The sequence below is a fragment of the Paenibacillus sp. FSL K6-1566 genome (genome assembly GCF_038050475.1).
Classification (GTDB): Bacteria; Bacillota; Bacilli; order Paenibacillales; family Paenibacillaceae; genus Paenibacillus_AQ; species Paenibacillus_AQ lactis.
In genome coordinates this window covers 4,314,872-4,372,542 of record NZ_JBBOSR010000001.1, presented here as the reverse complement: position 1 = coordinate 4,372,542, position 57,671 = coordinate 4,314,872, and the positions used below count along the sequence as shown (strand labels likewise).

The following is a 57,671-nucleotide window of genomic DNA, read 5'->3' as shown; positions in this document are numbered from 1 at the left end:
CGATATGAATGGATAAATTATAGCCTTCGGCGCTGATCCGCTTCTCCAATCCGCTGATGAGCCGTGAGCCAAAGTGGGAGTTGCTCGGCATATTCGCCGTGAGCAATGCGATATTGCCCGGAGGTTTTGTCATAAGATTGTCCGATTCCATGTACGCAAACTGCTTATATTTTAGCTCGATCGCTTTCTTAATGACCTTATTGCGGGTCTCGTCCGGGATGCTGGCGCTGCCGTTGAGCGCCTTGGACGCCGTGTTCCTAGAAATGCCGAGCGCATCGGCGATGTCCTGGATTGTGACTTTCTCTTTTGCCATGTACGGGAGTTCACCTCGAATTCAAATTCAAACCTAAAGTCCGCAGGGCGGCCGTTATGACTTGCGGCTTGATTACCTTATGTCCAATGTATAATAGATCAGACAAAATAGCAACTTAAACTTTACAAATGCACAATTATATTTACATTTACACACGCTGATAAAGTGATATAAAGCAGGGCAATCAGCCTGGATTTTTTATTATGTATCACTTAACAAGGGGTTTGGGGGGGGGCGTTCCCTACCAAGCTTTAATTCATGATTTAACAGACATTTCAGTGTATAAGCTAAACATATTGAACATTTATTTATTATCAAATGCACAAAAATAAATTTACAAAAGTTATTGACTCGTTGGGCATCCTTTGTTAAATTGTAAAAGCAATGAACAACCGCAGTGGGAAAATGAAAACCCTTACTGTAAACTTTTTTGAGTGAAACGGAGGTAGAAGGTTTGGAAAGCTCGGCAGAAATCGATCAACAGTCTATGGTGCGCAGAGAGAGGCGATCCGCGGGGAAGGGGCTCGAATTCCTGAAAAAAAACTACTTTCTGTACATCCTGCTTGCTCCGGCGCTTATACTGACCCTTATTTTCAAATATGTGCCGATGTACGGCGCGATCATTGCCTTCAAGGACTTCAGCCCGATCAAAGGGATTTTGGGGAGCGAATGGGTGGGGCTGAAGCATTTCGAGAAGTTTCTATCTTCGCCTAATTTCGATGTCATTTTTATGAATACGCTTAAACTAAGCTTTTTCGGCCTCATCTTCAGCTTCCCGGTGCCTATCATTTTGGCGCTGATGCTGAATCAGATCCGCAGAGCATCCGTGAAGAAAAATATTCAGCTCTTCCTGTACGCCCCCAATTTTATTTCGGTTGTCGTCATTGTCGGGATGCTCTTCATCTTCTTGTCGCCGACCGGTCCGATTAACCAGTTCGTGATCTGGATCACGGGCGAGCCTCTCATGTTCATGTCGAAGCCGGAGTATTTCCGATGGATTTATATATTATCGGATATTTGGCAGGGAGCCGGATGGGCATCGATCATTTATGTGGCGGCACTCGCGAACGTCGATCCGGAGCTGCATAACGCTGCTAGCCTGGACGGCGCCAATCTGCTCCAACGAATCCGCAACATCGATCTTCCGACGATCCGGCCGATCATGGCCATCGTATTCATTCTCGCGGCCGGCGGCATCATGTCGATCGGGTTTGAAAAGGCCTACTTGATGCAAACCTCGATGAACCTTCCGGCTTCCGAGATTATCGCAACCTATGTGTACAAGGTCGGCTTGCAATCGGGTGACTATGCCTATTCCGCCGCGGTGGGACTCTTTAACTCGGTCATTAACGTCATCCTGCTGATCTCGGTAAACTTCATCGTCAAGAAACTAAATGAGGGAGAAGGCCTCTACTAGGAAGGAGTTAAATTGTATGGCCGTCAAGCACTCGCGGTTCGACCGTTTTCTGTTAACGATCATCGGAATTTTTCTTACTCTTGCCGTCCTCATCGTCGTCGTGCCGCTGGTTTACATTGTCGTGGCTTCGTTTATGGATCCGACGGTGCTGCTGAGCAAGGGACTCTCGTTTAACTTGTCGGATTGGAGCCTCGAAGGCTACAAAAAAATTCTGTCCAATCCCGCGATGGTTCGAGGGTTCGGGAACGCCGTGTTTTATTCGGCAGCCTTTGCGTTTGTCACCGTAACCGTATCGGTCTGTGCCGGATATGCCCTTTCCGAAAATAGGCTCGCCGGCCGGCATGTATTCATGACCTTGTTTATCATCACGATGTTCTTCGGCGGCGGACTGATTCCTACATACCTGCTGGTAAGGGAGCTGGGCATGCTGAATACGGTATGGGCTGTCATCATACCTGGAGCCGTCAACGTGTGGAATATTATTTTGTCCAGAACCTTCTTCAAGGGCATCCCGAAGGAGCTGAAAGAGGCGGCCAATGTGGATGGAGCATCGGATAAGCGGATTTTCTTCGGAATCGTGCTGCCTTTATCGAAGCCGATCATTTTTGTCCTTGCCCTATATGCATTTGTCGGCCAATGGAACGCATTCTTCGATGCCATGATCTACCTGGAGGATCCGAAGCTGCACCCGCTGCAGCTGGTGCTCCGGTCGATCCTGATCCAAAACCAGGCGGCTCCCGGCATGATCAACGACCAGCTTGCCATGGCAGAGCTGAAGCGGCTGTCCGAGATGATCAAGTACTCCGCGATTGTCATCTCAAGCCTTCCGCTGCTTGTCATGTACCCGTTCTTCCAGAAATACTTCGAGAAAGGCGTCATGGTCGGTTCCTTGAAATAGGCACCCCCTGAGCATAAATAGCAATGATATGGAGGTCATTCGAATGAAAAAGACAAGAACCCAAAGAACCGCAGGCAAGGTCATGTCGATATCGGCGCTCGCTGCGCTGCTGCTCCTTTCCGGCTGCGGCGGGGGCGGCAAGGCGGAGAGCGAATCGCCGGACGGGAAGGTAACGCTCAACTTCCTGACGCAAAGCTCGCCGCTTGCGCCGGCCGACCCGAACGACAAATTGATTAACAAGCGGCTGGAGGAGAAGACGGGCATTCATATCAACTGGAAAAATTACACCAGCGACGTTTTTGCGGAGAAACGGAATTTGGCCGTAGCCAGCGGCGATCTCCCGGACGCGATCTTTGACGCCGGATACGGCGATTACGATCTGCTGAAGCTGGCCAAGGACGGGGTCATCATCCCCGTCGAGGATTTGATCGACCAGCATATGCCGAATTTCAAAAAGGTGCTGGAGCAAGCCCCGGAATACCGAAGTTTGATTACGGCACCGGATGGACATATTTATTCGTTTCCGTGGATCGAAGAGCTGGGATCCGGCAAGGAGCGCATTCAATCGGTCGATAACTTCCCGTGGATCAATGTCGAGTGGCTGAACAAGCTCGGGCTTGAGATGCCAACGACGACCGAGGAGTTGAAAGAGGTGCTGATCGCGTTCAAGACGCAGGACCCGAACGGAAACGGGCAAGCGGATGAAATTCCGCTGTCGTTCATCAATAAGCCGGGCGGCGAGGATCTGACCTTCCTTTTTGCATCATTCGGGCTTGGAGAGAACTGGGATCATACCGTGGTCACCGACGATGGAAAGGTCGTCTTCACCGCAGCGGAAGAAGGCTATAAAGATGCCGTGAAGTTTGTGAACGAGCTGTACGAGGAAGGACTTATCGATATCGAAGCGTTCCAGCAGGATTGGAACACCTATCTCGCCAAAGGCAAAGACCATCGATACGGATTGTACTTCACTTGGGATAAAGCGAACATTACCGGCATGAACGATGCCTATGATCTGATGCCGCCGCTTGCCGGTCCGAGCGGGGAGAAGAATGTCACCCGAACGAACGGAATCGGTCTTGACCGCGGCCGAATGGTCATTACAAGCAGCAACAAGCATCTGGAAGAGACCGCTAAATGGGTCGATCAGCTGTATGAGCCGCTGCAGTCGGTACAGAACAACTGGGGGACATACGGAGACGATACGCAGCAGAATATCTTCGAGCTGGACGAGGAGAAGGGAATGCTGAAGCATCTTCCGCTTGAAGGAACCGCCCCGGTCGAACTGCGTCAAAAAACGAGCATTGCGGGGCCGCTCGCAATCCTCGACGAATATTACGGCAAATATACCACGATGCCGGATGACGCGGCATGGAGGCTGAAGCTGATGAAGGATGTTATGGTACCGCATATGAAAGCGGAGAATACGTATCCGAAGGTGTTCTTCTCCATCGAGGAGCTGGACCGGTTGTCCACCATCGAAACGGATTTATTCCCGTACCTGGAGAGAATGCGCACCGAATGGTACCAGAACGGAAAAATCGATCAGGAATGGGATGACTATCTGAAGGAGCTGGATCGTCTTGGACTGCAGGAATGGCTGTCCATCAAACAGGCGGGATATGATCGCAGCACGAAATAAGGACTCAGCAGCCGTGCGGTTTCCGAATATGGCTCACGGCTGCTCTTTTATATGACTACAACTAAAGGAGCACAGATCATGTCAACGATTACACAGGATAACTACCGGGGCGTATATCATTTTTCCCCGAAGCAGAATTGGATGAACGATCCGAACGGGATGGTCTTTTTCAAGGGAGAGTACCATTTATTTTATCAGCATCATCCGTTCGGTACGACTTGGGGACCGATGCATTGGGGGCATGCGGTCAGCAAGGATTTGGTGGCATGGGAAGAGCTTCCGATCGCGCTCTTGCCCGATGAGCATGGCATGATATTTTCCGGAAGCGCCGTTGTCGATTGGCACAATACGACCGGGTTCTTCGATGACGAGCCGGGACTGGTTGCCATCTTTACGCATCATGTCGAAGCTGCCGGCGGCACCGAAGTCAAGCAGTATCAAAGCCTCGCTTACAGCAAAGACAGCGGGAGGACGTGGACGAAATATGCTGGAAATCCGGTACTGAAGCATGAGAGCTACGTTGACTTTCGCGATCCCAAGGTATTCTGGCATGAAGAGACGAAGAGATGGGTCATGATCGTGGCATGCGGACAGACGGTCTGCATCTTTACGTCTCCTGATTTGAAGGATTGGGCTTTTGGAAGCGAGTTCGGTGAAGGGATCGGATCCCACGACGGGGTATGGGAGTGTCCGGACCTGTTCCCGCTGCCGGTCGGCGAAGGGATGACGAAGTGGGTGATGCTCGTTAGCATCGGCGACAATCCGGCGTATGCCGAAGGCTCCCGAACGCAGTTTTTTACCGGTGAGTTCGACGGAGCGTGCTTTAAGCCCGATGAAGCGTCGGCTAGCCGGATCCGCTGGCTCGATCACGGACGGGATAATTATGCCGGCGTCAGCTGGTCGGATATCCCGGAAGCCGATGGCAGGCGTCTATTTATCGGCTGGATGAGCAACTGGAAGTATGCAAACCAGACACCGACTTCCGGCTATCGGGGGGCCATGACCACGGTACGAGAGCTGGAGCTGGAAGAACGCGACGGCGTGGCCGAACTGATTCAGCAGCCGGCGCGTGAGCTGGAGCGTTACCGGAGACCGGTTGTGTCCATTGAGCGGGCAGACGCAGCTACGGTGGCTGCAAAGCTGTCGAAGCTCCGGCTGGACAGCTATGAAATCCATGCGGTCATCAAAGCTGACAGCGCCATTGCGTTTAAAATAAGAACCGGGCCGGAGCAGGAGACGGTCATCGGGTACAGCGGCCCGGCTTCCGAGGTTTATGTGGATCGATCCAGGTCCGGCATCTCGGATTTTCACCCTGCGTTTCCCGGAAGACACGCAGCGCCATTGAAAACCAAGGATGAGCATGTGGAGCTTCGGATATTGGTCGACCGTTCCTCCGTCGAAGTGTTTGCAGGCGGCGGTCAGATCGTCTTCACGGACCTGATCTATCCGGATAAAGCATCGATGGGCTTGACCGTAGAAGCGGACAACGCCGAGCAAGCAGAAGTGATCCGATCTCTTCGTCTCTACGAATTATCGTTGTAACACGCAAAAATATATAGCCAGGTTAGGAGCATGAAGGTATGCGTATCGGAGCAATTGAGGCAGGAGGCACCAAGTTTCTCTGCGGCGTTGGCAATGAGCTTGGGATCATGGAGGATGTCGTCCAATTTCCGACAGAGCATCCGGATGTTACGCTGTCCCGCGTCATTTCCTATTTCAGCGAAAAAAATGTGGATGCGATCGGCATCGGTTCATTCGGCCCGATCGATTTGAAGCCCAGCAGCACTACATACGGGTTCGTGACAACGACGCCGAAGCAGGGCTGGGGACATTGCGACGTGCTCGGGAAACTGAAGAAACATTATGATGTGCCATACGGTTGGGATACGGACGTGAACGCGGCAGCCTACGGCGAAATGGTGTGGGGAGCGGCAAAAGGCTTGGGCAGCTGCGTTTATATAACGATCGGTACCGGCGTAGGGGTCGGCGTATATGCCGAAGGCAGGCTCGTCCATGGACTGGTTCATCCGGAAGGAGGCCATGTCCTGATAAGACGCCATCCTGACGATGAATATGCAGGGGCTTGTCCTTATCACGGAGATTGCTTCGAGGGCATGGCTGCCGGCCCGGCGATCGAAGCGCGCTGGGGCCTGAAAGGCGATCAGCTGCCGGCAGACCACCCGGCCTGGCCTATGGAAGCCTACTATATCGCCCAGGCCGTTACAGGGATCATTTTGACGCATTCCCCGGAGAAGATCATTCTGGGCGGCGGCGTCATGCAGCAGGCCCATCTGTTTCCGCTGGTCCGTTCCGAAGTTCAACGGATATTAAACGGCTATGTGCAGGCGGATGAAATTATGAACCGGATCGAGGAATATATCATTCCACCCGGTTTGGGCTCTCAAGCCGGACTTTACGGTGCGCTGGCACTGGGATTAAAGGCGATTCAAGACCGCCGTTCCGCCGTTTAGCAGCGTTTTCTTATGCGATGGCTGCTCTGCAGCCGCAGGGCAGCTTTCGTCATAGGGACGGGGAAGATTACGAAAAAGGAGTGCAAGATCATCAGCTGCGAATAGGGAAGTTTTAAATACAAGGTTGGATTTGGAGGGAGTATGATGAAATGGTTCGCAAAATTAATCCTGTCTCTAAGCTTGGCTGTCGTGATGGCTGCTTCGAACGCAGCAATATCGTTCGGCGCTTCCAATTCGAGCTTGGATACCCATGCCAGTTTGGTTACCCAGCTGGACAGCGCAGCTTCGGAAGCTGCAGAAGGGAAAAGCGCGATGATTAATGAAAGCGCAATCAACTCGAATGTAACGGGATGGAAGCTGCATGGCAAAGGGCGGATGGAGGTAACAGGGGAGGGACTTCGGCTAACATCGGATCCGCAAGAGAATGTGATGGCCATATCGGAAACGGTCGCCGACGATTTTATTTATGAGGCCGATGTTATGGTAACGGATCCCCAGGCAGATGCCACCCTTCTGTTCCGCTCCGGTGAAGACGGGTGGAGCTCGTACATGCTGCAGCTCGCTCTCGGTGCCGGCGTTATCCGCCTGAAGGATGCTAGCGGCGGGGAAGGTGTCCTTAATGTCGAACGGAAGGTCGAAGCGAAACCGGGAGACATATACCATCTGAGAGTCAAAGCGGAAGGAACCCGGCTTCAGGTTTACTGGGGGCAGCAATATGAACCGGTCATTGATACGGAAGCCGCTGCGCATCGGACGGGCCGCCTCGGGCTGCACGTCTGGAACGGTTCAGCGCTGTTTCAAAACATCCGAGTCAGCGATATGTCTGGCAATACGTTGGAGCCCATCTCCTCCCAAGGATTATGGCAGCCGGATTTGAAGGGGCTCAAGGGCACGGGAGCGGACGGGCTGGAAGCCAAGAAAGTATTCCGGAACCAAGAGGCGGATGTTGTGCTTGAAGGCGATCTGATCCTGAACGGGCAAGGCTCGGCCGGCTTATTATTCAGAAGCAATGCGCAGGGAACGGAAGGGTATGCCGCTGTTCTTCAGCGAGAGGGGGAGCGGGTAAGGGTCTATTTAAAAAAGGCCGACGGGACGATCCTTCACGAATCCCGTGTGACTTATCCGAGTCAACGGGAAAGCCGGCATCATCTGGAAGTAAAAGCGATCGGGGAACGGATTCAAATATTCGTAGACGGTTATGAGCCGGCTGCGATCGACATGGTCGATACGGCCTTCCCTAGCGGATATCACGGTGTTATGGCCAGCTCCGGAATCGCTTATTTTCAAGACGTTTATATAACGCCCTATGCCAGCTACTATACCGAGAAGTATCGGCCGCAGTATCATTACAGTCCGATTCGGGGCTCGGCAAGCGATCCGAACGGACTGGTATATTTTGAAGGGGAGTATCATCTCTTTCACCAGGACGGCGGACAGTGGGCGCATGCCGTCAGCCGGGACCTGATTCATTGGAAACGGCTGCCGATTGCCCTGCCATGGAATGATCTCGGTCATGTCTGGTCCGGCTCCGCGGTTGCCGATACAACGAACGCTTCGGGTTTGTTCGGAAGCTCCGGAGGCAAAGGACTGATCGCCTACTACACCTCCTACAATCCGGACCGGCATAACGGCAATCAAAAAATCGGCCTAGCATACAGCACCGACCGCGGACGGACATGGAAGTACTCGGAAGAGCATCCCGTTGTCATTGAAAATCCGGGGAAGACCGGCGAGGACCCAGGCGGATGGGATTTCCGCGATCCGAAGGTCGTCCGGGATGAGGCCAATAATCGCTGGGTGATGGTTGTATCGGGCGGCGACCATATCCGGTTGTTCACCTCTACCAATCTGCTGAATTGGACCTTGACCGATCAATTCGGATACGGAGCTTACATCCGCGGAGGCGTATGGGAATGTCCGGACCTGTTTCAGCTTCCGGTCGAAGGGAGCAAAAAGCGCAAATGGGTGCTGATGATCAGCACCGGTGCCAATCCGAACACGCAGGGCTCCGATGCCGAATATTTCATCGGTGACTTGACGCCCGAAGGCAAATTCATTAACGACAATCCGGCAGGCACTGTCCTGAAGACGGATTGGGGCAAAGAATACTATGCATCGATGTCTTTCTCCGATATGCCGGACGGGCGAAGGATCATGCTGGCCTGGATGACCAACTGGGATTATCCTTTCAGCTTTCCGACAACGGGGTGGAAGGGGCAGCTGAGCATTCCGAGACAAGTGTCGCTTAAGGAGACGGAGGAGGGAATCCGGATGCATCAGACTCCGATTGAAGAGCTCGCTCAGCTCCGAAGCCCCGTTCTGCACATCACCAACCGCGAGGTGGGGACTTCCGGCGAAAATCTGCTCAAAGGGATCACATCAGGCGCTTATGAAATCGAGGCGGAGCTGGAGCTGCCGCCAACCGGAGCCGCCTCCGAATTTGGGTTCCGGCTGCGTGAAGGTGACGGGCAGAGGACGCTTGTCGGTTACCGCGCAGCCGGCAGCAAGATGTTCGTAGACCGCTCCGCATCCGGCATGACGGATTTCTCAGACTTGTTCTCTACGCTGCACGAAGCCCCGCTCAAGCCTGAAGGCAACCGGATCAAGCTGCGAATATTGGTGGATGAATCCTCGGTAGAAGTGTTCGGCAATGACGGCAGGGTCGTATTCTCCGATGTCATCTTCCCGGATCCGGCCAGCAGAGGCATGAGCTTTTACAGTGAGGGCGGGAAGGTGAAGGTGGTATCGCTTCAAGTCCATGCATTGCAGCATATTTGGAGGGAGGATGAGGCGAAAGAGCCGCGGGTCGTTATGGATACCGAGACGCTTGAGCTATCCTTGGGACAGACCAAACCGCTCTTTGCTTCCATTGATAACGGACAGGGTAAAGGGGCTGACGGGATCGTTTGGTCGTCGAGCGATCCAAAGGTTGCGGAGGTAACGTCATCTGGACATTCGAGCACGGTCATCGTGGCGAAAGGAGAGGGAACTGCCCTCATTACCGCCTCGACGCCGAACGGAAAAGTATCGTCCGGCACGCGCGTGAATGTGACCAGCGGCGTCTTTCATACGAACCTTACCGGTTGGATGTCGGACGTATCCGCATCCCGATGGGTGCTGACCAAGGACGGCATCCGGGGCAGCTATACCGGCGATGCCGCATATATGTCGGACGTATCCGCAGGCAATTTTACGTATGAGGGAGAAATAAGGCTTGGAGACAGCGGGGGTGCCGGATCCCTTCTATTCCGTGCCAGTAGGGACGGTCGCAGCGGATATTATGTGAATCTCGATCCGAATCTCAAGGCGATCCGGCTGTTTTACAAGGTGGAGGGGAGGTTCGAGGAGCGCCAGGTGCTCGCAAGAAAGGCGTCGTTTCTTCAGTCGGGAAGAACGTATCGGATTAAAGTCGAGGCGAACGGACCGCATATCCGGGTAGAGGTGGATGGCCAGGAGCTCGCGGACTTGGAGGACGGCACATTTGCTGAAGGCCGCTTCGGCGTGCACGTGTTCGGCGGCCAAGCGGCTTTCCAGCATCTCTATGCCAGCCATATGTCGAATGCCGAGCTTGAAGTGACCAAGATTGAAAATGCCGCCATGCCCAAAGCGCTGCATGCAGATCGTTCCCAGAACGGGGAGCCGGTTACGGTGCAAGCCCCTGACGGATCGGAGCATCAGCAGTGGGTGCTCGTTCCGGCAGGGAGCGGGACCTATTCGATTCGAACGCTCGAAGGGAAGGCGCTGGATTTGGACACGGGCCAAAATCGGCTTCAACTTTACAGCTACCTCGGATTCAACAACCAGCGCTGGAGGCTTGAACCCAATCAGGACGGAACCGTGGCTATTGTTTCTCCCCATAACGGGCAAGCGCTGGAAGTGACGGAAGACGGCACGAAGCTCCAGCTTGGCGAACCGGCGGGGCAGCGCAGGCAAGCGTGGAGGCTGGAGACGCCGTAACTCAAATAGCAAGGAACATGAGGACGCCATGTCGAATAAGAAAAACATGTTCGTTTCCTCCCTTCGGTATCCTGTAAGGAATGAATATAAATCAGGGCCGTTTCGAACGTTTACTAGTTAATCTAAACGGGGAAAATACGCAGCCAATGACAGGAGGGGCTATGATGCCATTTCCATTCGACTGTATTAGCGACTTCATGTTTTTTGAATCAGAGGTGGACCAATCCGATGTTATTTTAATACCAGGTGCCAGCCATCCTCAACTTATGGAAAGGGCTGCAATGTTATTTCATCAGGGCATCGCTCCATGTATCCTGCCTTCTGGCGGCTCCACGCCGCATGTCGAAACAACGGAATGGGAGTTTCTGAGAAATGTTGGAGTTTCACTAGGCGTTCCTCCAGAATCCATCCTGAAGGAAGATAAAGCAGCGAACACCTTTGAAAATGCGCGCTTGTCACTGGAAGTATTGCAGCAACATGGCATTCATCCCAGGAAGGTAGTACTGGTCTGTAAAAACTACCATGCTCGAAGAGCGCTTTTAACCTATCAATTTGTATTTCCAAGCGAGACGGTTTTTTATGTAAGTCCAGTGATCGACAAGACGGGGACTTCTAAAGACAACTGGCATCAAGATGAAGAAAAAATCAAATACGTAATGAACGAGCTTGAAAAAGTAGGGAAGTATTTCAGACCGGCTATATACCGACTGGGGTCGAGTAGAAGCAACAGTTAGAAGTTCAACGATCGGCAAACGGTCAAGGGGAAATGGATGCCCCGTTTCGAGAATCTAAGAAGAGCAAAAAGCCCGGTACATTGCCGGGCTTTTTGTGTTCGAATACCGTTTATCTTTTTAAATAATCAACCATCCTCTGATGCAATTCAAGCTCGGAGCATTGGAAGATCCGGTTAAAATCATGAGGATTACGGATCACTTCGTTTAACGTATCGATTCCATATTGCTCAATCACAAATTCCACGAACCTATAGGAGAACTGAAATCCTTTCATCGTTTCGAAGTCCCAGGTATCGTTATTCAATTCATCAAAAGAAGGGATCTCCAGATTGCGGATCGCATCTTCTGTCGAGCCTTTGATAAAGTCTTCAGTCATCTGTTTGGCTTCATACCCGCCGATCCCCTGCCGTATCCATTTAGGAACCGAGGGATTGATTTCACTGATTAACCACATGGTGAACAAGTGGACGGTACTTTTCAAGATAGATTGATACGTATGCTTGGGTCCCGGGTTCAACGGAGATACGATTTTAAGAATATTCCCCTCATAAGTGCCCATAAACCAATTCGGCGCATCGGCCTCTCCTACTGCCTGATGGAAGGTTGGCAGATCGGGGTATATTTCAATGATTACTTTTCGCGATGGATCGTGATGGTATTTCGACGAGACTCGTTCAACATGGTTCCCGAGTTCAACGAACAAGTCATGATGCACCTTATTCAGACGCTGGTGCGTCCCCTCGCCGTCACCCTTATTGACAATGGAAATAAAATCTTGAATCGACATGATGGTGATGTCCCCCCATTCTTTCAGTTCTGTCCTTAGTTTTTCCAGAGAGCGGTACAATCTGTTCTTCACCGCGCTTTCACGCATGCCAACGATCTTGGCGATTTCAGGCAGCGTGCAGTCCACAAAAAAGCGTAATGCAATGATTTCTTGGTCGAGCTCATTACATGCTTTAAGCGCGGCTCCAATATCAATCCGAAAATCAACATATTTCGTAAATTCAAGGGAGATCGATTGTGATTCGAAAGCCGTAAAATCGAATGGAGCTTCTTTTTTGCGCGACAGTCTCCGATATTCGTTTTTTAACGTATTCTGGGCAATCTTGAAAATCCATGTGAATACATTAGAGCCGGCTCTAAAGTTGTGAAGATTTTCGACAGCCTTCAAAAAGACCTGCTGCGTCAAATCATCCGCGGCCATGGGGTTCAATTTCACCGAAAAGTAGGTGCGGATTCTTTGACGATACAGCTTATACGTGCTTTCAAAGCTTGTAATGCTAGCCTGCTTATCCGGATAAACAGACTTGGTGTCCTGAGCTCCTGACATTTTATAGAACCTCCTCTTGATTTACAATGAATTAGACACCGAAGAGAACCAAAAAGCCACGTACTTGCAAAAAAATATATGAATACATCGTTCCTATACTTCATTGCCTGAATCATGACAAGATCAGAAGATATGTCAAGATGGAAGGATGGTAAAACCAGTCGAACCAAGGTGATCGATCCAATCGGATGGGATGACGCTGGCCTAGGGATGTGATACTCTAGTAAAAGGGGAGATCGATCTCGTACGAAACTGCTAGAAAGCGAGAAAATAATCCTCAAGCTAGAGTGAAGCCATCATGCTTTGTATAGGAGTACTAAGGAGCTATCGCAAATGACAGATTTATTGATGTACGAGCGGGAGTATTGGCCCCGTTATTTACATATTGCAGGTGTTGATGAGGTCGGGCGCGGCTGTTTGTTCGGAGATGTTGTCGCTGCTGCCGTTATTTTGCCGGAGGGTCTTGTGATTGAGGGGATCAATGATTCTAAGAAGCTGAGCGCGAAGAAGCGGGATGCCCTCTATGAACAGATCATGGACCAGGCGCTGGCCGTAGGCGTCGGGAGAGTGGATGCCGAGACGATCGATCGTATTAATATTAAGCAGGCCGCCCGGCTCGCGATGAAAATGGCCTTGGATCAGCTTGTTGTCACTCCCGAGTTCCTGCTTGTCGATGCCGAACGGGTCGATTGCGATATCCCGCAGCAGGCGATCATCAAGGGAGATGCGAACAGCCAGTCGATTGCGGCGGCTTCGATCATCGCCAAGGTGACCCGCGATCGGTTATGCGAAGGGGAATGGGAGGCACAGTACCCCGGATACGGGATTGCCGTACATAAAGGTTATGCCACGAAGGCGCACCGGGAGCAGCTGCAGCTGCACGGACCTACGCCGATGCACCGAAGAAGCTTTCTGAAAAATATGGAGATCGAGCAATTATCGCTGTTCTAACTTTATCCCGCTAGCAGCCCGCCCTTGTCAAAAGGCGGGCTGCTGCCGATATAAATAGGAAAAGGAACGTTTGGAGGAACCATCGTGAACATCGGATCGTTGATACGCGGGCTGCTGGGAGAGCAGAAGCCGGGAGACGTCAAGGCGCTGGAGCTGAAACCGGGTCAGGTCGTTCGCGGAGTTGTAATGAATGTATCGGATGACGGGCAGGAAGCCGTCGTACAAATTCAAGGGGTGCAGGTGAAGGCCAAGCTGGAGACTCCGCTGCGTGCCGGCGAAACGGCGCTGCTTCAGGTCCAGCCGCCGGGTGAAGGGGGAACCGCGGTTCTTAAACCGTTATCTCAAATGCCCGGCCAGCCGTTGTCGCCATCTTCAATGTCGGAGGTATTGGAATTCGCCGGACTCCCGGATACGAAAGAGAACCGGGAAATGATCCGCAGCATGCAGCAAGCGGGAGTCTCATTGACCAAGGAGCATATCGCTTCGTTTAAAGAAGCCATGATGGCTAAGCCTCCCCAAGTGCCCGCCGCGGAATGGGCGGAATCGGCGGCGATTGCGTTCCACCGCGGGCTGCCGGTTACCGCGGAGAGTGTGAGAGGACTGCATCAGGCGGTGTTCGGCCCGCAGCTGCATCAGCTGCTGCAAAGCCTCGAAGGGCAGCTTGCGCATGCGCTGCAGGGGGGGACCGCAGCCGGAGGGCCGGCCGGAGCAGGAAGCAGCCCTCTGGCGGCTCCGCCTGCAGCAATGCCAAGCCATACCCAAGGGCCGGAACCAGCGCCGAGCGCGCAAGCCGGGGCCGCCCAGGGCAGTGCGGCGGGCAGCGGAGTGCCAGCCGGGCAAACGCAGGCTGCCGGCCCGCAGGCTCTGCTGACGAAGCTGCAGAGCCTGCTGCACCAGCTGCGCGGCGAGCTTGCGCAGCTGCCGGCTCACGCGGCGCAGCCCGCAGCCGCGCCGGCCGCAGGCCATGCCGCCGCGCCTGCGGCAACGGCGGCAGCGCCGGGCGAAGGGGCCTCAGGCCCTTCGCCAAAGCCGCCCACCCCTGGCGCGGAGCCATGGGTGGGGCGGCTGTTGAAGCTGCTCGGTGCGGAGCACGAGCAGCAGGCCCTGCGCGGGGCAGGCAGCAGCCCCGCGGGAGAGGCGGCGCGCGCAGCGAGCGCCGCGCAGCCCGGCGGGCAGCAGGCGGCAGCGCTGCCCGGAAGCGGCGGCCCGGCCGCAGGCGGGTCCGCCGGGGCGGCGGCCCTGCCGCCGGCGCCGTGGCCGGGCAAGCCCCCGCAGGCGCCGTGGCCGGGCAAGCCCCCGGCACCGGGGGGCTTGCTGCCGCTGCTCCAGGCGGGCAGGCACCTGCTGCTGCTAGCGCGGCAGCATCGCCCTCGGCAGCCCGGCCGGACAGCGGCGGCGTCGGCTTGGCCCCTGCAAGCCACCCGGCCGCATCGCAAGCCCCGGCGCCAGGCGTGAACGGTCAGGGGCCGGCCTCTAATAGGGTACAGGCATCTCCGCAGCTGCAGCCGCCCGCATCCGGGATCGCTGCAGCCGGAGCGGCCGGCGAATCGCCAGCGGCTCTGCAGGATTCGCTGAAAGGGGTGCTGCTGCAGGTGATCGCTAGTCCGGATGCCCCGCCTGCACTCAAAGAAGCGGCCCAACAAATCGTACAGCATTTGACGGGGCAGCAGCTTCTGCTGAATACGGACAGGACGGCTCCGTTTGCGCAAGTCACGATGTTCATTCCCCTGCACGGGCCGGGAGGCGAGCAGACCGCATCCGTCCATATCCAGTCGCGCAGGGGGCGCAAAGGAGAACTGGATGCAACCAACTGCCGGCTGCTGTTTGATCTGGATATGAAGCATCTGGGTCATACCTTGATCGATGTGCAGGTTGTTGACCGGATCGTCAGCTTGAGCTTCCGGAATAATCAGGAATGGACCGCAGAGCTGTTCCAGGCCATGAGGCAGGAGCTTGCCTCGGGCATCGCTTCGATCGGCTATCAGCTGCTGAGCGTCAAGACCGAGCCGATGCCGGAAGGACCGCAGCAGATCGGCGAACAGGCGGTGCAGGGCACCGCTGCGGATTATATGCCGCAGACCTATAAAGGGGTGGACATGCGGATATGAACGAGCAGCAAAATGGGCTTATCACGGCAAGAAAGAAAGCCGTCGCCCTTAAATATACGCCCGGAGAGAGCGATGCGCCGGTTGTCGTAGCCAAAGGACAGGGCAAGCTGGCAGAATCGATCCTTGAGAAGGCAAAAGAGCATGGCGTGCCGGTACAGGAAGACGCGGCGTTGGTTGAAATTTTGTCGAAGCTGGATTTGGATCAACAGATTCCGCCGGAGCTGTATCAACTGGTGGCAGAAGTGCTGACCTATATATATCGGGCGGATCGACAAGCCGGGGAAGGGGGAATGCCATAATGCCGCAGGCGGGAAAGGACAACCGAAGGCAAAAGGGAGCAGCCGCCGAGGAAGCCGCGGCCATCTGGCTGCAGGAGAAGGGCTATCGGGTGCTGGACCGGAATTGGCGATGCCGATTCGGCGAACTGGATATCGTTGCCGAATGGAAAGGTGCGCTTATCTTTATTGAAGTGCGCAGCCGAAGTGGAGCGCCGGGCTTTGGAATGCCGTCCGAGTCCGTGAATGCCCGTAAAATTGTGCAGGTTCGAAATACCGCGCAGCAGTATGTCCATTCCAAAAGGCTGCATGACTCCCCGGTTCGTTTTGATGTCATTTCGATCCTGCTTCGCGACGATATGACGGTAGATGCGCTGGAGCATATTCCGGATGCGTTTTAAGGGACCGTGGCCGAACGAGATAATGAAAGAGAAGGTGGTGGGTGGGGAAACCCGATCACCTTTTTGGCTTGCTCAAATCTACGTACTGTATCCAACAGCCTTCAACCTCTGGAATGGATCAGCGTTTTCCTGGAGAAGCCTCGGAGAGCATGGAGAGCATAGGAATGATCCGATATGCGGCTCAGCCATTGCCCTTTTTTAGGGTGAAAGCTGCAAATGGAATGGACCTTTTTCATGCTCCCGCTATCGTTAATGTGAATCCAAAGCGACCTTTCACCTGCAATTTGACCTATTGTTTAGATGATTGGTCCTGTTATACTTAAAGCCGTAATCACAAAGTGGGTAAAAATGATAGGTTGTATAATTTGATTCCAAAAATGGGGATTGGAGTAAAAGTGGAAAAGCGACGATTTCTTTTAACCTTTGGCCGGAATTTGGATCACAGTAATATCGACTACTTGGTAAAGAGCCGATTATCCAAGTATAAGGGCGGGATCCAGAAGGATTATTTTAACCCCATTCTTCATAAGGGGGCCGACGTGATTCTCAACTACCAGATCATCGATACGAACTTTGACCGAATCTCATCTAAATATTATTTGGATGACTATCATGTTACGGAAGCGCAGAAGAACGGGTTCCTGCTTACTTTGAAAAAGCTAAAGGGGACCCATGTCTGGTGCGATCCGAGAGTACAAGGCCATGCCTTTTGTGTAGTGGACGAAATCGAGTACAGTTTTTATGTCTATCGATCACTGGAAGGACAAGAATACCGGTTTCCCCAATATTACAGTGATGATGAAAATGCTGATCCTATTGTGCATCGTCAACTGCATAAAATGCCTGAAGAAGAACAATATTTGCAGTTTCCTTCCGATTGGAGTCGCGAGGTCAAGGATGAAATAACGATCAGATGGATTAACGTACTGATTAGCATGAAGTAAATAGTAGATGAGTAAGGCCCTGCAAAACCTCCCGGTAGTGCAGGGGGCTTTATTCCAAGCATGACTTCTTTGTCATGTTTACGGAGTTGAATCTTCACCGGCGGGGTCCACGACTCTAGATGAGCGGGATTTCGATCCTTGCTTGTTTGTTCAAAGCACTCGTCTCTGAGTCAAAATCCTATTCGAGCTCCATGTTCTTTTTCTTCGCAATCCCCTTCATTACTAATGCGCCGCATGAAGACGAAATCCTTTAATCATGATCCAAATGGGAAAAACGATTTCAAATATGGCCCCTGGAACGTACAGAACGGGTCCGATGTCTTGACCGATGATCGCCAGACAGCTGCTGGCCAACAAGGCGGCATACCCGATGAAACCGATGACTGACAAAAACCGCGGCACCAGCCTCGATCGATAGAGGACATGACAAAGCAGCAAGCTGCCCAAGCTCAGTACGATCATGGCTATTTGAAAGAGCATAGAATGCGCTTCTAGCAATACATTGCCTATCGTTTCAAAGTAAGGATGCATGGACGTACCTGCCGAAATGGAATGATGACTCAGTGCAATAAGTATAAACGGAGCGACTGTACTTATGATCAGCAGCACAGACTCAACGATTCGGGATCCGAAGTATCCGAGCGCAAACGGTTCGTTATGCTTCTTTAAAATGGGGTACAGAAGCATGGCAATCCCCATAACCGCTACGGCGTTGATCAATTCCAACAACGAGCCCATGACCACATTTATTCGGTCGGAATACAGATGCGTAAGAAAATCCGGGCGATGCAGCACAGGATCCAAAATTCCGCTCCCGATCATGTAAGCACACGTCGATACTAGAAACAAAGCCCCTGCAACCTTTGCCATTCTTTTCATGTTGATCTCCCCTTGGCTCATTTTATATGCAGTATAGCTCCAAGAGGAGTGGTGCCTGTAGACACTTTAGTGTGGTTCTCGGTGGTTCGGGAGCAGATTCAATTCAGCGGCTCGCGCGATTGCTTCCGTTCGTCTTTGCACCTGGAGTTTTTCAAAAATCCTGCGATTATGCCCTTTGACCGTGTCCAAGGCCAAAAAGAGTTTCTCGCCGATTTCCTTGTTTGAAAGCCCCTTTGCAATGAGCCCAAGCACTTCGAGCTCCCGCTGACTGAGCGGCTCAATGAGGCTGCTCGTCACTGCATTTTTGCGCATTCGTGCTAGTCCACGCTGCGCTTCACGAAGAGCCGGAAGTGGCAAATCTCCGCCCAATCGCAGAGCCTCTTCGTAATATTCCGCCGCTGTGCGGGTTCGATGTTCAGCTTCCTCGATTTGCCCTAGTCCCGTGATGGCGATTACTGCCATCAGCTGATGCCCCATCATTCGGCTGTTCGATATGACTTCGTTATAGGCGTCACGAGCGTCGGAATAAACTCCGCGCCGCTGGCTGGCGACGCCCAGCATCCAAGCGGCTGCCGTCCGCACGGGAAGATTATCCGGTCGCAGATAAGAGAGTGCACGGCGTGCCTGAACAATTACTTGGTCGATTGCATGGTCGATTTCTTGATGTTCACTTACCCCGGCATCCCTTGCGGGTGCAATCAGCTCGACAAGATCATTCGTCTTATCGTCTGGCCGTGTAATTTGCATCGCCGTTTCGGCTTTCCTTAATTTGTTGACCTCATCGGAAGGGCTGCCGGCCAACACCAATGATGCCAATGTCGCTCGAGTGGCGGCAATCACTCCGATCAGATCCCTGACACGGACGTCTTCTTCGGCACCTGCCAAAGCCGCCTCTGCTGCAGCCAGCTTGTGCTCAACGCCTGTCAGCTTGCCCGTGATCAGCAACGCTGAACCATACATCACCCACAATGCAGGTCTGGCGTTCAATTCGGCAGCAGGCAATGACGCCAGCCAGTTCAAGGAAATGCTCGCAGCCCCGCGAAGATGCAGCGGCATTCCATTGCCTTCGAGCAGCAATGCGGCGCGATCCATGTCGTTGGATTCCACGGCGTGGCGGAATGCTTCGATTTCGTAGCCATTGTGTTCGTACCAGGCACTCGCTCGTCTATGCAATTCCGCAATATGGCTCTCCTCAAGACTTTCCTGCAGCCTTTTGCGGAGTAAATCGGCAAACAAATGATGATAGCGATACCATCGTCGTTCATGATCCAACGGCACGACGAACAGATTCTTGCGCTCAAGCTCCAATAATGTTTCATTACTGGAAACCGACTCATCGAACATGACATCGTCACATAAAGACCCGCAGAGCCGCTCGAGGATGGATGTGCGCAGCAAAAAGGCTTGAACGGCCATCGGCTGCCGATCCAGGACTTCTTCTACCAGATAATCGAGGACGAAATGATGGCGGCCGTTAAAAGACGGAATGAGCTGAACGGCGTCACGATCTCCCTGGATGGAGAGCGCTGCCAGATGCAGACCGGCTATCCAGCCTTCGGTACGCGATTCCAATGAGGCTATTTGATCCCCGGATAATTCAAGGCTCATGCCATTGTTCAAAAAATCCTCGGATTCGGAGAACGTAAATCTTAAATCGGCTGCACGCAGCTCGTTCAATTGGTCCCGAACCCGAAATCGAGCCAGCGGGATGTTTGGGTCTTCGCGGGTGGTTATGACAAGATGCATTTGTGAGGGAAAATGGTTCAGCATGAAGAGCAAAGCAGCATCGACCGTTTCCGATTTCACTGCGTGATAATCGTCTAGAACAAGGATGAACGGAGATGAAATCGCAGAGATTTCATGAAGGAGAGCGGTCAGGATCCACTCGGTCGGCGGCGGTTGGGGAGTTTGAAGCACAGCAAGTATGCCTTCCCCTATATTCTCCTTAAGTGTCTGTAATGAAGTAATCCAACAGGTCAAAAAGCGTGTAAGTTCGCTGTCCCCTTCTTCGAGCGATATCCATGCGGCCGCCCGCCCGCAGCTGTTGAGCCATTCGCTGACTAACGTCGTTTTGCCATAGCCCGCGGGTGCGGAGATCAAGGTTAACTTGCGGTAACACCCCTTGCTGAGCCTCTCGGTCAATCGCCGCCGGAAAACCGCATGCGGCCGAGGCGTGGGGATATAAAATTTGGTTATATTAGGTGTACTCATAGCTTCATACTACTCCAAACGATTTTTACCATCAATGGGGTAAATCGTTTCGTGCAGAATCCTCAAGAAATAAGACAAGTGATCGGGAAACTGCGGGAGAATATTCGGACAACTCGGTCTCAGGTAGCTGAGGCGGTTGACAGGGAAAGTTTGAGGCTAGATGTTTTCACTTCCCAATCTAGAATTCATACTCGATGACACTATCATACAAAAGATAGTTGGGACGACCATAAAGGAAATATTGATTTATACCATAATTCACTTCAAAGTGGGGGTCAGAGTAAAATTGGAAAAACGACGATTTTTATTAACGTTTGGTCGTAATTTAGACCATAGTAATATCGATTACTTGGTAAAGAGCCGATTATCAAAATATAAGGGCGGGATCCAGAAGGATTATTTTAACCCCGTTCTTCATAAAGGGGCAGAAGTGATTCTAAACTACCAGATAATTGATACGAACTTTGATCGCATTTCATCAAAGTATTATTTGGATGATTTTCATATTACGGAAGCCCAGAAGGACGGCTTTTTACTATCATTGAAAAAGCTAAAAGGGACTCATGTATGGTGTGACCCTCGAATTCAAGGCCATGCATTTTGCGTAGTGGATGGGATCGAGTTTAATTTTTATGTTTATCGATCACTAGATGGACAAGATTACCGCTTTCCTCAATATTATTCTGCTGACAGTAATGCTGATCCTATCGTGCATAGTCAGCTGCATAAAATGCCTGAGGACGAGCAATATTTGCAATTTCCTTCCGATTTAAGTAGAGAAGTCAAAGATGAAATTACGATTAAATGGATACAGAAACTGATTAAAATGTAAATAAAAAAGTTGAAAGAGTTAAGACCCTGCACTTTAACATTCGCAGGGTCTTACTATGTTCTTCAACTAACTAGGGGATTGAGAATTCTCTCATAAGTACGACTAATCTTCGCTAATGGTATTGATATTGCTTCACTTTCCACATGTAGTTCAACTCACACCTTGATATTCGGAATATTTTTGGCAGCCCTTTGCGAGGGCGACGGCCTGTTCAGAGGAGGGGGCCCTCCTTGCGAAGATCTGCCGGAGCGAGATTAATCGTGATTAACTCAAGGGATACTCCGACCCATCAGTTTTTGATCGCAGTCCGATCTTGTTCCAACGATTCACAATGGAGGAGTCTGGAAGTCCGATAATGCTATAATAGAATACATTGTCAGTAGGATCTCCTTGACTCGACAAGGATCAATTGGCACAAAGAGAGTGAACAATGCCCCACAAAGGAATTTATCCTTAAGAGGGGCATTTTTTCTTTTACTTACTCTTTTTATACTTGGTATGATAAGCGATCACATATTGTTCTTCGGACTCTTCTACAGCAATCATATCCATATGGTTCTTATCTTTAATTTTGTATAGTTTAGTTCCTGCTTCATAGGAGTTGGAGCTTATTATATGATCATCATCATGATCGCTTACATCTGTAGAGGATACTTCTATCTCGCCTATTTGATCCGCTAATTCATCCTTAGGAATTTTGTCATTGCTTGCAATGTATACCTCTTTTTTTATTTTGATCATGTTATTCGACGGGAAACTTCCCGCGGAAGAAGAGCATCCAACCAGAACTAAAAAGAATAGGATTAACATGATTGACCGTTTGTTCTTCATAATTCCTCCAAATATAAACTAGCTCCAAAGTGCATTGGGCCATGAGAGTTCTATATGTATATGAAGTTAAAGTATCGCCAACATACATGCTTTTGAACCTATACGATTTATAGAGACTCCTTCGGAACTTACCCGTTTGAGGCCATACTCTATTGAAATTTCTGATTGTTAGAACAATTCATCAGAATCAACCACCATCCAGGTCATTGGGCAGGGCTTTAATTGGTTGTCATACACCCTCAGCCCGGCTCCTCCGTAACGATGTACTGCCGATCCAGCTGGCGGTATTGAATGGCTTCGGCAACATGGCGGCTCTGGATGTCGGCGGAAGCCTCCAGATCCGCAATCGTCCGTGCCAGCTTCAATATCCGGTCATATGCCCGCATGCTGAGCCCCAGGGAATCGAGCGTTACTTGGAGAAGCTCCGCTGAAGCTTTATCGAGTGCAGCGTGGGTTCTTAAATAGCTGCCGAACAATTCGCTGTTCCAGCGGATCGGAAGGCGGCGGTATCGCTCCAGCTGAATGGTCTGGGCGGCATAAACCTGGTCGCGCATCGCCTTCGAGGACAGCGGCGGCGTGCTTCCCGGCCATTCTTTGGGCCTTGGCACGTCAACCTGCAGATCGATCCGGTCCATTAAGGGGCCGGATATCCGCGCGCGGTATTGGGCGATCCTCGCCACGCTGCAGGTGCATTGCTGTGCCGGATGGTCGCTGCCGTAATAGCCGCACGGACACGGATTCATCGAGCAAGCGAGCATAAAATGCGCGGGAAAGGTAAATACGGCCCGCGCCCGGCTGATCGTCACCTCCCGATCCTCGAGCGGCTGGCGGAGAACCTCCAGCACATGCCGGGAGAACTCGGGCAGCTCATCGAGGAACAGAATGCCTTTGTGGGCAAGACTGACCTCGCCGGGCTTTGGGATCGTTCCGCCTCCGATAAGCCCGGCGGCGGATATCGTATGATGGGGAGAGCGAAACGGTCGCTTCGTCATGAGGCCCTCAGTCTTCTTCAGCTTACCGGCAGCGCTGAAAATTTTCGTAGTCGTCAGGGCTTCCTCCTCCGCTAGCGGAGGAAGGATGGTTGGCAGACGCTTCATGAGCATCGTCTTTCCGGTGCCGGGCGGCCCGATCAGCATAATATTATGCATGCCTGCCGCCGCGATGGTGAGCGCCCGCTTGATATGCTGGTGGCCGAGCACATCCTTGTAATCCTCCAGCGGCTCCTCCCGGCTCCGGTCAGCCGCCTCGTTCGAGTGTTCTAAACGCCCGGTATACCGGAGCCGCGAGAGCGAAACGGCTGCGCTCGGGAGCTTCGAGGCGCGGGAAGGGTTTGACCGCATTGGCCCATCATCCCCGGCGAGCTCCTTCAAATGCGGCAAGCCGTACACCTCGATGCCGCCGATTAAGGAGGCTTCTTGCACGTTCTCCATCGGTAAGAGAACGCCGCGGAAGCCGTCCCGCTTCGCCTGCTCTACCATCGGCAGCACGCCGGTTACGGGTCTAAGCGCTCCGTCTAGCGCCAGCTCGCCGATGATTAAGAGCGAGGCGGCATCCTTGAACTCCAGCTGTTCACTAGTGATTAATATGCCGAGGGCAACAGCCAGGTCAAAGGAGGAGCCTTCTTTACGAAGATCAGCCGGAGCGAGATTAATCGTGATCCGCTTCAAAGGATATTCGAACCCGCAGTTTTTGATCGCGGCCCGGACTCGTTCCACCGATTCACGGATGGAGGAATCCGGAAGTCCGATAATGCTGGTTTGCGGAAGTCCGTTGGCCAGATCGACTTCCACCTGAATAACGACGCCGTCGATGCCGTGCAGGCAGGCGCTGTGCAGCTTTCCATACATAAATAAGAAGCACCTCACTTTCGCGTATTAGGTAAATGACAATGTGCGGTCATCATGCACACACGAAAAGGGTGCTTCCTCATTTTCGTCAATCGAGTATAGTCCGTATTGTAAAAGTTTACCTGGCACATGTCAATTCAGAAACTCCTCGATGAAGGCGGATTGGTCTAAAGAATCCAGTCGTGAAGCGGGCTGCCGACGATGAGTTGACCGGATTTCAGATCATTGCCACTTTTTCAGAATCGCAGGTTCGGGCAACAAGAGGAAAGAATGTAAGTAGCCAGAATAGAGAAACAGCGGATAGAATCAAGCTCGTAAACGAACGCCCCAAGCTGCAAGCTGAAATGGTGGCGGGGGCGAGCGTGGCAGATCATATGAAATGAAGGAGAGGGTTACATGAAATTTTGGAACCGGAAATGGGGGAGGGTCGCACTCGCCGCGGTACTGACCGGTGCATTGCTGAGCGGCTGCGCGAAAGGTGAAGCAGGAAAGGAGGGAAATGCAGGATCGCTCGGGACGAAGGAGATTACGCTGGACATGATGACCTTCTCCCATACGAACTGGCCCTATAAAGAAAATTGGCCGATTTATCAATATTTGAAGGAAGCAACCGGTATTTCGTTTAAAGTTCAGCCTGTCATGAGCGATTATACAACGACGATGAATCTGGCGATTTCATCCGGCGAAATTCCCGATTTGATGATGGTCAACAGCCTGAACGCCGCGAATACCCATGGTGCCAGCGGAGCGTTCGTCGATTATTTCGAGCATTTGGACAAGATGCCGAATTACAAGAAGTTTCTCGAGGATCACCCGGAGGTCAAGGCAGCGATCCTGTCTCCGGAGGGAAAAAACTATTTTATGCCGCTGTATGGGCTCGAACAGCAGTCCAGGCGATCCTGGCTGTACCGGGATGATATTTTCAAAAAGCATAATTTGACCCCGCCTACTACCTATGACGAGCTCTATACGGTTGCCAAAAAACTGAAAGAGCTGTATCCGGACAGCTTCCCGATCGCCGTGTTCAACGGTTTAAGCCCACTGGTCAACATGGCGCCGGCGTTTAATACGAGCAGCAGCTATTATTACGATTACGAGAAGGAAGAATGGCGCTACGGACCGACGGAGGACAATTATCGGATCATGGTCGAGTACATGAACAAGTTTTATACCGAGGGCTTGATCGCACCGGATTTCATGGCGCATAAGCGCAAGCAGTTTAACGATCTGCTTCTTCAGAATAAAGCGTTTATCGCAAGCGATTATATCGGCATTATGGACGAGCTGCCGCTCATGCTGGGCGACAAGGCATCCGAGTTCAGCCTCGATTACATGTTGCCGCCTGTCGGAACGCCGGACGGTAAATCCCACAACGTGTTTGCAGGACTCCAGACCGACGGGTTCGCCGTAGCGGCCAATTCGAAGGAGCGGGATACGCTGCTGCAGTATTTGGATTTCCTGTACTCGCCGGAAGGAATCGAGCTGGCTACCTGGGGGAAAGAAGGGGAAACCTACACGACCCAGAACGGCGTCCGTAAGTTTAAAGACGACTACAAAGAATTCGGCGACTTGCGTACGAAGACGGGCATTGCCACCATCGGCGCCCATACGGTGCTGGATATGAGCGCATTTGAATCGATGTATTCACCCAAAATGCAGGCAGCTATGAAAATCGCGCCGGAGCATGAAACGAAACCGCAGCCGAGGCTGGCCTATACCAATGAAGAGAATGAAGTGCTTAGCATGGTGGGAGAAACCGTCAAGAAGTACCATGAAGAGCAAATAGCAAAATTTATTTTGGGACAGAAAAAGATGGACGAATGGGACGCCTACGTGGCCGAGGTGAACCGGCTGGGCGTGCAGCAAGTGCTGGATGTGCACAAGAGCGCTTACGAGCGGACGCAAAAATTCGTGAATGAAGGAAAATAGCAAAACGCAAGGTTGGGATTAACTTGGGCAGCTTCCACTAGGCCGGCGTTCCGGCTGTGGCGTTTGTGGCCGCGGCCGGTGCCGGCCAGGTCCGTGGCAGCCATGCGCTTCCCATCCCAGCTTAGCTTGATCAAGCGTTACGAAGGAGGATTTCATGTTGCAAGCATCCCGCCGCCCGGGCTTTCTGCGCAAAGTGAAACGGGATAAATATTTGCTGTTATTGCTGCTCCCATGCGTTCTGTATTACGTCATTTTTAAATACGTTCCCATCTTCGGCGTCTCGATCGCCTTCATGGATTACAATTTGTTCAAGGGCATCACCGAGAGCGATTGGGTCGGCTTCAAGTATTTCAATATGTTCTTTCATACCCCCGACTTTTGGCCCGTGCTGAGAAATACGTTTCTGCTCGGGTTCTATAAGCTGTTGTTCGGGTTTCCGGCTCCGATTATTTTGGCCCTGCTGATCAATGAGGTACGAAGATCCTTCATGAAGCGGTTCGTCCAGACCGTCAGCTATCTTCCCCATTTCATATCCAATGTGGTGGTGGCGGGTATCGCGGTCATGTTCCTGTCGCCTACCGGAGGGATGGTGAACCAGCTTCTGAGCGCCTTGGGTCTTGAACGCATTAATTTTCTGGTGGAGGCCTCCTGGTTCAGAACCATCTATGTAACGACGGACGTGTGGCAGCATATCGGCTGGGGGACCATTATTTATTTGGCGGCCTTGACGGCGATTGATCCGCAATTATACGAAGCCGCACGCATGGACGGGGCGAATCGCTGGAAGCAGACGCTGAACATAACGCTTCCCGGAATCGCACCGGCGATCGTCATCATTCTGATTCTGGATATCGGAAAAATTCTCGAGATCGGCTTTGAAAAAGTATATTTGCTTGCAACCCCGGCCACGTATGAAACCGCTGACATCATTTCCACCTATGTCTATCGCGTCGGTTTGACCCAAGGCAATTACAGTTACGCCACGGCAATTGATCTGTTTACCGGAATCATCAGCTTTATCTTCATCATTGCAGCCAACGGGTTCAGCCGCAGGGTCAGCGGCAGCAGCATCTGGTAGAGGGAGGAATGGAATGTGAAATGGAAGTGGAACTGGTTCGATGTCTTAAACGCATTGATTTTGCTCGGCGTAGTAACCGCATGTCTGTATCCGTTCATTTATATGCTGGCCGTCTCGCTCAGCGATTCGGCAGCGATTGCGTCAGGCACCGTATGGCTGTGGCCAAAAGGCTTTAATTTGGATATGTACCGGTATGTATTTGAAGATGGAAGGGTACTGAAGGGTTACAAAAATACCTTCATCTATGTCGTGCTGGGAACCGCGATTTCCCTGATGGTAACCGCGCTCGGCGCATACTCATTGTCCAAGACCAAAATGGTTATGGGCAAGCCGATTCTTATGATGATCGTGTTCACGATGTTTTTTAACGGCGGAATGATCCCGACGTTTCTTGTGGTCAAAGAGCTCGGCTTTGTCAATACGGTGTGGGGCATGGTTCTGCCAGGGGCCGTCGGCACCTGGAACCTGCTGATCATGAGAACCTTCTTCATGGGAATGCCGCAAGAGCTGGAGGAGTCGGGCAAAATCGACGGCTTATCCGAGGTCGGTATTTTCTTCCGGATCGTGCTGCCGCTTTCCAAGCCGGTGCTGGCGACGATCGGATTGTATTACGCCGTCGGCATGTGGAATAATTTTATGGGCCCGCTGCTTTATCTGCGGGATGCCGATATGCAGCCGCTTCAGGTCATCTTGAGAAACATCGTGCTATCCGGGCAATTCACGGGAACCGACGGCCCGGTGGTCGGCGATATCGTCGTCGTGGAGGATGGTCTGAAATTTGCCACCATCATGGTGTCCACCGTGCCGATCCTGCTGGTATACCCGTTCATCCAGAAATATTTCGTAAAAGGAGCGTTGATCGGCTCCGTTAAAGGTTAAACGGCCGGCACGGCCGCCTGCTAATTCCGGATCCAATGGGTTTTCCGGTAATCGCCGGGCGGCTGGCCGGTTAATTTTTTGAACATGCGGATAAAGGATGTGACATTACGATAGCCGATTTGCGCGCCAACTTCCTGGACCGGCATATTTGTCGTTACGAGAAGCTCCTTCGCTTTCCGGATGCGGATCGCATGTAGATGATCGCTGAAGTTGCTGCCGGTTTTTTCTTTAATATAGCCGGACAGATACGTCGGCGACATGTTGAGCTTATCCGCCAATAGCTCCAGTGATATTTCCTCGGAAATATGGTTTTCCATAAACTGGGCAATAAACTGAATGATATCGTAATTTTCTTCTCGCTTTCGTCGAATCGCTTCCGCTGCACGGGCAAGCTCGTTCAGCAGCGCCTGTTTGTAGTGTTCGGGAGTGACGCAATGCGCAAGCGGCCGATGATCGGATGGAAGCGGGCTTGATTCGATGTTCAGCAGCGCCATCGTTTTTCGGATACGACTGAGGACGGCAAGGGCGAAATGATGCAGCTGATCCGCCGTCGCGCCCCGGCGATGAAGCGAATCAAACGCCCGATCGATGAGCTGTTGGCAGCTGACTTCATTGCCTGCTTGCAGGATTACGTAAAATTCATGCTCCTGCTCAGCTGTAAAGCCGGTCACGTCCTCCCGCGGCGCCTTTTCCCATATAATCTGGGTTTCTTCGACCGGCATCGCTTGAAGCAGCAGCGACATCGCTTCCGTGTAGGCCTGATCGAAATGGGAAGTATGCTGGAACACGGACGACACGGCAATCGTAACCAGGTAAGTGCCTTGGTCTTGATCGAATATCCGCTTCAAACCGTTCAGGCAGGCGAGCAGACGCTCCGACCTTTCCTGCGTGTATACGATTGACAAGATCTCTTTGCTGTCCATTTGAAGCGTATGGGATAACGGAAAGGCCTCCTGCACTTGAAGGCTGATAATGTCTTTGATTTTGCCGGTGGCCTTGGTCAGCATTTCATCGAGCAGTTCCGAGGGAGTATGCCTGTACCTTAGCTGGAACACAACGATCATAAAGGCACCCTCGCTTACCGGCAGCTCAGCTGCGGCGGCTGCGTCAATGTTGATGTTTTTGAAGCGAGCCATATAATGATAGCTTGTCAGCAGAGGCTTGATATGGTCCATCCATGCCTTGATCTGCTTGCGTTCATGATGCAATCCCTGCAGATGGCTTGCGATCGCGTTGAATTCGGAAATGGTGCCCTCATAAAGGTGCTGTTCGGTTTTGCCAAGGCCCGTGATCATCCGCTTTAAAGGCCGGTTAATGTTGCGGGTAAAGAACCAGGATGCCAGCGTTCCGATCAGCAGCGTCGTGGCAAACAGCAGCGCCGCGATCCAATTCATGCGGCTGATGCTGCGGTTCAGCTCATTATGGGGAATGATGGATACATACGTAAGACCCGAGCGGTCCCCTTTTTCAAAAAAATAGTAATTCCCCTTGTCCTTAATCCATTCGAATGTTCCATTCCATGCAGGCAGCGGGGCATCCTTAGAGGATGGGGCGGATTGAAACAATGGCGTTCCGTCCTGATCAAGCAGCAGAAAGCGGGAGCCGGACATGCCTTTATAGGATTCATACCAGCTGTTCATATTGACCAATGCGATAATTTCCCATGGGCTTCCAGGGACATGGCTGACCAGCGGGAGCAGTTCCACCTCGCTGCTCTTGGGCTCAATGGTAAAGCCGCTGCTCGGAAGGGCCTGCAGGAAAGCGTCTGACCTGTCTGCATCCTTTATCCAAAACTCGTACGGATACTGCTCGCTGACGTAATAGTGCCTAAACATCCGGTCATCATCCACCATACCGTCGCTTTCCAGCAGAAATGAGTGGCTTCGATAGTAGATCATCACGTTCTGTAAATGATAAAACGGCTGCGTCACAATCGTGCGGATTTGATCCATCACCAAGTCCACCTGCAGGTAATCGATCGCCTGCTTGCCGCCTTTGTCGGCTTGCCGATTAATATTTCCCACGAATTCGTTGTGCTGAAGGCTGAGGAGCAGGCTTTTCCAAGTCGTATACTGTTTCTCGAAGCTGTCCACGGTATTCCGGATCAGCGTCAAATTGTATTTTACGATCTCGTTGTGGACATTCCGCGTATAAAACGTCATTGACCAGATGTTGTAGGAGGAAAGCAGGATGATGACGATCAGAAAATAAACGAGCATTTTAAAAAATAAGGAATGGACCGAAAAACGGGAGGTCAACCACTGCATGCCGCAATCTCCTTTATGTTTGAATCCGCTTACCTGTTATGTATCGTCATCCATTGTACAGGATCAACCATTCGGGATAAAGAGTTTTGAGCCCCAAAAGCTGCTGCAAGCTCAGAGCAAGTCCCGAAAAGGGACTTGCTTGCGCCAAAAGTAGCTCCAAACCCGGAGCAAGTCCCAAAAAGGGACGTGTGCGCACCAAAAGCAGGTTCAAGCCCGGAGCAAGTCCCGAAAAGGGACTTGCTGGCGCGAAAAGCAGCTCGAAACCCGGAGCAAGTTCCAAAAAGGGACGTTTGCGCACCAAAAGCAGGTCCAAGCCCGGAGCAAGTCCCAAAAAGGGACTTGCTAGCGGCAAAAGCAGGTCCAAGCCCGGAGCAAGTCCCGAAAAGGGACTTGCAGGCGCCAAAAGCAACTCCAAGCCCGGAGCAAGTCCCGAAAAGGGACTTGCTGGCGCCAAAAGCAGCTCCAAGCCCGGAGCAAGTCCCGGAAAGGGACTTGCTGGCGCCAAAAGCAGCTCCGGGCCCGGAGCAAGTCCCAAAAAGGGACGTGTGCGCACCAAAAGCAGGTCCAAGCCCGGAGCAAGTCCCAAAAAGGGACGTGTGAGCGCCAAAAGCAGCTCCAAGCCCGGAGCAAGTCCCGAAAAGGGACTTGCTGGCGCCAAAAGCAACTCCAAGCCCGGAGCAAGTCCCAAAAAGGGACTTGCAGGCGCCAATGTAAAGTTACCCTCCAAAGTCTCCCAAAAAAGTCCAACTAAAACGCCCACCCCCCCACTTATTCAACTTCAGACCCCAAACTGAGAGTTAGAAGGAGGCATCCCCTTGTACTGCTTATACAGCTTCGTGAAATAATTCAAAGAATAGAGCAAATGGAAGGGATTTCGGAGGGAAATATGCTATAATCCATATTTAGATGATATTGGAAATCTTTATTGCATAGGAGTGTAGCTATGAACATCCTTTGGGAGAACATTATCATTACATTGGTTGTGCTATTGTTGATTCTCGCTGTTATCGGATTTGTGATCGGATTTGTTGCTGTCAAAGTATTCAAAGCATTTTTAAAAAAATAACGATTTGTTTAACCTTTAATTTCCAATTATTCTCCAGAAGGAATCATACCTATATCAAATAGAGTGGAGAATCTGTGAACATTTTTAAGGTAAGCGTTTTAAAAACATGTTACAATAGCTTGGGTTTACTATATAAAGGTTGACAGGGGCAGCGGCGTCATTGAAACGCTCCCATGCAGCCCGCCTTGTTCCAGTCATGTTGATAGGAGGATTCGAGAATGAATATCCATGAATATCAAGGAAAACAAGTACTGAAGCAATATGGAGTCGCTGTTCCGAACGGCAAGGTTGCGTTTACGGTGGATGAAGCAGTGGAAGCTGCCAAATCCCTGGGAAGTCCCGTAACCGTTGTTAAAGCGCAGATCCACGCAGGCGGCCGCGGTAAAGCCGGCGGCGTCAAGGTGGCAAAGAGCCTTGAAGAGGTTCGCGCCTATGCCGAAGAAATTCTGGGCAAAGTGCTGGTGACTCACCAGACCGGTCCGGAAGGCAAGGAAGTCAAGCGCCTCCTTATTGAAGAAGGCTGCGATATTCGCAAAGAGTATTACATCGGTGTTGTTGTAGACCGCGCTACAGGGCGCGTCGTCATGATGGCATCCGAAGAAGGCGGTACGGAAATCGAAGAAGTTGCAGCGGCAACGCCTGAGAAAATTTTCAAGGAAGTCATCGATCCGGCTGTCGGACTTCAAACGTTCCAAGCGCGGAAACTGGCGTATTCCATTAATATTCCGAACGAGCTGGTCGGCAAAGCCGTCCAATTTATGCTGGCCTTGTACAAGGCGTTCGTGGAGAAGGACTGCTCGATCGCCGAGATTAATCCACTGGTCGTTACGGGCGACGGCAACGTCATGGCCCTTGACGCCAAGCTGAACTTTGACTCCAACGCGCTCTTCCGTCACAAGGATATTGTCGAGCTTCGCGACCTGGACGAAGAAGACGAGAAAGAAATCGAAGCATCGAAATACGACTTGAGTTACATAGCTCTGGACGGCAACATCGGCTGTATGGTTAACGGTGCCGGTCTTGCGATGGCTACCATGGACATCATCAAATACTATGGCGGCGATCCTGCCAACTTCCTTGACGTTGGGGGCGGTGCAACGACCGAGAAGGTTACCGAAGCCTTCAAGATCATTTTGTCCGATCCTCAAGTTAAGGGAATCTTCGTCAACATTTTCGGCGGCATCATGCGCTGCGACGTGATCGCTACCGGTGTAGTTGAAGCGGCGAAGCAGCTGGGCTTGACCCGTCCGCTTGTTGTACGCTTGGAAGGAACGAATGTTGACCTCGGCAAGAAGATTTTGGCCGAGTCCGGTCTTAACATCGTACCAGCTGATTCCATGGCCGACGGAGCACAGAAGATCGTCTCCCTCGTTCAGTAATAATTCATTCCTGAAGAGGCATGGCACCTAAGGACGCTCGACCGTCCGGCCGTGCGGTTGCTTTCATTTTCAAATAACAATAGGGGATGTGAATCAATCGTGAGTATTTTGATCGATAAAAATACAAAAGTTATCACACAAGGGATTACAGGTAAAACGGCTCTGTTCCATGCGAAAGGCGCCCTCGATTACGGTACGCAAATGGTCGGCGGAACCTCGCCGGGCAAAGGCGGCACGGAAGTGGAAATTACGCTGGAGAACGGAACTACCGTGAAGCTTCCGGTGTTTAACACCGTTGAGGAAGCGAAGGCGAAGACCGGCGCAACCGCAAGCGTAATCTATGTTCCGCCTGCATTTGCTGCCGATTCGATCATGGAAGCCGTTGATGCCGAGATGGAGCTTGTCATCTGCATCACGGAAGGCATTCCGGTGCTGGACATGGTGAAGGTTGCACGTTATATGGAAGGCAAGAAGACCCGCCTGATCGGGCCGAACTGTCCGGGTGTCATTACGCCGGGCGAATGCAAGATCGGGATTATGCCGGGCTACATCCATACGCCGGGCCATGTCGGCGTCGTATCGCGAAGCGGAACGCTGACCTATGAGGCGGTTCATCAGCTGACTGCACGCGGCATCGGACAATCGTCTGCCGTGGGAATCGGCGGAGACCCTGTTAAAGGCACCGAGTTTATCGATGTCTTGAAGCTGTTCAATGAGGATCCGAACACGAAAGCCGTTATCATGATCGGTGAAATCGGCGGTACGGCCGAGGAAGAAGCTGCCGAGTGGATCAAAGCCAACATGACCAAACCGGTTGTCGGCTTCATTGGCGGGGCAACTGCGCCTCCAGGCAAACGCATGGGCCATGCCGGCGCGATCATTTCCGGTGGCAAGGGGACAGCGAAAGAGAAGATTGCTGTACTCGAGGCTTGCGGCATTAAAGTTGCTCCGACACCGGCCGAAATGGGATCGACGCTTGTCAGTGTGCTTGAGGAGAAGGGCTTGCTTGAGGCTTGCACTACTCATTAATCGTATGAACGCGAGGCAGCTTTTTGCCTAATTGCGCAACCCAATATATTAAAATTAGGTAAGCAACCTTTTATGTCCTGATTTCAGGAGATGAAAGGTTGCTTTTTCTGTTTATTTTGAAGGAGGCGACTGGAATGAAGCTGGAGAGCGCGCTGCTGGCAGCATTGCATGAAAGTGAAGGCATCGGATGGAAATCGATTCACCGGATTATGATGCACGGCCAGCTGCATGAAGGCATGATTTCTTATGGTGTGAATGACTGGAGAAGCTGTGGATTGTCTGTCGAGCAGGCGAATAAATTGTCGAAACGGTTTCCGTCGAGCGTCGAACAATTGCTGGAGCGGATGTCAAATGCTGCGGGCGATAGCGCAGGGCATTCCCGAGGGGATGTATGGAAGTTGACAAACCGTTCCAAAATACGTATTATTACAGCCCTCGATGATCAATATCCCGAGCGGTTGAATTCAATGTCCGAGCCTCCTTGGGTAATCTATTCGATCGGCCGTGCGGAGCTTTTGAACCAGCCCGGCGTTGCCATGGTCGGGACCCGGATGCCGACTGCTTATGGCCGCAAGATGGCCGGCCTATTGGCCGAGGAGCTGACGCGGTACGGGCTGGCTGTCGTAAGCGGAATGGCCAGGGGAATTGACAGCGCCGCGCACGAGGCGGCTTTAACAAGCGGAGGAGCAACGATTGCGGTTCTCGGTGCGGGGATTGATGTCATCTATCCTGCAGAGCACCGGTCCTTGTATGAACGGATCGCAGAATCGGGATTGATTGTTTCCGAGTACCCTCCAGGCACGAAAGCCCACCCGGGATTTTTTCCGAGGAGAAACCGAATCATTGCCGGTTTGTCCCTTGGAACCGTAGTCGTGGAGGCGGATGCCCGCAGCGGATCGCTGATCACAGCAGATTATGCGCTGGAGGCCGGAAGGGATGTTTTCTCGGTTCCGGGACAAGTCACTTCTCCCAAGAGCCGGGGAACGCTTGCCCTCATTAAACAGGGGGCCAAGATGGTGACGGACGTCCAAGATATTATCGAGGAATATGATTCCTGGTTGCCAAACAGGGCTCCCAATACATACAATAAGGAGCGGCAGGCCCCTCATTCGAGCCTCCCCGGCATGGATTCCGGGTTGACAAACGATGAACGGCACGTTTACCATATGCTCGAACAGGGACCCGGGTCGCTTGATGAGTTGTTGGAGGGGACCCAGTGGGATTTTGGACATTTGCATTCAGTTCTGTTATCTTTAATCATAAAAAAGCAGATAACCCAATTACCCGGTGCTATATATAAGATCATATAATGGGAAAGTTGAATGTTGGAGAGGAGGATGAACCTGTGGCGGATTCACTCGTCATCGTAGAGTCGCCTGCCAAGGCGAAGACGATTGGCAAATATCTCGGCAGCAAATATATCGTGAAGGCTTCGATGGGTCATGTGCGCGATTTGCCGAAAAGCCAGATCGGGGTTGAGGTGGAAAACGACTTCAATCCGAAATACATTACGATCCGCGGAAAAGGTTCTGTCTTAAAGGAACTTAAGGATGCTAGCAAAAAGGTAAAGAAAGTATACCTCGCAGCTGACCCCGATCGCGAAGGGGAAGCCATCGCATGGCATCTTGCCCATGCTTTGGAGCTGGATGAATCTCAAAGCCTGCGGGTCGTATTTAACGAAATCACGAAGACGGCGGTCAAGGATGCCTTCAAGACGCCGCGCAAAATTAATATGGATCTCGTTAACGCCCAGCAGGCTCGGCGGATACTTGACCGTCTGGTGGGTTACAAGATCAGCCCTCTTTTATGGAAGAAAGTTAAGAAGGGGCTGTCGGCAGGACGCGTTCAATCCGTTGCGGTCAAGATCATTCTGGATCGCGAGAACGAAATCAGCGCATTCGTGCCGGAAGAATATTGGACGATCACGGCGAAGCTGGCCGTGAAGGGCTCTTCGTTTGAAGCGAAGTTTACGCAGCTGAACGGGGAGAAGAAGGAGCTGTCCAGCCAGGAGGACGTGAACGAGGTGCTTGCGGCGATTAAGGATGCCTCTTTCACGGTCGGCGAAGTCAAGGAACGCGAGCGTCAGCGTCATCCGTCGCCGCCGTTCACGACAAGCTCATTGCAGCAGGAAGCGGCGCGCAAGCTCGGTTTTCGGGCCGCGAAGACGATGTCGGTCGCCCAGCAGCTGTATGAGGGCGTGGAACTCGGCAAGGAAGGCACTGTCGGTTTGATTACGTACATGCGTACCGACTCTACCCGGATATCCGGTACCGCGCAAGACGAGGCGAAGGAGTACATTACGGAGAAATACGGAGAACCGTTCGTACCCGAAAGCCCTAGGCAGTATTCAAAGAAAGCGGCAAATGCACAGGATGCGCACGAAGCCATCCGGCCTACGTCCGTCCTTCGGGATCCGGAATCGGTGAAGCCGTACATGAGCCGTGATCAGCTTCGCTTGTATAAACTGATCTGGGAACGCTTTGTCGCCAGCCAGATGGCCTCTGCTGTACTGGATACGCTTTCTGTGGATATATCGGCAGGTACTGCCGTTTTTCGGGCTACCGGATCCAAGGTTCGCTTTCCGGGCTTCATGAAGGTCTATGTTGAGGGTAATGACGACGGGACGACCGAAGAGGATAAATACCTTCCGGAGCTGCATACGGGCGACAAGCTGGATAAACAGGATATCGAGCCGAAGCAGCACTTTACCCAGCCGCCTCCGCGTTACACCGAAGCGCGGCTTGTAAGGACGCTGGAGGAGCTTGGAATCGGACGGCCGAGTACTTACGCGCCAACGCTAGAAACGATCCAGAAGCGCGGCTACGTTGCCATTGAGGATAAGAAGTTTGTCCCGACGGAGCTGGGGGAGCTTGTCATCGAGCAGATGGAGCAATTTTTCCCCGAAATTCTGAATGTGGAATTTACGGCAAACATGGAGGAAGACCTGGACCATGTCGAGGAAGGCTCCGAGGATTGGGTCAAGGTGCTGTCGGAATTCTATAAATCATTCGAGAAGCGGCTTGAGGTTGCTGAGGAAGAAATGAAGGAAATCGAGATTGAAGACGAGGTTTCCGACGAGATTTGCGAGAAATGCGGCAAGCCATTGGTCTATAAGCTTGGACGATTCGGGAAGTTTTTGGCATGCTCCGGTTTTCCGGACTGCCGGAATACGAAGCCGATCGTCAAAGACATCGGCGTAACTTGTCCGAAGTGCAAGGAAGGCCATGTCGTGGAACGACGGAGCAAGAAGGGGCGTATCTTCTTCGGATGCGACCGCTATCCGGAATGCGATTTCGTATCCTGGGATAAACCTTCGCCTAAACCGTGTCCGAATTGCAGCAGCTTAATGGTAGAGAAGAAGAGCAAGCAGGGGGTCAAGCTTCAATGCACTTCCTGCGACTATTCCGAAATGGTTGAGGAACAGGACGAAGCAGCAGAGATGTAGGCATACAGGGGGTAATGACGTTGACAGACACACAGAGAGTAACGGTGATCGGGGCAGGCCTTGCCGGCAGTGAAGCGGCTTGGCAGATCGCAAGCCGCGGGATTCCCGTTACCTTATACGAAATGCGGCCGGTCGTGAAGACGCCGGCCCATCATACAGACAAGTTCGCAGAGCTGGTCTGCAGCAACTCGCTCCGGGCAAATACGTTGACCAATGCGGTCGGCGTTTTGAAGGAAGAGATGCGCATGTTGAACTCGCTCGTGATCGGTTCGGCGGACCGCAACGCCGTGCCGGCGGGCGGGGCGCTTGCGGTGGATCGTGACGGCTTCTCCGGCGAAATCACGGAGACGCTTCATCAGCATCCGTTAATTGAGGTAGTAAATGAAGAAATTCAGCATATACCTGAAGAAGGGATCGTTGTCATTGCGACAGGACCTTTGACCTCTCCCGCATTGTCGGCTCAAATCCGCGAGCTGATGGGCGAAGACTACTTCTACTTCTATGATGCGGCTGCACCGATCGTAGAGAAGGACTCCATTGATATGAGCAAGGTGTATCTTGCTTCCCGCTATGACAAAGGCGAGGCCGCCTACCTGAATTGCCCGATGACGGAAGAGGAATTCGATGCTTTCTACGATGCGCTGGTCAACGCCGAAGTTGCCCAGCTCAAAGAGTTTGAGAAGGAAATTTATTTCGAGGGCTGCATGCCGATCGAAGTCATGATGAAGCGGGGCAAGCAAACGGCTTTGTTCGGCCCAATGAAACCGGTCGGACTGGTGAACCCGCATACCGGCAAGCTTCCTTACGCCGTCGTTCAGCTCCGTCAGGATAATGCAGCCGGCACGCTGTACAATCTGGTAGGCTTCCAGACCCATCTGAAGTGGGGAGAGCAGAAGCGTATTATTTCGATGATCCCGGGGCTGGAAAATGCCGAGATCGTACGGTATGGCGTTATGCACCGCAATACGTTCGTCAATTCGCCGAAGCTGCTTCAGCAAACCTATCAGGTGAAGACGCGTCCGAATCTGTATCTCGCCGGACAGATGACGGGGGTCGAGGGCTACGTTGAGTCCGCCGCCTCCGGATTGATTGCAGGCATCAATGCGGCAAGAGCAGCGCGTGGACAAGAAGGGATTGTATTCCCGCAGGAATCGACGATCGGCAGCATGGCCTATTATATTACGCACGCCGATCCGGATAATTTCCAGCCGATGAACGCGAATTTCGGACTGCTGCCGAAGCTTGAGACCCGGATCCGGAATAAGAAAGAGAAGAATGAAGCTTTGGCTAATCGCGCTCTTGATCATATTCGCGAATTCATTTATGACAACCAACTGAATACGCTGTAACTTTTAAAAATAGGGGAGGTCCGCCATCATGGAAATGACTTTTCACGCTACGACGATCTGTGCAGTACGGCATAATGGCAAAGCAGCCATTGCCGGCGACGGCCAAGTCACGTTCGGAGAAAGTGTAGTCATGAAGCAGACCGCCAAAAAAGTGCGCCGTCTTTACCGGGGACAAGTTGTCGCCGGTTTTGCCGGTTCTGTGGCGGATGCGATTACGTTGTTTGAGAAATTTGAGGGCAAGCTGGAAGAGCATCATGGAAACCTGCAGCGCGCGGCCGTGGAGCTGGCCAAGGACTGGCGCCAGGATCGGGTGCTGCGGAAGCTGGAAGCTTTAATGATTGTGGTGGATAAGACAGGGATGCTGCTGATCTCCGGCGGGGGCGAAATTATTGAGCCCGACGACGATGTATTGGCGATCGGCTCGGGAGGTAACTTTGCGCTCTCGGCAGGACGTGCGCTGAAACGGCATGCATCGCATATGGAGGCCAAGGATATCGCGCGAGAGGCGCTTCAGATTGCTTCAGAGGTTTGCGTATATACGAACAGCAATATTATTGTAGAAGAGCTGTAATCATGCTTTACGGCAGCGTATAGCCATATCAGGGCGGGAGGTATTCACGGTGAATAAAGAATCTATGACTCCAAGACAAATTGTTTCCGAGTTGGATAAATATATTGTCGGCCAGAAGGAAGCGAAGAAATCTGTTGCGGTTGCGCTTCGCAATCGTTATCGGCGCAGCTTGCTGTCCGATGAGGAGCGCGATGAGATCGTTCCGAAAAACATCCTGATGATCGGTCCTACGGGCGTCGGCAAAACGGAAATTGCCCGGAGGCTTGCAAAACTGGTGAACGCTCCTTTTGTGAAGGTGGAGGCTACGAAGTTTACCGAGGTCGGGTATGTGGGACGCGACGTGGAATCGATGGTTCGCGACCTTGTGGAAACAGCAATTCGCATGGTGAAGCTGGAGCGCACGGAGAAGGTCAAGGATAAAGCGGAAGAGATGGCGAACGAGCGGATCGTGCAGCTGCTGGCCCCATCAACCAAAAGCCAGAAGAGCCAGCGCAATCCGTTTGAGATGCTGTTCGGAGGCAACAATCCGTCTCAGGCCGTAGAGGATGATGCGGAGGATAAAGACGAAAGCCTGAAGGAGAAACGGAGACAGATCCGGTTCAATCTGCTGTCCGGAAAGCTTGAGGATGAGACGATCGAAATCGATGTCGAGGACACCGCTCCGAATATGTTTGATATGTTCGCGGGGCAGGGGAATGATCAGATGGGCATGAATATGCAGGAGATGTTCGGCAGCCTGATGCCGAAGCGGACGAAGCGGCGCAAGCTGTCCGTTAAGGAAGCGAGAAAGGTGCTTACGCAAGAGGAGGCGGCCAAGCTGATAGATATGGATGATGTCATCCAGGAGTCCATCCGGCGTGCCGAACAATCGGGCATTATTTTCATCGATGAGATCGACAAGGTTGCCAGCCAAGGCCGCCAATCGGGACCGGATGTATCCAGGGAAGGCGTTCAGCGCGACATCCTGCCGATCGTGGAAGGCTCTACCATCATGACGAAGTACGGGCCGGTGAAGACGGATTTCGTGCTGTTTATCGCCGCAGGCGCTTTCCATATTGCGAAGCCGTCAGATCTGATTCCGGAGCTGCAGGGCCGCTTCCCGATCCGCGTGGAGCTGAACAGCTTGACGCTGGATGATTTTGTGTCCATTTTGACCGAACCGAAGAATGCGCTGACCAAGCAATATATCAATTTGCTGCGCACCGAAGAGCTCGAAGTGGAATTTTCCCCGGAGGCCATTCGGGAGATTGCCCAGATTGCTGCCTCAGTAAACCAAAACACTGAAAATATCGGCGCCCGCAGGCTCCATACCATACTGGAGAAGCTGCTGGAGGATCTGTCGTTTGAGGCGCCTGAGCTCACGCTGGAGCGCATGGTCATTACGCCCCAATATGTGAGAGAAAAGCTGGCCGGCATCGCCCAGGATCGGGATTTGAGCCAATATATTTTGTAATTCGGCAAAGAAGGCGCTCAGGTGTAAATGTTTGTCGATGCAAATGAAGTCCAAGATGTCGAAATATTTGCGTATGTTGGAAGCGATCAGGACCGAATTCGTAATTTTTTGTGAACAAGCGGACCTGCACCTGGACCTATACCTTGGGAAGAAAACTTTAAATTTTACAAAATCAGTATTGAGATTTGCAATATTTTAGAAAAAAACGAAACGAAAATGAATAAAAAGCCCTTATTCTTGGAAAAAGATAGGGCTTTTTTCTTATTGTAAAAAGTCCCAATCTTTAAGAAACTTAGTTTATGTGACATCATGCTGTCTTTTTCTACTTAAGACCTAGATTAGGGCGTACGGATTATGTTTTTTGTCGAAAAAAGAGGATTTAGCTAGGAAGAGTGGAATACTTTTCTGCAGGTCCAGTCAGGAGGAATGAGCTAGTGAATCTGTTGAACAATAGTTCCTTTCAGCGGCTTCAAGGCGGTTTGGACGCAGCGAATCTGAGAAACAGCGTCATTGCCAACAATATCGCCAACGCGGATACGCCTCATTTTAAGAGATCCGAAGTATCCTTCGAGAGTCTTTTGAAACAGGAGATGGAGGGAGCTCATCTTACGCTGCAAGGGAGAAGGACGGATCCAAGACATATACCGATCGGTCCAACCGGCAGCATTCCAAGCGCTTCGATTACGAATGACAGCAGCAGCTCTATGAACAACAACGAGAATAATGTCGATGCGGATCGGGAAATGGTGCTGCTCGCGGAGAACCAGCTCCGATACCATTCGTACATACAAGCGGTGAATGAGCAAATTCGCATGATGCGTACAGCGATTGAGGGGAGATAAGGTTCATGAATATTAGCAACGGCTTTTCGATCAATGCATCGGCCCTTACGGCCCAACGTCTTCGCATGGACGTCATTTCTTCGAACCTTGCCAATGCGGAAACGACAAGAGCCCGGATCGAGAATGGACAAGCGGTACCATACCGCCGCAAGACCGTAGTTCTTTCGCCGCAGAGCGAGTCGTTCGAAGGGATGCTTAGAGCCCAGATGAACGGGGAAACCGCGGGCCAAGGGGTAAGGGTGGCTGCCGTGAAGGAGGATTCATCTCCGCTTAAGCAGGTATACAACCCGACTCATCCGGACGCGAATGCCGAGGGATATGTCTATATGCCTAATGTCGACGTCACAAAAGAGATGGTGGATATGATCGCGGCTACCCGGTCCTATGAAGCCAATGTGACTGCCATTAATGCATCGAAAGCCATGATCATGAAGGCGCTGGAGATCGGCAGATAGTGTAGGGTAGGCGTTTAGATACAGAAAATTAGGAGGGGAAATCGATGATTCAAAACACAATGTTCCAAGCCTCGGGCGTTTCGCCCCTTCAAATGCGAGAGCAAGCCACGGTGGCAGAGAAGACTCCTGCCGAATCCATCCGCAGCTTCGGTTCGTATTTGAGTGATGCGTTGAACTCTGTTTCCGCACAGGAACAACAGGCTCATGTCATGAGCGACAAAATGATGATTGGACAAGTCAACGTGGATCAGGCGATGATATCCGCCCAGCAGGCACTGTTGAGCATACAGCTCACAACACAGGTCCGAAACAAAGTGGTAGAAGCCTATCAAGAGATCATGCGCACGCAAATCTAAATGTTTCTAGCAAAGTTTCGGATGGGGTGACGATGTGAACGAGAGAATCGCCCAATATCGGGATCGAGTGACCCAATATTGGAATCAATTTAGCAATAAGCAAAAAATAATGTTGACCGCTACTGTAGTCTTCGTACTGATTGCACTTGTTGTACTGACGATGCAGTTCTCCAAGACAAAGTACGAGGTGGCTTTCCGGGATTTGAATTCCAGTGATGCTGCCGGCATTATCAGCCACCTGGAATCGCAGAGTATTTCCTACAAGCTGAGCCCGGACGGACGAAGCATCTCCGTACCGAGCACCGAGGCGGCCAGAGTACAGATTGACGTCGGCTCACAGGGCCTGGTGCAAAACGGAACGATCGGCTTCGAAACGTTCGAGCAAAATGCATCCGCGATCGGCATGACCGATAATGAGTTCGAAGTGAAATATGTAAATGCACTGAACGGCGAGGTTGAGCGTCTGCTTGAGAAGATGCAGGGCGTCCAAGATGCCACCGTGCTGCTCAATCTGCCGAAAGAAAGCGTGTTTGCCAAGACCAACAATGAAGATCAGGCCAGCGCCTCCGTTGTCCTGCATTTTAAACCGGGATACCGGCCGAATCAGGAAGTGATCGACGGTTACTACAACCTGGTGAAGACGGCCATACCCAGCCTTCCGATCGAGAATATAACCATAACCAATGATGAAGTTGAACTTCTTGCCACGGCCAAGGGTGGTCAGGGCGGACTGATCGGCAGGGTTGAAGAGAACTTTGCACTGCAGAAAAAATTTGAAAGCGAAGTACGACAGAATGTGCAACAGTTCCTGTCCCAGTACATGGGGTCAAGCAAAGTGAACGTACTCGTTGCTTCCAAGCTGAATTTCGATCAGGTACAGAGCAAGGAAAATCTCGTAACCCCCGTTGATGAAGAAGAGATGAAGGGGATCGAGCTCAGCGTACAGGAAATTCAGAAGAATTATACCGGAACCAGCAGTCCTGCCGGCGGAGTTGCCGGTGTGGGCGAAGAAGCGGTTCCCGGGTATCCGAGCGATTCCGAGAGCGGACAGACAACGTCGGAAGAGACGTCGTCAACCATCAACTATGAAGTGAATCGCATTACAAAGGACATCATTGCGAGTCCATATACTGTTAAAGACTTAACCATTAATGTCGCAGTTGAACCACCTGCGGGCCAGCAAACGCTGGACGAAGACACCCGAACGGCGATCCAGAACATTCTCATCAACATTGTGAGAGCTTCGCTTGCCGATTCAGGTACTACCTATACAGACGCACAATTGCTTCAAAAAGTTTCGGTTAATTCGCAGGTATTTAATGTAAATCCGGATGTAAATTCGAAAACCGTTCTGTCCCAGCCGGTACTGTGGGGAATCGGCATAGCTGCATTGGCTTTGATCGCGGGAGGCACGTATTTCTTCATTCGCAAACGCAGAAGACAGCAGGAAGAATTCGAGGAAGATATTCCGCTTCCGCCGGTGACCGAATTCCCATCGATCAATCTTGAGAGTGTAACGAACGAGAGTCAGGTCCGAAAGCAGCTCGAAACGTTGGCGAAGAAAAAGCCGGATGAATTCGTGAATCTGCTGCGTACATGGCTGGCTGAGGAATAGAGGTGGAAGCATTGGTTAAGGGAAACAACCAACAATTATCCGGGCGCCAGAAAGCCGCTATACTGCTGATTACGCTGGGGCCGGAAGTCTCTGCACAAATATTCAAGCATTTGCGCGAAGACGAAATCGAGCAGCTGACGCTGGAGATTGCGAATGTGCGCAAGGTCGACAGCGGCGAGAAAGATAGCATCATTCAGGAGTTTCACCAAATTTGTCTTGCACAGGAATATATATCGCAAGGCGGCATTAATTACGCTAAAGAAATTTTGGAGAAAGCGCTCGGGCAGCAGAAGGCGATGGAGGTTATCAATCGCCTGACCGCAACGCTTCAGGTAAGGCCGTTTGATTTTGCCCGCAAGGCTGATCCGAGCCAGATCCTGAATTTCATTCAGAATGAAAACGCCCAAACCATCGCGCTTGTGCTCTCCTACCTGCAATACGACCAAGCATCGGCGATATTATCCTCGCTTCCTCAAGAGAAGCAGGCCGAGGTTGCCCGGCGGGTTGCGGTCATGGACAGCACGTCTCCGGAAGTTATCGCTCAGGTCGAGCGCGTGCTGGAGCAGAAGCTGTCGGCAACGGTGACCCAAGATTACACCAACGCAGGCGGCATCGAGTCGATCGTTCAAATATTGAACGGAGTCGACCGAGGCACGGAGCGGACGATCCTGGATTCGCTCGAAATACAGGATCCCGAGCTTGCCGAAGAAATCAAGAAGCGGATGTTTGTATTCGAGGATATCGTCAATGTCGACAATCGTTCGATCCAGCGCATCATTCGCGATGTCGAGAATGCGGATTTGCAGCTTGCGCTTAAGGTGGCAAGCGAGGAAGTCCGGGATGTTATTTTCCGCAATATGTCCAAGCGGATGGCGGAAACCTTCCGCGAAGAGATGGAGTACATGGGCCCTGTGCGGCTGCGTGACGTGGAGGAAGCTCAGACACGGATCGTAAGCACGATCCGAAGACTCGAAGAAGCGGGCGAGGTTATCATTGCCCGCGGCGGAGGAGATGACATTATTGTCTAACTTGATCAAACCGTCCCACTATACAACGATGGATGTCTTGAAAGAGTTGGATGTAGCGCATCGGTACGCCGCTCCTGCCGAAGAAGCGCAAGCGGAGCCGGCACCGCCCGCCGCTGCGCCGGCGGTCATGCACACGCTGGCCGAGGCCGAGCGGATCAAGAGCGAGATGCTGCGCGATGCCCAGGAATTTGCCGAACGGCAAATACGCGAGGCCTCCGAGGAAGCCCAGCGTCTGCTGGCTGAAGCCGAGCAGCAGATCGATGCTTGGTGGAAGGAACGAAGGCTGCAGGATGAGGATTTGTCCGAGACATTGAAGATAGAGGGCTTCAACCAAGGCTACTCCGAGGGAGCTGCCAAAGCCGAGCTGGAAATGAAGGAGCTGCTGGAGAAGGCAACGGCCGAAGCCAGCGAGCTTCTGCAGCTTGCCCACCGGGCAAAGGAAGATTTGATCCAGGAGGCTGAACCGTTTCTGGTCGAGCTAAGCTGCAGCATTGCCGAGAAAATACTCGATCATCAGCTGACGATTGAACCGGAGTTCACCTTGGAGCTGATTCGGAAGAATCTTGCGCGCAAACGGGAGAAAGGTTTGATTTCGCTCTGCGTTGCCCCTGAGCATTTTGAGTTTGTGTACGCGGCAAGAGAAGAGTTATCATTGGCGATCGATTCCCAGGCGGAGCTCCAAATCCTGCCGGATGCTACGGTGAAGGACCGAGGCTGCGTGATCCGCTCGTCTTTCGGAAGCGTGGATGCACGAATCGATACGCAGCTGGCGGAAATCAAGAAGGAACTGGTGCGCGTCGCCCTCGATGACGAAGAACGGAGAAATCAGGATGAAGAAGCTGAATAGCGCCCGGTATATCGAGCATTTAAAACATTTGGACCCGGTCCGCATCAACGGAAAAGTGACCCAAGTCATCGGCTTGATGGTAGAGTCCGAAGGCCCGGATGCGAGCATCGGGGACGTGTGCTATATCTATCCGACGAAGCAATCCAAGCCGCTGAAAGCCGAGGTTGTCGGCTTCAGAGACAACAAGGTACTGCTAATGCCGCTCGGTGAGCTTCATTCTGTAGGACCGGGATGCGATGTGGTGGGAACCGGGAAGCCGCTCAGCGTTCAGGTCGGTTCGGAACTGCTGGGCAAAGTGCTTGACGGATTGGGGCAGCCGTTAGACGGCTCGTTGATCCCGGCCCGTATGCCGCACTATTCAACCCATAACGTTCCGCAAAATCCGCTGAATCGTCCCAGAGTGAAGGAGCCGATCAGCATCGGGGTGAGAGCCATCGACGGCCTTCTCTCGATCGGGAAAGGACAACGGGTCGGCATATTTGCCGGTTCGGGCGTCGGGAAGAGTACGCTGATGGGAATGATCGCCCGTAATACGTCGGCCGACGTGAACGTGATCGCTTTAATCGGAGAACGCGGGCGCGAGGTGCTGGACTTCATCGAACGGGACCTCGGACCCGAAGGTCTGAAGCGTTCCGTCGTCATCGTAGCCACCTCGGACCAGCCGGCTCTGATCCGGATCAAGGGAGCTTTGATTGCGACGACGATTGCCGAATATTTTCGGGACCGCGGGCTGAATGTGATGCTAATGATGGACTCCGTGACCCGCTATGCAATGGCACAGCGCGAGGTCGGACTAGCCATCGGGGAGCCGCCGGCAATGAGAGGTTACACCCCTTCGGTCTTTGCAAGCCTTCCAAAGCTGCTTGAACGCGCTGGTACCGGACCGAACGGTTCCATTACGGCCTTCTATACGGTATTGGTGGACGGCGATGACATGAATGAGCCGATCGCCGATGCGGTGCGGGGGATTCTGGACGGTCATATCGTGCTGAACCGGAGCATCGCCAATAAGGGACATTTCCCTGCGATCGACGTGCTGGCCAGTATCAGCCGCGTGATGAAGGACATCGCTCCGGAGGAGCAGATTGAGGCTTCGGAAAACGTAAAACGCTTGATGGCCATATATAAGGACTCCGAGGATTTAATTAACATCGGGGCTTACCAACAGGGATCTAACGCCGACATCGACGAATCCATCGAGTACATTCATCGGATATGGGATTATACGAAGCAGAAAGTAAATGAAAAAACGACGCTCGCCGAGGTTCAGGAACGTCTGATTTCCGAATTTTCAAGGAGATGACTTTGAAGAATGAAATTTCAATACGCATTCCAGAAAATCGTAGACCTGAAGAGTAACGAGAAGACCCAGGCCGAATGGATGCTGTCGAGCGCCATCGGGAAGCTGCAGGCGGAGGAGAAAAGCCTGACCGAGCTGTACCGGATGCGAGAGCAAATGTATGCGGCCGAGCAGGAAGCCGTTACGCGGTGCGCGGCAATCGCCGAAATCCGCAATATTCAGAGCTATGCTCAGTACTTGGAGCAGTGTATTGAGCGGAAACGGAATGATATTCGGCTCGCCCATGTAAATGTTACGAAGAAGCAGGAGATTTTATCGGAAAAAATGCTGGATGAAAAAGTGTGGTTAAAAGCAAGAGACAAATCGCACGAGAAATTTCGGCATGAAAGTCTCCTTCGGGAACAAAACGAGCTGGACGAGCTGGCGACGGTACGTTTTGCGATCAAAGCCCGATAATGAATCCGTTGGCAGCCGGGTTAAGACCGCGAAGGAGGAATGAACGTGGCAAGAAAAGACATGCCGCTCGATAAGGAAGAATCAAGCGGTGGATTTGAACGGATTTTGCTGATTCTCGTACCGGCCATTTTTACGATCGTTCTTCTAGGGGCGCTTGCGATCTTCTTTAGAGCGGATGTTCGGGACGGCATGATCGATCTGGCGAACAAAATTCCGATTGTGAAGGATTGGGTTCCCGATCCGGTGCTGACGCCGGAAGAGCAGAAGCTGAAAGAAGCGAAGGAGCAGGAAGAAAGCGCCGAAGCGACGATCGTTGAGCTGAAGAAGCAGCTGGCGGAGCGCGAGGAGACGCTAAGCGAGGTCACCGAGCAGAAAGCCGCCCAGGAGAACAAAGTGAAAGAGCTGGAGAGCCAGATTGATTCGCTGCAGAACCAGAACACCGGAAGCCCGGAGCAGGAGGAAGATCCGTATACGAAACAAATCCGTGAGCTCGCCAAGCTGTATGCGGACATGAGTCCAAGCAAGGCTGCGCCGATCATGCAAAATTTGACCCTTGAGGAAATGGTGCTGATGCTGAGCCAGATGAAGAGCAGCAACCGGGTGGCGATCCTGGAGAAGATGGACCCAAAGACAGCGGCGGAAGCCACGATGATGCTGAAGGATGCCAAGCCCTCCGAGGACTTGGCGATCGCGGCGCTGCAATCCCGAATCAAGAAAAATGATACGGAAGCGGCAAGCAGCAAGACGAGCAGCAGCAACCTGGACAAAAATCAGCTGAATCAGACGTTTGCAGGCATGACGCCGACCAATGCGGCGGAGCTGCTGATGCAGACTTACAAAATCAGCCCGGCCAAGACCATGACCATCTTGAATACGGTCGATGACGCGACGCGTTCCAGAATTATGAACGCGATGTCCTCGAAAGACCCGGAGCTTGCAGCAAGAATACTGAATCGACTTATGGGCTCCAAATAAACATCAGATCCGCTTACGGTCTGAACTTTTCCGGTCGCACGGGAGAGGAGGTGAATAAGACGATGACGATGACAGTGCAAGGCATGTCCTCCACAATCAGCAGCTCTTCGGCAAGCGGCAAGACGAGCGCACAAGGCAGCTCACCAGCGGGCGCTTCATTTGATGCGACGTTGACATATCAGATGTCGAGCGCAGGCGGCGGCTCCTCTACAGCTGCTTCGGAGACAACGGTCAAGCTGGAAGGTTTGGTACAAGGCTTGCCGGCTGAAACAAATGAGGCGATTGAGGGATTGCTCGAAATGCTGCAAAGCCTGCTTGGGGAGCTGGATAAACTGGACCAGGCATTGGCGGAAGACCCTGCCTTGCTTGAAGAGCTGCAGAGCTGGCTTGCTCAAGCAAGCATGGTGCTAAACGGCGCCGGCGTCCAGGCCCAAGGATCCGATGGCAGCGCGGCAATGTCCCCGCTAGCCCAGCATACGGACACGGTACGTTTTGTAATCCAGGACACACTCACTCAGATAAAGGCCTTGATTAGCAGTGCCGGAAAGGTGAGTCCGGGAACGGAGACCGCGGTACACCAGCTGGTCCAGTCGTTCCACAGCTTGATGGGCAACAGCGCAGGCAATGTGAAGCAGGCAGCCGAGCATGTGAAACCTTCACATCAGGCGGCAAATGGTTCTGCACCTGCGACTGAGGCCAATGCAGCGGCAACCGCGACGGCTGGAAGAACACAGTCCACCAACGCAGCGCCGTCAGCTGGTCCGAATGCTGGCCTTCTGCCGAATGCTGGCCAAGGCGGAGAAGTCTCCGCTAAAGCGGCTGACTCGAATGGAAGCGGCGAACCATGGATGCCTGAACACGGCACCGTAACCGCCGGACAGCTAGCGCTTCGTTCAGGAACTCAGGTAGCGGTAAAACCTGCAGCCCCTCCGGTACCGGTCGAGCGGTTTGCTAGTGAAATGACTTCCTTCATTATAAACAAGCTCGAAATCGTAAAGCAGCAAGGCTTCACGGAAGCGAGAATATCGCTTAATCCAGAGCATTTAGGTCAGGTAGATATCAAATTAACGATGCAAAACGGACAGCTGATCGCTCAATTCATGACCGCTAAGGCGGATGCAAGAGAGCTGATCGACCAGCAAATGGCGCAGCTTCGCACAGCGCTCGTTGCTCAAGGTCTTCAAGTGGAGAAAATCGAGGTTACGCAAAGCAGTCAGCCTTCCACAGCCAATATGTATCAGGACGGACGACAGTCGGGCTCAGGTCAGCAGCAGTCCCAGCAGCGCTCGAAAGGGAAAGATACCCCTTCGGATGATGCCGTACTGGCTGCCAGCTTGACGGAAGAATGGCATGATTGGATTTCCGAGATGCAGGCCGATGAAGGACAAGCTGTTCAAGCCGGAACATTTACCGCGAAAGCTTAATTGCGAGGAGGTGAACACGAATGGCAACGAATCCAGTATCCACAAGCAACATGTGGCCGAACTATTCGAAAGGAAATGTCAGTAACAAAGGCGGTAAAGGGCAAGAGCTGGGAAAGGATCAGTTTCTAAGCATCCTGATTACACAGCTGCGGCACCAAGATCCGCTTCAGCCGATGCAGGACCGGGAATTTATCGCTCAGATGGCCCAATTCACCTCCCTTGAACAGCTGATGAACATCAACACGCAGTTAACGGCAATGAGTCAATCCCTAGGCTCGGCTTCAAGTCTGATCGGCAAAGAGATCAGCTGGATGGAAAAATCGGTCAATACCGATGATCTCACCTGGACGGAAACGCCGAAGGACGGTACGGATTCCCTAGTCATGAAGACCGGAATCGTGGAGTCGATTATTGTACGGGACGGCGTTCATTACGCCAAGGTTGGCAGCAGCGAAGTGCTGCTCAGCGATATATTGAGGGTTGAGAACCCGGCTGCCGAGCCCGAGGAGCCTAGTCAAGGAGGAGCTGAGGCCGGTGCGGCTGACGCGCTTGCTTCTGAACCGGCACCTGCCGACGTAGGAGATCCGGATTCCGGGCAATCGGATCAGGGCGAACCTTCGGCCGGAGGGAATGCGCCATGAGTGATCGAATGATGATCGGCCATTTATACCCCGGAAAATTGCATCCGGCCGCGCTATCGCCCGAGCGGCGAACGGTATCGGCTTCATCCGATGCGCCAAGGGGCAATTTCAAGGAGCTGTTAAATGAAAATCTGCTCCGCATCAGCAACCATGCCGCGAAGCGACTGGAGCAGCGGGGGATTGAAATCAAGGGTGACCAGCTCGTTCAAATCCAGAGCGCGATCGATAAAGCCGCAGCGAAAGGCAGTAAGGAATCACTGATTCTGATGAAGGATATGGCGCTCATTGTCAATATTCCGAACCGGACGGTGGTCACGGCGATGGATGGCAACGCCATGAAGGACAATGTGTTCACCCAGATCGACAGCGCAGTCATAATTTCATGATTTACTGGCTGGCCCGTCAGGAAGCCAGGCGGCCGCCGACCGACAGAAGCGGCCCATATAAGAAGGAGGATGAATCCCTGTGTTAAGATCCATGTACTCCGGTATTTCCGGGATGAGAGGCTTTCAGACCAAGCTGGACGTAATCGGCAACAATATTGCCAATGTCAATACCGTTGGATTTAAGGCTGGACGGGTAATGTTTAAAGATATTCTTAGCCAGACGGTGTCCGGCGTGACGCCGGGAACGGACGATCCGACAGGCGGCGTTAATGCCAAGCAGATCGGCCTTGGTGTAACGATCGGCTCGATCGATACCCTGCATACGCCGGGAAGCGCCATGGTCACCAACAACCCGACGGATTTACGCATCGACGGGGACGGATTTTTCATGGTCAAGCTGAGCGATGACCAGGAAGTTCCTTTCCTGACCCGTGCCGGCGATTTCCATGTCGACGTTGCGCGAAACCTTGTAACGTCTGACGGTTTCCTAGTGCTCGACTCCGGTGGCGAGCCGATCACGCTGGAAGACGACGTAACTGCGTTCACGATCGCTCAGAACGGTGCCATCATCCAGAAGATGAGTGACGGAACAACGGCTGAAGGCGCGATTATCGGGGTAGCGAAGGTGCCGAACCCTGAAGGTTTGGAGAAGATTGGCGGCAATCTGTATCGCGTGACATTGAACGCAGTGCCGGACGGAGACCTCGAGGCTGTCATGTTCGAAGGCAATAACGCAGAGGAAGGCACCGGTGCAATCATTTCGGGGCAGCTGGAAATGTCCAATGTGGACCTGACGGGCGAGTTCTCCGAGATGATCGTGGCACAGCGCGGCTTCCAGGCCAATTCACGGATCATCACCACCTCCGATGAAGTGCTCCAGGAAGTCGTTAATCTGAAACGATAAGGTTGGATCAGGGGGGGATCCTCCCTCCCTTTTATGAACAAGGAGGCAGCCCATGATATCGGTAACGAGGTTAAACGGGTCGCAGATGTGGCTTAACGCACTGCTGATCGAAATGGTTGAAGAGACTCCGGACACCTATATCACATTGATTAATGGAAAACGATTGATTGTGTTGGAAAGTGCAAATGACATCGTAGCTTCCATTAAAGCGTATCATCACGAGGTTGGCATTCATCAAGCAACCATTAAAGTGCAGCAAATGGAGGAACCTTCATGAAAAAGATGCTACCCTGGTTAATTACGATTTTGTTGTCCATCACATTGATCGTGCTTGCGATATTCTTGTTGTCCGACAAGCTGACGGAGGAACCGAAAACCGCTTCGGCCAGCGACAAGCCTGCCGCTGCGAATCTGTCGGCAGACGAGATCGTGGAGATGACATCGGAAATTACCGGCATTAAGACAAATCTGGCGGATCCACAGTACATTGCCCAGATGGCTTTTGCATTTCAGTTAAGCGACAAGAAAGCTAAGGCGGAATTCGACAAAATCAAGGAAATCAAGATCAAACCGATCATTATCAAGACGTTAGCCGACACGGAGCCCGAGCTGTTAAACGATTCGAAGGGCCGTGAACAGTTTACTGCCAAGCTGCAGAATCTGATCAACAAGTCGTTAACGTCCGGCAGATTGATTCAAATCGATATGACCGATGTGCTGATCGCCGGAATCTAGACTGTTCGTCGGATGACCTGTAAGGGGGTGAGTAGATGGTTGATGTATTATCGCAGAATGAGATCGACGCCCTATTGGCCGCGCTCTCTTCCGGTGAGATGGATGCGGAGGAGCTGAAGAAAGAGGAAACGCAGAAGAAGATTCGTTCTTATGATTTCAAAAGAGCGCTTCGCTTCTCAAAGGACCATATTCGCAGCTTGACACGTATCCATGAAAATTTCGCACGTTATCTTACAACATATTTCTCGGCACAGCTGCGTACTTTTGTGCAAATCAATGTGGTGCAGGTTGAACAGCTCCCATACGATGAATTCATACGTTCCATACCGAAAATGACGGTGCTCAACATTTTTGAAGCTGAGCCGCTCGAAGGGCGAATGGTGCTTGAGGTTCATCCAAACATCGCCTATGCGATGCTGGACCGCCTGCTGGGAGGAACCGGGGTCGCGCCGTCCACGATCAACTCGATGACCGAAATCGAGACCATTATCATGGAACGGATTTTCAGCCGGGCTTTCGACAGCCTCAAGGAGGCCTGGAAAACGGTGCTGGATATTTCTCCGCGGCTTGAGGCGCTGGAAACGAATCCTCAGTTTATGCAGATCGTTTCCCCGAACGAAACCATTGCGCTGATCTCGCTGAGCACTAAAATCGGCGATACCACGGGAATGATCAATCTCTGTATTCCCCATGTCGTGCTGGAACCGATCATGTCCAAGCTGTCCGCGCATCAGTGGTTCATCTCTGAGAAAAAAGCCAGAATCCCCGAGGAAGTGGACGCGCTTAAGCAGCGGGTAAGCAAAGCTCAGCTTCCGATCGTTGCCGAGCTTGGCGTTTCACAGCTGACCGTCTCCGAATTTTTAGGACTCTCGGTCGGGGACGTTATTTCACTGAACAAGCCGGTGCATGACGGGTTATCCATCAAGGTCGGCGACAGACTGAAGTTTATTGGCAGTCCCGGAACGGTAAAAGACCGGGTTGCTGTACAAATCGATGAAATTGTCATCGAAGGAGCTGAAGAACTTGACGAGTAAAGATTATTTATCCCAGGAAGAAATCGACGCCTTGCTGAAGCAGTCGGAAATGGCATCGGATCCTTCTTCTTCGGCGGCTACCGTAGATGATGTATTGACGCCTCTGGAGCAGGATGCGCTAGGGGAGATCGGTAACATTACCTTTGGCAGCGCCGCTACGGCCTTATCCACGCTCCTCGGCAAGAAAGTAGATATTACGACGCCGAGAGTGTCCATCATCAAGCGAAGCCAGTTCGAGGAGGAGTTTCCAAAGCCGCATGTTGCCGTTCATGTTACGTATGTCGACGGCTTCGAAGGCATCAACTCTCTCGTGATCAAGACTCGCGACGCCCAGGTGATCGCAGACTTGATGCTGGGCGGAGAAGGCAACCCCGAAGAAGGGGAGTTAAACGAAATCCATATCAGTGCCGTCCAGGAAGCGATGAACCAGATGATGGGCTCTTCCGCAACGAGCATGTCCACGATATTCAACCGGTTTGTCAATATTTCGCCGCCGGGCATCGATATTTTGAACATGGTGAGCGGAGAAGGCGTCAACAATCTGCCGCAGGACGAAACCTTGATCAAAATTTCGTTCCGTCTGATTATCGGCGACTTGATTGATTCGACCATCATGCAGCTGCTCCCTGTTCAATTTTCCAAAGACATGGTTCGCATGCTGATTAACGGCACGGATGAGCCTCAGCCTGTGAAACAAGAGACTGCAGCGGCGGTAGAGACACCGGCCCCGGCTCCGGCGCAAGAACCGGCAGCTCAGCCTACCCAGCCGCCCGCTTATGCACAGGATGCAGGGAATGCGCAAGAAGAAGCTCATTATGGTTACAATGCGGCCATGCAACCCCAAGGAGGACAGGCTCCGAATGCGATGCCGTATGGACAGCCGCAAATGCCTCCGCAGACGGGGCCGCAGCATTACGGCGGCATGCACGGCCGGAATGTGAACGTGCAGCCGGTGCAGTTCGCCAATTTTCAATCGGCGCCTTACCCGCAGGTGGATGAAAACAATCTGAACTTGCTGATGGACATTCCTCTTAAGGTCACCGTAGAATTAGGAAGGACTCAGAAGCAAATTAAGGATATCCTGGAAATGTCCCAAGGTTCGATTATCGAGCTGGACAAGCTGGCGGGTGAACCGGTAGACATCCTGGTCAATCATAAGCTGATTGCCAAAGGCGAGGTTGTCGTCATCGATGAGAACTTTGGCGTACGTGTGACGGATATCGTGAGCCAATGGGACCGAATTCAAAAATTACAATAGCACAAACATTTAGGGAGGATTTTTATCAATGGCTAACCGAATTCTGATTGTGGACGACGCTGCATTTATGAGAATGATGATCCGTGACATTCTGGTCAAGAACGGATTCGAGGTTGTAGGCGAGGCTCAGGACGGCTCGCAGGCGATCGAGAAATTTAAAGAGCTTCGTCCGGATCTGATTACGATGGATATTACGATGCCTGAAATGGATGGGATCGCTGCGCTCAAGGAAATTAAAAAGATTGATCCTAACGCAAAAGTCATCATGTGTTCCGCGATGGGTCAACAAGCGATGGTTATCGATGCCATCCAAGCCGGAGCGAAGGACTTTATCGTTAAGCCGTTCCAATCGGACCGCGTCATTGAAGCCATCAACAAAACGCTTGGCGTATAAGGATTGTTTCTTATGATGATGGCGGCTTCCGATGAAATCGGCACAGGTGGTACTGGCGGATATTATTTACAGTTATTTTATGTCTTTGTCGTTCTTGCCATCATCATCGCATTGATCGTTCTCCTGATTCGCTTCTTAGGCAAAAAGAATCAGAGCTGGATGCAGGGCCGCTCCATTCGTACGCTCGGTGCGGTTGGGATGGGCCCTAACAAATCCCTTCAGCTCGTTGAAATCGGGGGCAACATCTATGTGATCGGGGTTGGCGAAGACGTTCGGCTCTTGGACAAAATTTCCGATCCCGCGGAGGTCGCGCTGATTCAGGCGGCATTTGAACAGGATTCAGGAATGTACAGCGGGGCGCTGCCGCCTTTTGTAAGCAAATTGGCGGCAAAACTCCGTAAAAACAAGCAACCGGAAGAAATCGAATGGGATGACAGCTCCTCTTTTCACGAGGTGTTCGAATCTAAACTGCGCAGCGTACCGAACCGGAAACAAAAGGTCGAAGAATTGCTGCGGGAGGATCATAAGGATTCATGAATAAAAAGATTACGATTGCTATCACGATGTTTATGCTGGCCGGGATGCTGCTATCCCGTACGGCATTTGCAGATCCGATTCCGAACATCGATATTCAAATCGGCGGGGAAGGGGAGACTCCGGGGACAAGCTCGTTGTCCTTGATCCTCCTGATTACCGTTCTTAGCATTGCACCGGCCTTGCTCGTGCTGATGACAAGCTTTACGCGGATCGTCATTGTACTCGGGTTTGTCCGCACATCTCTTGGAACACAGCAAACTCCGCCGAACCAAGTGTTGATCGGGTTAGCCCTCTTCCTTACCTTGTTCGTTATGGCTCCGACGTTTTCAACCATGAACGAGGTTGCGCTGCAGCCGTATCTCAAGGGTGAAATCAGCCAAACCGAGGCGCTGCAGAAGGCCCAGGATCCGATCAAGAAATTCATGTTCTCCCATACGCGGGAGAAAGATCTGCTGCTGTTCATGAATTACACGGGAACAGAGAAGCCGGAGTCGTACGAGGACATCCCGTTGACCGTCATGGTGCCGGCCTTTGCCATCAGTGAGCTGAAGACAGGCTTTCAGATGGGCTTTATGATCTTCATTCCGTTTCTGGTCATCGATATTGTCGTTGCCAGCGTTCTGATGGCGATGGGGATGATGATGCTTCCGCCGGTCATGATCTCGCTGCCGTTCAAAATATTGCTCTTTGTCCTTGTGGACGGCTGGTATCTGGTGGTCAAATCCATGCTGATGAGCTTTAATCCGTAACGTTTGAAACGGCAAGTAATTCGAATACAGGGGGACTCGCCGTGAGCTCTGAATTTATTATCGGCCTTGCAGGGCAGGCCGTTTACATTGTGCTTCAAGTGAGCGCGCCCATGCTGGTTCTCGCTCTGGTAGTGGGACTTATCATAAGTATTTTCCAAGCGACGACGCAGATACAGGAGCAGACGCTGGCATTCGTTCCAAAGATAATAATTGTTCTTATCGCGCTCCTGCTGTTCGGTCCTTGGATATTGACAACGTTGGTGGATTTCACCCACGGAATTTTGGACAATCTCTACAAATATATCGGATAGGCTGAGTGTCCATGGAATGGTTGCAGCAAAGTATACCTGTCTTTATGCTTGTTTTTTGTCGAATAACATCTTTTTTTGTAATAGCTCCAGTATTTACATCGCGGGGCATCCCGACTTCATTTAAAATCGGGTTTTCCTTTCTGCTTACAGTCATCGTTTATCTTACGTTCGGAATAGGAGAAACGGTGCCGCAGGATCTATCCTATGCTCTGCTGATTGTCCAGGAAGTGCTGGTAGGACTGCTGCTCGGCTTCACCGCCTATCTGATCATGGCCGTCGTCCAAACGGCCGGCGCGCTGATCGATATCCAGATCGGCTTTAGCATGGCCAACGTCATCGATCCGTTTACGGGCGCATCCATGCCGCTGATCGGCAACTTTAAGTACTATCTCGCATTGCTCGTATTCCTTGGCATGAACGGCCATCATTATCTGCTCGATGCCATTATGTACAGCTATGATTGGGTGCCTATAACGGGCAACGTATTTTCAAAGATTCTAGACGGCAGCGTTACGGATATTCTTGTCAGAACCTTTGCCCACTCGTTCATGCTAGCCCTTCAAATGGCGGCTCCGCTTGTGGCGGCCTTGTTTCTGACCGATGTCGGCCTCGGCTTCTTGGCGAGAACGGCACCGCAGTTCAACGTATTTGTCATCGGCATTATTCTTAAGATTCTGGTCGGGTTAGTGCTGCTGATGCTGCTTATGCCGGGACTTGTGTCATTATTTGATCATTTGTTCGCCCAAATGTTCGAGGCGCTCCGGCAGCTGCTCGGCGTCTTACACGAGGGAACGGCGCAAGGAGGATGAAGAGGATGCGGAACCGATCCCCCTACCGTTATCCGGTGGATTTGCAGCTGTTTGCTGGGGAGAAGACGGAAAAAGCGACGCCGAAGAAACGCCAGGATACGCGTAAAAAGGGTCAAGTGGCCAAAA

At 52.1% G+C, this 57,671-nt stretch carries 54 protein-coding genes (2 of these 54 running past the window's edge); 47 read left to right on the top strand and 7 right to left on the bottom strand.

Features of this window, described 5'->3' with window-relative positions; genetic code table 11:
• On the bottom strand, positions 1-313 hold the beginning of the coding sequence (locus NST08_RS19205) for a LacI family DNA-binding transcriptional regulator (RefSeq protein WP_007132092.1). It extends 722 nt beyond the left edge of the window; only the first 313 of its 1,035 coding nucleotides appear in the window; it begins with the start codon at positions 311-313; the stop codon falls past the left edge of the window.
• A 487-nt stretch (positions 314-800) separates the two neighbouring features.
• Here NST08_RS19205 and NST08_RS19200 point away from each other — a divergent pair, with 487 nt between their 5' ends.
• The 7 genes from NST08_RS19200 (at position 801) to NST08_RS19170 (ending at position 11,432) form a co-directional block, all read left to right on the top strand.
• Complete coding sequence (locus tag NST08_RS19200; protein ID WP_050954082.1) at positions 801-1,730, top strand: ABC transporter permease; 930 nt, start codon at positions 801-803, stop codon at positions 1,728-1,730.
• A gap of 16 nt (positions 1,731-1,746) precedes the next feature.
• Positions 1,747-2,628 carry a carbohydrate ABC transporter permease gene (locus NST08_RS19195; protein WP_007132090.1) on the top strand — a complete coding sequence of 294 codons (882 nt, stop codon included), beginning with the start codon at positions 1,747-1,749 and terminating at the stop codon, positions 2,626-2,628.
• Positions 2,629-2,671: 43 nt separating this feature from the next.
• A complete protein-coding gene (locus tag NST08_RS19190) occupies positions 2,672-4,270 on the top strand; it encodes an ABC transporter substrate-binding protein (protein WP_007132089.1) in 1,599 nt (532 codons plus the stop codon).
• A 78-nt stretch (positions 4,271-4,348) separates the two neighbouring features.
• Positions 4,349-5,812 carry a glycoside hydrolase family 32 protein gene (locus NST08_RS19185; protein ID WP_210094704.1) on the top strand — a complete coding sequence of 488 codons (1,464 nt, stop codon included), beginning with the start codon at positions 4,349-4,351 and terminating at the stop codon, positions 5,810-5,812.
• A 38-nt stretch (positions 5,813-5,850) separates the two neighbouring features.
• Positions 5,851-6,741: an ROK family protein gene (locus NST08_RS19180; protein ID WP_210094703.1), complete on the top strand. Its 891-nt coding sequence runs from the start codon at positions 5,851-5,853 to the stop codon at positions 6,739-6,741.
• A 144-nt stretch (positions 6,742-6,885) separates the two neighbouring features.
• Positions 6,886-10,698 (top strand): GH32 C-terminal domain-containing protein, encoded by a 3,813-nt coding sequence (locus NST08_RS19175; RefSeq protein WP_210094805.1) that lies wholly within the window; start codon positions 6,886-6,888, stop codon positions 10,696-10,698.
• 164 nt (positions 10,699-10,862) lie between these two features.
• Positions 10,863-11,432, top strand: a complete 570-nt coding sequence (locus NST08_RS19170; protein ID WP_144879740.1) for a YdcF family protein — start codon at positions 10,863-10,865, stop codon at positions 11,430-11,432.
• 109 nt (positions 11,433-11,541) lie between these two features.
• Here the strand turns inward: NST08_RS19170 and NST08_RS19165 are convergent, their stop codons facing one another.
• A complete protein-coding gene (locus tag NST08_RS19165; RefSeq protein WP_341342167.1) occupies positions 11,542-12,765 on the bottom strand; it encodes an RNA polymerase sigma factor in 1,224 nt (407 codons plus the stop codon).
• Between the two features lie 303 nt (positions 12,766-13,068).
• Here NST08_RS19165 and NST08_RS19160 point away from each other — a divergent pair, with 303 nt between their 5' ends.
• The 6 genes from NST08_RS19160 (at position 13,069) to NST08_RS19135 (ending at position 17,444) form a co-directional block, all read left to right on the top strand.
• Complete coding sequence (locus tag NST08_RS19160; protein ID WP_341342166.1) at positions 13,069-13,716, top strand: ribonuclease HII; 648 nt, start codon at positions 13,069-13,071, stop codon at positions 13,714-13,716.
• 84 nt (positions 13,717-13,800) lie between these two features.
• Complete coding sequence (locus tag NST08_RS19155; protein WP_341342165.1) at positions 13,801-15,171, top strand: hypothetical protein; 1,371 nt, start codon at positions 13,801-13,803, stop codon at positions 15,169-15,171.
• On the top strand, positions 15,120-15,824 hold the full coding sequence (locus NST08_RS19150) for a hypothetical protein (RefSeq protein ID WP_340900061.1): 705 nt from the start codon (positions 15,120-15,122) through the stop codon (positions 15,822-15,824). Before NST08_RS19155 ends, NST08_RS19150 begins: the two co-directional genes overlap by 52 nt.
• The gene (locus NST08_RS19145) at positions 15,821-16,123 is read left to right on the top strand and encodes an EscU/YscU/HrcU family type III secretion system export apparatus switch protein (protein ID WP_213617085.1); all 303 of its coding nucleotides are present in this window, start codon (positions 15,821-15,823) and stop codon (positions 16,121-16,123) included. Before NST08_RS19150 ends, NST08_RS19145 begins: the two co-directional genes overlap by 4 nt.
• Positions 16,123-16,500: a YraN family protein gene (locus NST08_RS19140; RefSeq protein WP_213617083.1), complete on the top strand. Its 378-nt coding sequence runs from the start codon at positions 16,123-16,125 to the stop codon at positions 16,498-16,500. Before NST08_RS19145 ends, NST08_RS19140 begins: the two co-directional genes overlap by 1 nt.
• 395 nt (positions 16,501-16,895) lie before the next feature.
• Positions 16,896-17,444: a hypothetical protein gene (locus tag NST08_RS19135; RefSeq protein ID WP_341032975.1), complete on the top strand. Its 549-nt coding sequence runs from the start codon at positions 16,896-16,898 to the stop codon at positions 17,442-17,444.
• A 222-nt stretch (positions 17,445-17,666) separates the two neighbouring features.
• On the opposite strand, the gene NST08_RS19130 is transcribed toward NST08_RS19135, so the two are convergent.
• Both NST08_RS19130 and NST08_RS19125 read right to left on the bottom strand, forming a co-directional pair.
• Positions 17,667-18,323, bottom strand: coding sequence for a DUF4386 domain-containing protein (locus tag NST08_RS19130; protein WP_341032976.1), 657 nt, complete (start codon positions 18,321-18,323; stop codon positions 17,667-17,669).
• Between the two features lie 66 nt (positions 18,324-18,389).
• On the bottom strand, positions 18,390-20,534 hold the full coding sequence (locus NST08_RS19125) for a LuxR C-terminal-related transcriptional regulator (protein ID WP_341342164.1): 2,145 nt from the start codon (positions 20,532-20,534) through the stop codon (positions 18,390-18,392).
• Positions 20,535-20,820: 286 nt separating this feature from the next.
• On the opposite strand from NST08_RS19125, the gene NST08_RS19120 reads away from it, so the two are divergent.
• A complete protein-coding gene (locus NST08_RS19120; protein ID WP_341032978.1) occupies positions 20,821-21,366 on the top strand; it encodes a hypothetical protein in 546 nt (181 codons plus the stop codon).
• 474 nt (positions 21,367-21,840) lie between these two features.
• On the opposite strand, the gene NST08_RS19115 is transcribed toward NST08_RS19120, so the two are convergent.
• Together NST08_RS19115 and NST08_RS19110 are read right to left on the bottom strand one after the other, a co-directional pair.
• Positions 21,841-22,197 carry a hypothetical protein gene (locus tag NST08_RS19115; protein ID WP_341032980.1) on the bottom strand — a complete coding sequence of 119 codons (357 nt, stop codon included), beginning with the start codon at positions 22,195-22,197 and terminating at the stop codon, positions 21,841-21,843.
• Between the two features lie 239 nt (positions 22,198-22,436).
• Positions 22,437-24,044 carry a YifB family Mg chelatase-like AAA ATPase gene (locus tag NST08_RS19110; protein WP_341342163.1) on the bottom strand — a complete coding sequence of 536 codons (1,608 nt, stop codon included), beginning with the start codon at positions 24,042-24,044 and terminating at the stop codon, positions 22,437-22,439.
• Between the two features lie 396 nt (positions 24,045-24,440).
• On the opposite strand from NST08_RS19110, the gene NST08_RS19105 reads away from it, so the two are divergent.
• The 3 genes from NST08_RS19105 (at position 24,441) to NST08_RS19095 (ending at position 27,930) form a co-directional block, all read left to right on the top strand.
• Positions 24,441-25,973 carry an ABC transporter substrate-binding protein gene (locus NST08_RS19105; RefSeq protein ID WP_341032982.1) on the top strand — a complete coding sequence of 511 codons (1,533 nt, stop codon included), beginning with the start codon at positions 24,441-24,443 and terminating at the stop codon, positions 25,971-25,973.
• Positions 25,974-26,127: 154 nt separating this feature from the next.
• Positions 26,128-27,051: an ABC transporter permease gene (locus NST08_RS19100; protein ID WP_341032983.1), complete on the top strand. Its 924-nt coding sequence runs from the start codon at positions 26,128-26,130 to the stop codon at positions 27,049-27,051.
• A 15-nt stretch (positions 27,052-27,066) separates the two neighbouring features.
• Positions 27,067-27,930, top strand: a complete 864-nt coding sequence (locus tag NST08_RS19095) for a carbohydrate ABC transporter permease (RefSeq protein ID WP_251537516.1) — start codon at positions 27,067-27,069, stop codon at positions 27,928-27,930.
• Positions 27,931-27,950: 20 nt separating this feature from the next.
• Here NST08_RS19095 and NST08_RS19090 read toward each other — a convergent pair whose 3' ends face one another.
• Positions 27,951-30,197 (bottom strand): helix-turn-helix domain-containing protein, encoded by a 2,247-nt coding sequence (locus tag NST08_RS19090; protein WP_341032984.1) that lies wholly within the window; start codon positions 30,195-30,197, stop codon positions 27,951-27,953.
• A gap of 1,284 nt (positions 30,198-31,481) precedes the next feature.
• On the opposite strand from NST08_RS19090, the gene sucC reads away from it, so the two are divergent.
• The 30 genes from sucC to flhB form a co-directional block, all read left to right on the top strand.
• Positions 31,482-32,642, top strand: coding sequence for an ADP-forming succinate--CoA ligase subunit beta (gene sucC, locus NST08_RS19085; protein WP_028405690.1), 1,161 nt, complete (start codon positions 31,482-31,484; stop codon positions 32,640-32,642).
• Between the two features lie 99 nt (positions 32,643-32,741).
• Positions 32,742-33,671 (top strand): succinate--CoA ligase subunit alpha, encoded by a 930-nt coding sequence (sucD, locus tag NST08_RS19080; RefSeq protein ID WP_007128767.1) that lies wholly within the window; start codon positions 32,742-32,744, stop codon positions 33,669-33,671.
• A 134-nt stretch (positions 33,672-33,805) separates the two neighbouring features.
• Positions 33,806-34,981 (top strand): DNA-processing protein DprA, encoded by a 1,176-nt coding sequence (gene dprA, locus NST08_RS19075; protein WP_007128766.1) that lies wholly within the window; start codon positions 33,806-33,808, stop codon positions 34,979-34,981.
• 35 nt (positions 34,982-35,016) lie between these two features.
• Positions 35,017-37,116, top strand: a complete 2,100-nt coding sequence (topA, locus tag NST08_RS19070) for a type I DNA topoisomerase (RefSeq protein ID WP_341032986.1) — start codon at positions 35,017-35,019, stop codon at positions 37,114-37,116.
• A 14-nt stretch (positions 37,117-37,130) separates the two neighbouring features.
• Positions 37,131-38,465: an FADH(2)-oxidizing methylenetetrahydrofolate--tRNA-(uracil(54)-C(5))-methyltransferase TrmFO gene (gene trmFO, locus NST08_RS19065; protein ID WP_379401403.1), complete on the top strand. Its 1,335-nt coding sequence runs from the start codon at positions 37,131-37,133 to the stop codon at positions 38,463-38,465.
• 28 nt (positions 38,466-38,493) lie between these two features.
• Entirely contained in the window at positions 38,494-39,036 is a 543-nt protein-coding gene (gene hslV, locus NST08_RS19060) for an ATP-dependent protease subunit HslV (RefSeq protein ID WP_007128763.1), read from the top strand.
• 49 nt (positions 39,037-39,085) lie between these two features.
• Positions 39,086-40,489, top strand: a complete 1,404-nt coding sequence (hslU, locus tag NST08_RS19055; protein ID WP_007128762.1) for an ATP-dependent protease ATPase subunit HslU — start codon at positions 39,086-39,088, stop codon at positions 40,487-40,489.
• Between the two features lie 434 nt (positions 40,490-40,923).
• Complete coding sequence (gene flgB, locus NST08_RS19050) at positions 40,924-41,331, top strand: flagellar basal body rod protein FlgB (RefSeq protein ID WP_007128761.1); 408 nt, start codon at positions 40,924-40,926, stop codon at positions 41,329-41,331.
• Positions 41,332-41,336: 5 nt separating this feature from the next.
• Complete coding sequence (gene flgC / locus NST08_RS19045) at positions 41,337-41,786, top strand: flagellar basal body rod protein FlgC (protein WP_007128760.1); 450 nt, start codon at positions 41,337-41,339, stop codon at positions 41,784-41,786.
• A 44-nt stretch (positions 41,787-41,830) separates the two neighbouring features.
• Positions 41,831-42,142 (top strand): flagellar hook-basal body complex protein FliE, encoded by a 312-nt coding sequence (gene fliE, locus NST08_RS19040; RefSeq protein WP_007128759.1) that lies wholly within the window; start codon positions 41,831-41,833, stop codon positions 42,140-42,142.
• Between the two features lie 34 nt (positions 42,143-42,176).
• Positions 42,177-43,757, top strand: coding sequence for a flagellar basal-body MS-ring/collar protein FliF (fliF, locus tag NST08_RS19035; protein WP_007128758.1), 1,581 nt, complete (start codon positions 42,177-42,179; stop codon positions 43,755-43,757).
• Between the two features lie 11 nt (positions 43,758-43,768).
• Positions 43,769-44,785, top strand: a complete 1,017-nt coding sequence (gene fliG, locus NST08_RS19030; RefSeq protein ID WP_007128757.1) for a flagellar motor switch protein FliG — start codon at positions 43,769-43,771, stop codon at positions 44,783-44,785.
• The gene (locus tag NST08_RS19025) at positions 44,778-45,632 is read left to right on the top strand and encodes a FliH/SctL family protein (protein WP_040738187.1); all 855 of its coding nucleotides are present in this window, start codon (positions 44,778-44,780) and stop codon (positions 45,630-45,632) included. Before fliG ends, NST08_RS19025 begins: the two co-directional genes overlap by 8 nt.
• Positions 45,616-46,935, top strand: coding sequence for a flagellar protein export ATPase FliI (gene fliI / locus NST08_RS19020; RefSeq protein WP_007128755.1), 1,320 nt, complete (start codon positions 45,616-45,618; stop codon positions 46,933-46,935). Before NST08_RS19025 ends, fliI begins: the two co-directional genes overlap by 17 nt.
• Before the next feature lie 9 nt (positions 46,936-46,944).
• Complete coding sequence (fliJ, locus tag NST08_RS19015) at positions 46,945-47,388, top strand: flagellar export protein FliJ (protein WP_007128754.1); 444 nt, start codon at positions 46,945-46,947, stop codon at positions 47,386-47,388.
• Positions 47,389-47,427: 39 nt separating this feature from the next.
• Positions 47,428-48,363 (top strand): MotE family protein, encoded by a 936-nt coding sequence (locus NST08_RS19010; RefSeq protein WP_100085182.1) that lies wholly within the window; start codon positions 47,428-47,430, stop codon positions 48,361-48,363.
• Between the two features lie 62 nt (positions 48,364-48,425).
• Positions 48,426-49,787, top strand: coding sequence for a flagellar hook-length control protein FliK (locus NST08_RS19005; RefSeq protein WP_007128752.1), 1,362 nt, complete (start codon positions 48,426-48,428; stop codon positions 49,785-49,787).
• Between the two features lie 20 nt (positions 49,788-49,807).
• Positions 49,808-50,428 carry a flagellar hook capping FlgD N-terminal domain-containing protein gene (locus NST08_RS19000; RefSeq protein WP_007128751.1) on the top strand — a complete coding sequence of 207 codons (621 nt, stop codon included), beginning with the start codon at positions 49,808-49,810 and terminating at the stop codon, positions 50,426-50,428.
• Positions 50,425-50,814, top strand: coding sequence for a TIGR02530 family flagellar biosynthesis protein (locus NST08_RS18995; protein ID WP_007128750.1), 390 nt, complete (start codon positions 50,425-50,427; stop codon positions 50,812-50,814). Before NST08_RS19000 ends, NST08_RS18995 begins: the two co-directional genes overlap by 4 nt.
• A gap of 79 nt (positions 50,815-50,893) precedes the next feature.
• A complete protein-coding gene (gene flgG / locus NST08_RS18990) occupies positions 50,894-51,718 on the top strand; it encodes a flagellar basal body rod protein FlgG (RefSeq protein ID WP_007128749.1) in 825 nt (274 codons plus the stop codon).
• A 52-nt stretch (positions 51,719-51,770) separates the two neighbouring features.
• Complete coding sequence (locus NST08_RS18985) at positions 51,771-51,995, top strand: flagellar FlbD family protein (RefSeq protein WP_007128748.1); 225 nt, start codon at positions 51,771-51,773, stop codon at positions 51,993-51,995.
• Positions 51,992-52,453 carry a flagellar basal body-associated FliL family protein gene (locus tag NST08_RS18980; RefSeq protein ID WP_007128747.1) on the top strand — a complete coding sequence of 154 codons (462 nt, stop codon included), beginning with the start codon at positions 51,992-51,994 and terminating at the stop codon, positions 52,451-52,453. The genes NST08_RS18985 and NST08_RS18980 overlap by 4 nt, the downstream gene beginning before the upstream one ends.
• 35 nt (positions 52,454-52,488) lie before the next feature.
• Positions 52,489-53,487, top strand: coding sequence for a flagellar motor switch protein FliM (fliM, locus tag NST08_RS18975; protein WP_007128746.1), 999 nt, complete (start codon positions 52,489-52,491; stop codon positions 53,485-53,487).
• Positions 53,477-54,745, top strand: a complete 1,269-nt coding sequence (gene fliY, locus NST08_RS18970; protein ID WP_007128745.1) for a flagellar motor switch phosphatase FliY — start codon at positions 53,477-53,479, stop codon at positions 54,743-54,745. The genes fliM and fliY overlap by 11 nt, the downstream gene beginning before the upstream one ends.
• Before the next feature lie 28 nt (positions 54,746-54,773).
• Positions 54,774-55,139 (top strand): response regulator, encoded by a 366-nt coding sequence (locus NST08_RS18965; RefSeq protein ID WP_007128744.1) that lies wholly within the window; start codon positions 54,774-54,776, stop codon positions 55,137-55,139.
• 12 nt (positions 55,140-55,151) lie between these two features.
• Positions 55,152-55,676 (top strand): flagellar biosynthetic protein FliO, encoded by a 525-nt coding sequence (locus tag NST08_RS18960; protein WP_007128743.1) that lies wholly within the window; start codon positions 55,152-55,154, stop codon positions 55,674-55,676.
• Positions 55,673-56,425, top strand: a complete 753-nt coding sequence (fliP, locus tag NST08_RS18955) for a flagellar type III secretion system pore protein FliP (RefSeq protein WP_007128742.1) — start codon at positions 55,673-55,675, stop codon at positions 56,423-56,425. The genes NST08_RS18960 and fliP overlap by 4 nt, the downstream gene beginning before the upstream one ends.
• Positions 56,426-56,466: 41 nt before the next feature.
• Positions 56,467-56,736 carry a flagellar biosynthesis protein FliQ gene (gene fliQ, locus NST08_RS18950; protein WP_007128741.1) on the top strand — a complete coding sequence of 90 codons (270 nt, stop codon included), beginning with the start codon at positions 56,467-56,469 and terminating at the stop codon, positions 56,734-56,736.
• Between the two features lie 11 nt (positions 56,737-56,747).
• A complete protein-coding gene (fliR, locus tag NST08_RS18945) occupies positions 56,748-57,545 on the top strand; it encodes a flagellar biosynthetic protein FliR (protein ID WP_007128740.1) in 798 nt (265 codons plus the stop codon).
• Positions 57,546-57,550: 5 nt separating this feature from the next.
• Positions 57,551-57,671 carry the start of a flagellar biosynthesis protein FlhB gene (flhB, locus tag NST08_RS18940; protein WP_007128739.1) on the top strand. Its footprint extends 980 nt past the window's final position, so only the first 121 of its 1,101 coding nucleotides appear in the window; it begins with the start codon at positions 57,551-57,553; its stop codon lies off the right edge, out of view.

Bases quoted from the DNA above. Each gene is read 5' to 3' on its own strand.
- NST08_RS19185 (WP_210094704.1), top strand. From the start codon at position 4,349: ATGTCAACGATTACACAGGATAACTACCGGGGCGTATATCATTTTTCC.
- NST08_RS19170 (WP_144879740.1), top strand. From the start codon at position 10,863: ATGCCATTTCCATTCGACTGTATTAGCGACTTCATGTTTTTTGAATCA.
- NST08_RS18985 (WP_007128748.1), top strand. From the start codon at position 51,771: ATGATATCGGTAACGAGGTTAAACGGGTCGCAGATGTGGCTTAACGCA.
- NST08_RS19110 (WP_341342163.1), bottom strand. From the start codon at position 24,044: ATGTATGGAAAGCTGCACAGCGCCTGCCTGCACGGCATCGACGGCGTC.
- fliE (WP_007128759.1), top strand. From the start codon at position 41,831: ATGATTCAAAACACAATGTTCCAAGCCTCGGGCGTTTCGCCCCTTCAA.
- NST08_RS18965 (WP_007128744.1), top strand. From the start codon at position 54,774: ATGGCTAACCGAATTCTGATTGTGGACGACGCTGCATTTATGAGAATG.
- trmFO (WP_379401403.1), top strand. From the start codon at position 37,131: ATGACGTTGACAGACACACAGAGAGTAACGGTGATCGGGGCAGGCCTT.
- NST08_RS19200 (WP_050954082.1), top strand. From the start codon at position 801: ATGGTGCGCAGAGAGAGGCGATCCGCGGGGAAGGGGCTCGAATTCCTG.
- NST08_RS19190 (WP_007132089.1), top strand. From the start codon at position 2,672: ATGAAAAAGACAAGAACCCAAAGAACCGCAGGCAAGGTCATGTCGATA.
- NST08_RS19115 (WP_341032980.1), bottom strand. From the start codon at position 22,197: ATGAAGAACAAACGGTCAATCATGTTAATCCTATTCTTTTTAGTTCTG.
- NST08_RS19090 (WP_341032984.1), bottom strand. From the start codon at position 30,197: ATGCAGTGGTTGACCTCCCGTTTTTCGGTCCATTCCTTATTTTTTAAA.
- NST08_RS18980 (WP_007128747.1), top strand. From the start codon at position 51,992: ATGAAAAAGATGCTACCCTGGTTAATTACGATTTTGTTGTCCATCACA.
- NST08_RS19165 (WP_341342167.1), bottom strand. From the start codon at position 12,765: ATGTCAGGAGCTCAGGACACCAAGTCTGTTTATCCGGATAAGCAGGCT.
- NST08_RS19000 (WP_007128751.1), top strand. From the start codon at position 49,808: ATGGCAACGAATCCAGTATCCACAAGCAACATGTGGCCGAACTATTCG.
- NST08_RS19125 (WP_341342164.1), bottom strand. From the start codon at position 20,534: ATGAGTACACCTAATATAACCAAATTTTATATCCCCACGCCTCGGCCG.
- NST08_RS19130 (WP_341032976.1), bottom strand. From the start codon at position 18,323: ATGAAAAGAATGGCAAAGGTTGCAGGGGCTTTGTTTCTAGTATCGACG.
- NST08_RS19100 (WP_341032983.1), top strand. From the start codon at position 26,128: ATGTTGCAAGCATCCCGCCGCCCGGGCTTTCTGCGCAAAGTGAAACGG.
- NST08_RS19180 (WP_210094703.1), top strand. From the start codon at position 5,851: ATGCGTATCGGAGCAATTGAGGCAGGAGGCACCAAGTTTCTCTGCGGC.
- NST08_RS19010 (WP_100085182.1), top strand. From the start codon at position 47,428: ATGAACGTGGCAAGAAAAGACATGCCGCTCGATAAGGAAGAATCAAGC.
- NST08_RS19175 (WP_210094805.1), top strand. From the start codon at position 6,886: ATGAAATGGTTCGCAAAATTAATCCTGTCTCTAAGCTTGGCTGTCGTG.
- fliI (WP_007128755.1), top strand. From the start codon at position 45,616: ATGAAGAAGCTGAATAGCGCCCGGTATATCGAGCATTTAAAACATTTG.
- NST08_RS19195 (WP_007132090.1), top strand. From the start codon at position 1,747: ATGGCCGTCAAGCACTCGCGGTTCGACCGTTTTCTGTTAACGATCATC.
- fliJ (WP_007128754.1), top strand. From the start codon at position 46,945: ATGAAATTTCAATACGCATTCCAGAAAATCGTAGACCTGAAGAGTAAC.
- NST08_RS18960 (WP_007128743.1), top strand. From the start codon at position 55,152: ATGATGATGGCGGCTTCCGATGAAATCGGCACAGGTGGTACTGGCGGA.
- NST08_RS19105 (WP_341032982.1), top strand. From the start codon at position 24,441: ATGAAATTTTGGAACCGGAAATGGGGGAGGGTCGCACTCGCCGCGGTA.
- NST08_RS19005 (WP_007128752.1), top strand. From the start codon at position 48,426: ATGACGATGACAGTGCAAGGCATGTCCTCCACAATCAGCAGCTCTTCG.
- NST08_RS19145 (WP_213617085.1), top strand. From the start codon at position 15,821: ATGAACGAGCAGCAAAATGGGCTTATCACGGCAAGAAAGAAAGCCGTC.
- fliM (WP_007128746.1), top strand. From the start codon at position 52,489: ATGGTTGATGTATTATCGCAGAATGAGATCGACGCCCTATTGGCCGCG.
- fliR (WP_007128740.1), top strand. From the start codon at position 56,748: ATGGAATGGTTGCAGCAAAGTATACCTGTCTTTATGCTTGTTTTTTGT.
- dprA (WP_007128766.1), top strand. From the start codon at position 33,806: ATGAAGCTGGAGAGCGCGCTGCTGGCAGCATTGCATGAAAGTGAAGGC.
- flgC (WP_007128760.1), top strand. From the start codon at position 41,337: ATGAATATTAGCAACGGCTTTTCGATCAATGCATCGGCCCTTACGGCC.
- NST08_RS18995 (WP_007128750.1), top strand. From the start codon at position 50,425: ATGAGTGATCGAATGATGATCGGCCATTTATACCCCGGAAAATTGCAT.
- hslV (WP_007128763.1), top strand. From the start codon at position 38,494: ATGGAAATGACTTTTCACGCTACGACGATCTGTGCAGTACGGCATAAT.
- NST08_RS19140 (WP_213617083.1), top strand. From the start codon at position 16,123: ATGCCGCAGGCGGGAAAGGACAACCGAAGGCAAAAGGGAGCAGCCGCC.
- fliP (WP_007128742.1), top strand. From the start codon at position 55,673: ATGAATAAAAAGATTACGATTGCTATCACGATGTTTATGCTGGCCGGG.
- sucC (WP_028405690.1), top strand. From the start codon at position 31,482: ATGAATATCCATGAATATCAAGGAAAACAAGTACTGAAGCAATATGGA.